Origin of the sequence: Acidovorax sp. NPDC077693, assembly GCF_044542805.1 — a bacterium.
Taxonomy (GTDB): domain Bacteria; phylum Pseudomonadota; class Gammaproteobacteria; order Burkholderiales; family Burkholderiaceae_C; genus Acidovorax.
In genome coordinates this window covers 114,779-171,285 of sequence record NZ_JBITVD010000003.1, presented here as the reverse complement: position 1 = coordinate 171,285, position 56,507 = coordinate 114,779, and the positions used below count along the sequence as shown (strand labels likewise).

The following is a 56,507-nucleotide window of genomic DNA, read 5'->3' as shown; positions in this document are numbered from 1 at the left end:
CAGGCCCACAACTTCGGGCCCCACGAGAACTGGGATGGCTGGATCGTGCTGTTTCGCCCGGAGTTCGTGCTGCCCCCGCCCGTGCCGCTGCGCCAGCCTGCATTCGCGGCCGATCTGGCGCGTCTGCCCGAACACATGCCGCTGGACAACGATGCGCTGCACACCGTCACCCGTGCGCTCGCCCAAATGCGCGAGGATTCGCAACTCCAGGGGCCCCTCGCAGAGGTCAAGACGCTGCTGCTTCACCAGCTCCATGCGCTGCTCACACGCCTAGGACTTCTGCACGGCCCTCGCTCCCCGCAGGAGGCGCTGCGCTCACCGGCATTGCAGCGCTTTCAGCGCTTCCAGCAACTGGTGGAGGAGCGGTTCACGCGGTGGCACCAGGTCGCCCGCTACGCGCAACACCTTGGCTGCACCGAAAAAAGCCTGGCACGCGCCAGCGCGACCGGCAGCGGCATCACGGCCAAGGCGTTCATCGCAGCGCGGATCGCCCTGGAAGCCAAGCGCTTGCTGGTGCACACGAACCTGACGGTGGCGTCCATCGCCGACAGGCTGGGCTTCGATGAGCCCACCAATTTCGGAAAATTCTTCCGGCGCGAGGCCGGCTGCACCCCCGCAGAGTTCCGCAGGCAGCAGCTGGACGCGACCGTGCTGCCGGGCTGACGCTTCCTGGGGGACCCTCTGCGAAGTTGTTACGTTACAAATCACGCAAAAGCACGGGCCGTCTTGAAACCGCCACAATTGCCCGTATCATTAGCACTCACCCCAGACGAGTGCTAACACCGCTGTCTGCCGGGAATTTTGTAGCGTCCGCTCCGCGGGCGTTTTGAGTCCCTCAGCCTTTTTTCACTGACAACAGGAGCATTGCAATGAACCTTCGCCCTCTGCACGATCGCGTGATCGTCAAGCGTATCGAAAGCGAAACCACGACCGCCTCCGGCATCGTGATCCCTGACAACGCCGCTGAAAAGCCCGATCAAGGTGAAGTGCTGGCCGTCGGCCCCGGCAAGAAGAACGACAAGGGCGAAGTGCTCGCCCTGAACGTGAAGGTCGGTGACCGCGTTCTGTTCGGCAAGTACTCGGGCCAGACCGTCAAGGTCAACGGCGACGAGCTGCTGGTCATGAAGGAAGACGATTTGTTTGCAGTGGTCGAGAAGTAATTCTCCCCGCTGATTCACTCATTTTTTCATAGCTGCTCGCGCTTTCCAGACAAGCGCCAGCAGCCAGTTTGAACCCAATCTAGGAGCTCCAAATGGCAGCAAAAGACGTAGTTTTCGGCGGCGAAGCCCGCGCACGCATGGTTGAAGGCGTGAACATCCTGGCCAACGCGGTCAAGGTGACCCTGGGCCCCAAGGGCCGCAATGTGGTGCTGGAGCGCTCGTTCGGCGCCCCTACCGTGACCAAGGACGGTGTGTCCGTGGCCAAGGAAATCGAACTCAAGGACAAGCTGCAGAACATGGGCGCCCAGCTCGTGAAGGAAGTGGCCTCCAAGACCAGCGACAACGCTGGTGACGGCACCACCACCGCCACCGTGCTGGCTCAAGCCATCGTGCGCGAAGGCTTCAAGTACGTGGCCGCCGGCATCAACCCGATGGACCTCAAGCGCGGTATCGACAAGGCCGTGACGGCCCTGGTCGCCGAGCTGAAGAAGGCTTCCAAGCCCACGACCACCTCCAAGGAAATCGCCCAGGTCGGTTCGATCTCCGCCAACTCCGACGAAACCATCGGCAAGCTGATCGCTGACGCCATGGACAAGGTCGGCAAGGAAGGCGTGATCACCGTGGAAGACGGCAAGTCCCTCGAGTCCGAACTGGACGTCGTGGAAGGCATGCAGTTCGACCGCGGCTACCTGTCGCCCTACTTCATCAACAACCCAGAAAAGCAATCCGCCATTCTGGACAACCCCTTCGTGCTGCTGTTCGACAAGAAGATCAGCAACATCCGCGACCTGCTGCCCACGCTGGAGCAAGTCGCCAAGGCCGGCCGTCCCCTGCTGATCATTGCCGAAGAAGTCGACGGCGAAGCCCTGGCTACGCTGGTGGTCAACACGATCCGCGGCATCCTGAAGGTCGTGGCTGTGAAGGCTCCAGGCTTTGGCGACCGCCGCAAGGCCATGCTGGAAGACATCGCCATCCTGACGGGCGGCAAGGTCATCGCTGAAGAAGTGGGCCTGACCCTCGAGAAGGTGACCCTGGCCGACCTGGGCCAGGCCAAGCGCATCGAAGTGGGCAAGGAAAACACCATCATCATCGACGGCGCCGGCGCTGCTGCTGACATCGAAGCCCGCGTCAAGCAAGTGCGCGTGCAGATCGAAGAAGCCACGTCCGACTACGACCGCGAAAAGCTGCAAGAGCGCGTGGCCAAGCTGGCTGGCGGTGTGGCCGTGATCAAGGTCGGCGCTGCCACCGAAGTCGAAATGAAGGAAAAGAAGGCCCGCGTGGAAGACGCACTGCACGCAACGCGCGCAGCTGTGGAAGAAGGCGTTGTGGCTGGTGGCGGCGTGGCCCTGCTGCGTGCCAAGCAAGCTGTCGGTGACTCGGTCAAGGGCGACAACGCCGACCAGGAAGCCGGTATCAAGCTGGTCCTGAAGGCCATCGAAGCGCCTCTGCGCGAAATCGTGAACAACGCCGGCGGCGAAGCCTCGGTGGTGGTGAACGCTGTGTTGGCCGGCAAGGGCAACTACGGTTTCAACGCATCGAACGACACCTACGGCGATATGCTCGAGCTGGGCATCCTGGACCCCACGAAGGTCACCCGCACGGCCCTGCAGAACGCTGCCTCCGTGGCATCGCTGCTGCTGACGACCGAAGCCATGGTTGCTGAAGCACCCAAGGACGAGGCCGGCGCTGGCGGCGGCATGCCCGACATGGGCGGCATGGGTGGCATGGGCGGCATGGGCATGTAATTGCCCACCGGACCTGCGCGGGGTGGGCCACGATCCTGCCGCGCGCAAGCTTCCAACAAAAAACCCCGCAGGCTGCGAAGCCTGCGGGGTTTTTTAATGGGCAGCACCTTCGCGATTGCGCTGCAGGCCGTGCTCGACGTTCACGCCGTTCGGGCGGAGGCCGACCGGTTCTGTCGAAACTTTGCGCGGCGCTTCGACAGGCTCAGCGTGAACGGTTCAGTGGAGTGCCAAAAGACGACGCGCCGACACCCTGATGCGTTGATGCGTTGATGCATTGATGCGTCGGTCAGTTGATACCCTGATACCCCAATGCGCAATGCCAGCGATCAGAACCGGTACGTCGCGCTCAGCACCACGTTGCGCCGGGTGGCCCACCAGCAGTCGCCGCGTGCCAGGCAGGTGCTCATGTACTTCTTGTCGGCCAGGTTGCTGATGTTGAGCGCGTAGCGCCAGTCCTGCGTGTCGTAGGCCAGCAGCGCATCCACCACGCCGGCGGACGGCACCTCGGGCCCGGTGCGGTCGCGGAACGACGACAGCCAGCGGTACCCTGCCCCGACCGAGAAACCGCGCACGTCGCCGACGGCAAATCGGTACACGCCCCACACGGCGGCCTGGTGGCGTGGCAGGCCTTCGAGCACAGGGTCGGCATCGGTGTAGTTGTAGTGGGCGGTCAGATCGAACGCGGTGGCGACGCGGGCCTTGTATTCCAGCTCCAGGCCCTTGTTGCGGGTCTGGCCCGCCTGCAGCACGTTCTTGGGGTTGGTGGGGTCGGCCACCTGCTGGTTCTTTTCCTTGAGGTCGTACACCGCGGCGGTGAACTGGGTGGAGCTGCCCTCGGGCACGTACTTCACGCCCACCTCGATCTGCTCGCCTTCCAGCGGCTTGAAGCGCTGGCCGTAGGCGTTGGTGCCGCTCACCGGGCTGAACGACTCGGCGTAGCTGATGTAGGGCGTCCAGCCCCCGGCCAGTTGGTACATCACGCCCAGGCGCTTGGTGGTGTCGCTGGTGCGGTCATCGGCCGAGCCGGCCAGGCTGTTCACGGCGCGGTCGTGGCGCAGGCCGGCAATGAAGATCCAGTTGCCCCACTTCATCTGGTCCTGCAGGTACAGGCCGCCCTGGCGCTGCACGTTCTCGGGCTTGGCGGCCATCGCAGGGTTGATGCGGTTGCCGTACACCGGTGCGAACGCGTCGATGGGGGCGTTGTACGAGTCATCGGCTTCGGTCTTGTTCTCGGTCTGCCGGTTCCAATCCACGCCCAGCAGCAGCTGGTGGCGCACCGCGCCGGTGGTGAGGTTGCCTTGCAGGTGCGTATCCACCGCGGCCATGCGGGTGCGCGTGACGTTCTTGCCGTACAGGCGGCCCACAAGGCGCTGGTTGACGGGGTCTGCGCCGAAGCCGCCAGGCTCGGTGAAAAAGTCGGCGTAGTGATATCCGCCCCGGTTCTCGTTGCGCGCCAGGCGCAGGTTCTGGCGCACGGTCCAGGCGTCGTTGAAGCGGTGCTCGAACAGGTAGCCGATGGATTCGCGGTCGGTGTCGTAGTAGTCACCCGGCTCGCCGATGAAGCGGTTGATGGGCAGCTTGCCATTGGGGTTGGGCAGGAGCGTGCCGGACCACGGCAGGAACTGCGCCGTGCTGCCGGTACGGTCTTGCTGCCAGTGGGCCTGCAGGACGAGCGACGTAGCGCCATTGGGGCGCCAGGCGAGCGATGGTGCGATCAGGCGCCGGTCGTTTTTCACGTAGTCGGTTTGGGTGTCCGCATCGCGCGCCACGGCCACCAGCCGGTACGACCATTCGCCGTCTTTGGTGAGCGGGCCCGTCAGGTCGGCCTGCAACTGCTTGCGGTTCCAGCTGCCGAACTGCACGCCCACTTCGCGCTGCGCCTCTTGCAGGGGGCGCTTGCTGACCATGTTGACCACGCCGGCCACCGTGCCCGCACCGAACAGCATGCCGGACGGGCCGCGCAGCACTTCCAGGCGCTCCAGCGCGTAGGGGTCGGACGCGATGGTGCTGGTGTAGTAGTTGTAACCCTGGCGCAGGCCATCCAGGTAGGTGTCCGGCGAACTGCCGCGCACCCGCACGCTGTCGGCGCGGCTGTCCAGACCGTAGGCATCGCTGCGCACCCCGGCGGCGTAGAGCAGTGCCTCCTGAAAGGTCGTGGCGCCCTGGTCCACCAACTGGTCGCGGGTGACCACGGTGACGGACTGCGGGGTTTCCGACAGCGGCGTGTCGGTCTTGGTGGCAGTGGCTGCATTGCGTGCGCGGTAGCCCACCACGGGCGCGGTGGCGGACTCTTTCTCGGCGTTGGCGTCCACACGCACTTCGGACAGGGTCGCCGGGGCGCTTTGCGCCATCACCGCTGCAGGCACCCCACCGAAGGCCAGGGCGATGCCGATGCAGACCGCAGTCTGCCGATGTTGGAATGTCATGATTTTCAGGAATGGAAATAGGAATGATTTCTATTCTAAAAATCTACGCGACCAACCGGCAGCTTCTGTGGCGCGATGTCGTACAACGACAACACACGGCCTGGCCGTGATCATCCCCTTTTGCTTCTCTTTTGATAGCTGCTAGCGCTGACCAGACAAGCGGAAGAGCTCTTTTTTACCCGTGCTTCGGGTCTGCAGTACCTTGCACGCACTGCACGCCGACGGGAGCCCCGACCCCGGCCGCCCACCAAAAAGCCCGCTGACCATGAGGACAGCGGGCTGCGCGAGCGAGCCCTCAAGCCCGGCGTCTGATGAGATCAGCCTTCGCTAGGCTGCGCCCACCAGACCAGCAGCAGCAAGAAGCCGATACCGGTCAGCAACAGCAGTTGCCACCAGCCGCTGCGGCCTATGTCGTGCAGGCGGCGCGTACCCACGGCGAGTGCGGGAGCAGCGCGATGGACACGATGCCCCCGCACCCCCGCTGGATTCAGCTTGCCTGTCGCAGGCTTTGCGTCTCACGCGCCAACTGGGTGATGCGCGCCCAGTCCCCGGCACGCACGGCATCGGTCGGCGTGAGCCACGAGCCGCCCACGCAGCGCACGTTGGGCAGCGCCAGATAGTGGGGCGCGGTAGCGTTGGTGATGCCGCCGGTGGGGCAAAAGCTCACCGCACCGAACGGGCTGACCCAGGACTTGAGCAGCGGAATGCCGCCCACCGCCTCGGCCGGGAACAGCTTCAAAAACGAGAAACCATCGGCCAGCGCCGCCATGATCTCGCCCGAGGTGGCCACGCCCGGCAGCAACGGCAGGTTCAGGCCCTTGCAGGCGCTGCCCACGGCCGAGGTGTAGCCAGGGCTCACGGCAAAGCGCGCGCCCGCCTCGCTCGCGCGGCGCGCGTCGTCGGCGTTGAGCACCGTGCCCACGCCCACCACGGCTTCGGGCAGGTTGCGGGCGATGGTCTCGATGGCCGGCAGGCCGGCAGCGGTGCGCAGCGTCACCTCCAGCACCTTCACGCCACCGGCGAGCAGGGCTTCGGCCAGGGGCAGCGCGTCTTCCACGCGGTCGATCACGATGACGGGGATGACGGGGCCATGGCTGGCGATATCAAGCGGATTCATGAGTGTTTGCTCCTTGGTGTCTTAGGTGTCGGATGCCGCAGGCGGCCTACAAAACTGGTGCGGTGCCATGTCAAGGTTTCTGTAGAACTGGTTTTGGCAGGGCCCGGGTGCGTCACCCCTGCGGGTGGACGAGCAACGGCATGGCAGGCGATACAGAGGGGCCTTCAATGACCTACTACCGTTCTGGCTGAGCTTTTGTCGAAGCCTCGCGCGGCGCTTCGACAAGCTCAGCGTGATCGGTTGTGTATTTTGGAAGGCCAATGGGGACACCTACAGCCATGTGCAGGCGCCCTGCTCCGCACCGCCCGCATGGCGGCGGAAGTTGGTGAACAGTTCGCGGCCGAAGCCGACCTGCGAGGCCGCGTTGTACGGTGCCGGCACGCGTGCCGCCCAGGTGGCCTCGTCGACCAGCACGTCGAGCGTGCCGGCCACAGCGTCCACCCGCACGATGTCGCCGTCCAGCACCTTGGCCAGCGGGCCGCCGGCCAGCGCCTCGGGCGTCACGTGGATGGCGGCGGGCACCTTGCCCGATGCGCCGCTCATGCGGCCATCGGTCACCAGCGCCACCTTGAAGCCCTGGTTCTGCAGCACGGCCAGCGGTGGCGTGAGCTTGTGCAGCTCGGGCATGCCGTTGGCCTGCGGGCCCTGAAAGCGCACCACCGCCACCATGTCCTGCTGCACTTCGCCCGCGCTGAAGGCCGCGAGCAATGCCTCTTGCGAGTCGAACACGCGTGCGGGCGCTTCGATGATGTGGCGGTCTTCCGGCACGGCCGAGACCTTGATCACCGCACGGCCCAGGCGCCCCTGCAGCAGGCGCAGACCGCCGGTGGGCGAGAACGGCTCGCTCACCGGCCGCAGCACCGACAGATCGCCGGACACCGCAGGTGCGCCCTGCCCGCCTTCGGCGATGCCGCCCGCGTTCACGCTGAGCACGTCGCCGTGCATGAGACCGTTGTCCAGCAGCTCGCGCAGGATCCAGGGCGGGCCGCCCGCGTCTTCGAACTGGTTCACATCGGCGTCGCCATTGGGGTACACGCGGGCCAGCAGCGGCACCACGGACGACAGCTCGTCAAAGTCCGTCCAGTCGATCAGGATGCCTGCGCTGCGCGCAATCGCCACCCAGTGGATCAGGTGGTTGGTGGAGCCCCCGGTGGCCAGCAGCGCGGCCATGGCATTGACGATGCAGCGCTCGTCCACCAGGCGCCCGATGGGCGTGAAGCGCTGGCCGCGCTTGCCGATGTCGAGCACCGTGCGCACCGCCTGGCGGGTGAAGGCCTCGCGCTCGCCCGTGCCGGGTGGCGCAAAGGCTGCGCCGGGCACATGCAGACCCATGGCTTCGAGCAGCATCTGGTTGCTGTTGGCCGTGCCGTAGAAGGTGCAGGTGCCGGGGCTGTGGTACGCGGCCGACTCGGCCTTGAGCAGCTCGTCACGCCCCACCAGACCCTGCGCGTACTGCTCGCGCACCTTGGCTTTGTCCTTGTTCGGCAGGCCCGAGCCCATGGGGCCGGCGGGCACGAACACGCAGGGCAGGTGCCCGTAGTGCAGCGCACCGATCAACAGGCCCGGCACGATCTTGTCGCACACGCCCAGCAGCAGCGCGGCGTCGAACACGTCGTGGGACAGCGCTACCGCCGTGGCCATGGCAATCGCGTCGCGGGAGAACAGCGACAGCTCCATGCCGGGCGTGCCCTGCGTCACGCCGTCGCACATCGCCGGCACGCCGCCCGCCACCTGGGCCGTGGCGCCGTGGCGGGCGGCCTCGTCGCGCAGCAGCGCGGGGTAACTTTGGTACGGCTGGTGGGCCGACAGCATGTCGTTGTAAGCCGTCACGATGCCGATGTTGGGCGCCTTTTCGACGGTGACCTTGAACTTCTCGGCGCCGGGCAGCGCCGCGTACGCGTGGGCCAGGTTGGCGCAGCCCATGCGGTCTTGCGGGGGCTTGCGCTGGATCATGGCGTCGACACCGGCCAGGTAGGCGGCCCGCGTGTCCACGCTGCGCTGGATGATGCGAGCCGTCACGCGCGCTACGACTGAATGCATGGGATGCTCCATCGGTGGGGAAAGGAGGGAAAAGGCCTGTGCACAGGCCCTGTTCTGGGCCCTAGAATGTAACTCGATAACCACCGCACTTCAACCCATGACCCTTGAGCGCCTGCCTCTTCCGCCGTCCGAACTGGGCGAATCCCCTTTCTGGCACCCCGAGGAAAAATCCCTTTACTGGTGTGACATTCAGGGACACACGGTGAATGCCTGGAACCCCGTGAGCGGAGAGCACCGCCAGTGGAAGACCCCCAGCGAGCCCGCATGCTGCGCGCCCTCGGCAGGCGGAAACGTCGTAATCGGGTTACGGGACGGCTTCTACCAACTCGACACCGCCAGCGGCGACCTCACCCTGCTGGCGCTGCTGCCGCCGGACCAGCACGACACCCGGCGCCTGCGCCTGAACGACGGCCGCTGCGATGCGGCAGGCCGCTTCTGGGCAGGCTCGATGATCACCCCGCGCACCGCACCCGACGCGGCCCTGTGGTGCCTGTCGGCGGCTGCAGATGGCACCGGCTACACCGTGCGGCACATGGCCGGCGACAACTTCACCGCCAACGGCCTCGCCTTCGGCCCCGACAACCGCGTGATGTATTGGTCCAACACGCCCGAGCACCGCATCGACCGCTTTGACTTCGACCTGACCACCGGTGCGATCACCAATCGACGGCCCTGGGTGCACTTCGACCGCAAGGTGGATGGGCAGCCGTACGGAGGCCGGCCGGATGGCGCGGCGGTGGATGTGGAGGGCAACTACTGGGTGGCGATGTACGAAGGGGCCTGCGTGCTGCAGCTGTCTCCCACAGGGGATGTACTGCAGCGCATCGCTGTGCCGGTGCAGTGCCCGACCATGGTGTGTTTTGGCGGGGAGGACTTGCGCACGCTGTACATCACGTCGGCGCGGGCCGGGCGGCCTGTGGAAGAGCAGGAGGCTGAGGTGCCAGCGGGGTCGCTGTTCAGCGTGGCAGTTGATACTACTGGACTCGCTGTTCAGAAATTTACTGCTTCGACTTTTTGACTGTTGCCCTGGCGGTCAGTTGATCCAACTCTTTGCTGTGAAATAGATCAATGCATTTCATGGTCTTGAACTCAGAGGGCACTGACCCGCCATATTGGAGCGCAACATACTTGGCAACCAGTGCCCTGATCTGCCCATACACCACCAAATCTTGGTGGCCAAACTCCAGGTAGGCGCCAGCCGTTGACGCGGCGTCCTGCGCAGTGCGTTCATCTTGCGCCACCTGCGCCAGACAAATGCTGAGGGCCCAGTTCTTCAACAGTGTTTTCTGGGAATATTGACTCGTCTGCGCCAAAGGCCGTGCAGATGCCGGCGGCGTTATCCATGCTATCAGCGCAAGCGCAATAAGAAGTGCTTTCATGACAAGATCCAGAGCAATCCAATATCAGGCACAAACGGACCATTGTCAGGGTCTGCCATCAAATGGCAACTATCAGAACATTTGACCCCATCCCACAGCGTGATATGCCCCACCGCATTGGCCCAGCCCTGCCCTTTGACGACGATGATGCCCTTCAGCCCATGAAAGTCGGTTGTCTTTGGCGCCCGCACAGACTTGTCAGGTCTGCCAAAAGTCTTTTCCAAATAGGCCATCATCTCTGACACACGGTACAGATACTGCTGACCATCTGCACCGCTGACTGACTTGTATGACTGCCCCCTGGGGATGGGAAAGTCAGTCATATTCAGAACATAACTCATTCTGATGGCACAAGTATTTTGAAAGCCACCGAGCTTTGGATCAAGCTCAGTGTTTTTGTAAACCATACCGCCAATCTTGCGCCCGACCTCCTTGACGGGAACACGAACCGTCATGAAAGCGCGCCATGCATGGTTAAAACCCGGTCTTCTAGGGCGTGTCATTGAACTTAATCTTTAAGAATGCGCACTCTAGCAAACCACTGGCACAGGAGAAGAGAAAAAATCTTCAGATTTTCAAACTCAGCACTTTCGTCCAACTTCGGCCACAGAATTAATCGATATCTTCATAATCAGGAGTGTTGAAAAATTAACTTTCACACTCCGGCACGGTTAACCGATCGCCAACAACACGTCATAAACCGCCCCCATGTTGTGATAGTCCACCTTGCCCGCGTTGCTCTTCTCGCGCGTGTGGTTGCGGTTGGCGCCGTCGAGGATGCGGAACCACGCGCCGTGCTTGTGGTCCACGAAGTGCTCCCAGCAGTAGTTCCAGATGCGGTCGTACCAGTCCCAGTACCGCGGCTCGCCGGTGCGCACGGCCAGCACCGCGGCGGCGGCCATGCTTTCGGCCTGAACCCAGTGGTACTTGCCGTCGTCGCAGATGCTGCCGTCCGGCGCCATGCCGTAGACGATGCCGCCATGCACGGCATCCCAGCCCTTGGCCAAGGCGTCGTCGAACAGGAATCGTGCGCAGGGCAGGTGCCAGTCGGCGGGCGCCAGGGCGTCCAGTTGCAGCAGCAGCTTGGCCCATTCGGTCTGGTGGCCGACCTGGTAGCCCCAGGGGCGGAAGATATTGGTGCGGTCGTGGCGGTTGTATTCCCAGTCCACCGACCAGTCCGCCTGGTAGTGCTCCCACACCCAGCCTTCGGCGGCGGGGGCCGATGCGCGGTCCGACAGGGCCGCTTGCCGCTGGCAGATGCCTTGGGCAAGCTGCTCGGCGCGCTCGATGTAGCGTTGCTCGCCCGTGGCGCGAAAGGCCGAGATCATCGCCTCGCAGGCGTGCATGTTGGCGTTCTGGCCGCGGTAACCGGTCAGCGCCCAGTCGGGCGAGGACTCGTCGGCATAGAGGCCTTGCGCGGGCTGCCAGAAGTGGCGCTCGGCCGTGTCGAAGGCCTCGGCCAGCCAGGCGCGCGCCTCGGGCACACCGGCTTCGAACGCGCGCGCGTACGCCAGCATCACGAAGGCCATGCCGTAGCAGTGCCGCGTGGCATCGAGCACGGTGGCGCGGCCATCGTGCCAGTCGATCAGCCATGCGTAGCCGCCCGTGGCAGGGTCCAGAAAAGCGTCGCGCACGAACTGCAGCGCGTGCCGCATGCCGGCCTGGTAGCGCGCCTCGCCCGTGGTGCGGTACAGCATGGCGTGCGTGACCACGAAGCGTGTGGCGCTGACGAGGTGGCGGGTGCGCGTGTCGTACACCGTTCCGTCGTCCAGGAAGAAGTGGTACAGGCCGCCGCTCGGGTCGGTCGCTACCGGGTCGTAGAACGCCATGGTGTCGCGCAGATGCTGGCGCAGAAAGGTGGCCGATCGGAAGTCCGGCAGGGGGGCAGTCATGGTGAAGATCTCCTGGACCGTTCGGGCTGAGCTCGTCGAAGCCTTGGCCCATCGCTTCGACACAGCGCGGCGTGAACGGATGTTTGTTTTGAGGGGTCGGGTTGCGTGCTGGATGAAGCGCTGCGCGGGGCTTCGACAGGCTCAGCCTGAACGGGATGGGAATGGTCGGCAAATGGGCGGCCGTGGGCGGCAATGGGCGGCGATGGAACGAAGGCAGGGCGCGTGCGCCCTGCCCTGCACTTCAGATCACATGCCGCTGCGCAGGCGGCCCAGCAACCCGGCGGTCGAGCCATCCAGCCCCGTGGTGTCGCCACTGGCCAGGCGCGCCTCCAGGTCCTTGGCCAGCACCTTGCCCAGCTCAACACCCCACTGGTCGAAGCTGTTGATGCCCCACAGGCTGCCGCTCACGAACACGCGGTGCTCCTGCAGCGCAATGAGCGCGCCCAGCGATGCGGGGGTGAGCGCATCCAGCAGCAAGAAGGTGCTGGGGCGGTTGCCCGGAAAGTGCCGGTGGCCGTCCTCGCCCTCTTTGCCCACCATCAGCGCCTGGGCCTGCGCCAGGGCGTTGGCCAGCAGCTTTTCGTGGTGGCCCTTCAGGGGGTGCGTGGCCTGGCGCACGGCGATCAACTCCAGGGGCAACACGTCCGTGCCCTGGTGCAGCATCTGAAAGAACGCATGCTGGCCGTTGGTGCCCGGCTCGCCCCACAGCACGGGCGATGTGGCATAGGGCAGCGGCGTGCCATCGAGCGCCACGCGCTTGCCGTTGCTCTCCATCTCCAGTTGCTGCAGATAGGCGGGCACGCGGCGCAGCGCCGCATGGTAGGGCGCGATGCAGCGGCTGGTGAAGCCGTGGAAGTTGCGGTACCAGACGTCGAGCAGCCCCAGGCGCACCGGCAGGTTCTGCGCCAGCGGTGCGGTGCGAAAGTGTTCGTCCATGGCGTGCGCACCCGCCAGCAGGTCGCGAAAGCCTGCCGAGCCGATGGCAATGGCGATCGGCAAGCCGATGGCCGACCACAGCGAGTAGCGCCCGCCCACCCAGTCCCAGAAGCCGAACGTGGTGGTGATGCCCAGCGCCCGGGCGGCATCGACATTGGTGGTGAGCGCCGCGAAATGGCGCCCCACATCCTGCCCCCCTTGCGCCGCGAACCACGCCAGGGCCGAGCGGGCGTTGGTCATGGTCTCGGCGGTGGTGAAGGTCTTGGAGGCGATGAGGAACAGCGTGTTCTGCGGCCGCAGCGACTGCAGCACGGTGTGCAGCTCGTGGCCGTCCACATTGGAGACGAAGTGCAGCCGCTTGCCCTGGGCGCGGAACTCTTCGAGCGCCAGCACCGCCATGTGCGGCCCCAGGTCCGAGCCGCCGATGCCGATGTTCACGATGTCTGTGATGGTGCTGTCGGCCCGCACCGTATCGGCATACGCCAGCATGGCATCGAGCGTGGCATGCACGTCCGCCAGATGGCCGGCGATGCTGCTGTCGTCCCCGGGCAGTGCCAGGCCCGCAGGGCGGCGCAGCAGCGTGTGCAGCACGGCGCGGCCTTCGGTGCTGTTGATGGGCTGGCCGCTGAACATCGCGTCGCGGTGCTGCGTGAGGCCGGTGGCCCGGGCCATGTCCAGCAACAGGGCTTCGGTGGCGCTGTCCCACAGGTTCTTGGACAGGTCGGCGAACACATGCGGGGCCTGCTGGCTGAAGCGGCCGAACCGCTGCGCATCGTCGGCGAAAGCCTGCCGAAGGTCCAGCTGGTGCCCGTGGGTGGAATAGGCAGCCTGCAACTGAGGCCACTGCGGTGTCTGGTCGCAACGGAGGGACATGGTGGAATTCACGAGAGGTAAAAGAACACGCGGCGAGATAGTAACTTGATTACCTAATTTGTTCGATACCTTTTGGCAGCCGAACTGTCATAAATCGTTCTACGGCCTTTTCACCTACACATTCCGATGTAACGAGATTACAATTTCGAGCCTGCACATGGCCCTCAGCAGGACTGCGTGCACACCACCCACACCACTGATACGGAGACCCCATGAGTTTTGACCTCGTCCTGTTTGGAGGCACCGGCGATCTGGCCTGGCGCAAGCTCATGCCCGCGCTCTTTCAGGCGTTTCGCCACGGGACCTTGCCCGAGGGGGGCCGCATCATTGCGGTGGCGCGCGACGAGCTGAGCGACGAACAATACCGCAGCCTGATCCAGTCCCGCTTCGACAGCGTGGACCTGGCCAAGCGCCCCACCCCGGACGAGTTCGAGCGCTTCGGCGCGCTGCTGCACTACCTGCGCATGGACCTGTCGCAAACGCAGGACTACGCCCGCCTGGCCGGCGTGCTGCAGGAACGCGGCGCCGACACGGTGGTGATGTACGTGGCCACGGCCCCCAGCCTGTTCACCAACGTGTGCGAGCAGATCGCCGCCGTCGGCCTGAACGGCCCCAGCACCCGCGTGGTGCTGGAAAAGCCGCTGGGCCACGACCTGAAATCGAACCAGGCCATCAACGACACGCTGCGCCGCGTGCTCAAGGAAGAGCAGGTCTTTCGCATCGACCACTACCTGGGCAAGCCGTCGGTGCAGAACCTGTTTGCGATGCGCTTTGGCAACGCGCTGTTCGAGCCCCTGTGGCGCCGCGAGCACATCGCCAACATCCAGATCACCATCGCCGAAGAGCTGGGCGTGGAAACGCGCGGCGCCTTCTACGACCAGACCGGCGCATTGCGCGACATGGTGCAGAACCACGCGCTGCAGCTGCTGTGCGCCATCGGCATGGAGCCGCCCATCAACTCCAGCGCCAACGCGATCCGCGACGAGAAGCTCAAGGTGCTGCAGTCGCTCAAGCCCTGGAGCATGGAAACCATCGGCCAGCACGTGATCCGCGGCCAGTACGCCGCAGGCAAGACACACGGGCACAACGTGCCGGGCTACTTGCAGGAAAAGGGCGTGGCCGGCAACAGCACCACCGAGACCTTCGTCGCGCTGCGCACCGAGATCTCCAACTGGCGCTGGGCGGGCGTGCCGTTCTACATCCGCACCGGCAAGCGGCTGGCGGGGCGCGACGCGCACATCGTCGTCAACTTCCGCCCCGTGCCGCACCCCATCTTCAAGATGCCCACCGGCGCGGTGAACCGCCTGGTGATCAACCTGCAGCCCAAGGACGGCCTGGAGCTGCACCTGCTGGCCCAGGGTGCCCCCCAGAACCAGACCGAGCCCGCGCTGTCGCAGGTGGCGCTGAACCTGGACTTCGACCAGCGCTTCGGCACCGAGCGCGTGGGCGCCTACGAGCGCCTGCTGCTCGACGTGATCGCAGGGCGCCTGAACCTCTTCGTGCGCAGCGACGAGCAGGAAGAAGCCTGGCGCTGGGTGGAGCCCATCCTGCAGCACTGGAGGAACGACCCCGCCGGCCCGCGCCCGTACGCACCGGGCAGTTGGGGCCCCAGCGCTGCCAGCGCGATGATCGCGCGCGATGGGCATTGCTGGAGTGAGGAGATGTAGAGCCGCGGGGTCCTCCAATAGTCCACATTCGCCTTCAACATAGCTGCACGATGCCCGCGAAGCAAAAGACCTTTTTTGCCTTGATTTCAATCGCCCTGCTGGGGCTCATGGCCTTCTTCGCCCCACTAGCCCCGGCAGGGTGGAAGTCCGCTTGCGCCTGTATACCGCGAGATCTGGACTTCATGCACTTCCTGTCTCTCAACATTGACCAGGCATCGTATCCAGAGCCGCTCGATCTCGACAAGCTGGGCGGACAGGCCGTAGCTGCAGGCTTTTTGCAGAAGATTCCGGTTGGCTCAAGTTTGGAAAAAGTCATGGAGGTCAGCGGGAGCCTGCAGTCCAATTGCCAAAGGATGGATATCCGTGCGTATCAGTGCGACTACTGGTTGCAATCCAACCGAACATCTGAGCGCGGCTACACCGTAACTTTTCACCTGTCGCAGCATCAAAACTTACAGTCCGTTGATGCACGGCTTGTCACCAGAGAGAACTCCTCAAAATACTGGTTTTGACCCGCCTTCTCCGGCAACGGGCATATAGACAGCCGGCCCCACCAGTTCGATCGGCAACCCATCCGGGTCCGCAATGAAGGTGAACAGCGCCCCCGTGAAAGGATCGGTGCGCACCGGCTCTGCCGTCACACCATGCAACGCCAGCACCTGCAGGCTGGCTGCAAGGTCCGTCGCTTGCAGCGCCAGATGGCGCAAGCCGCAGGCTTCGGGGTACGAGGGGCGTGCTGGCGGGTTTGGAAACGAGAACAGCTCGACTTGCTTTCCGTCGGGCAACTCCAGGTCGAGCTTGTGCGACTGCCGCTCGGCGCGGAACACCTCGTTCACCACCCGCAGACCCAGCACCTCGGTGTAGAAGTGGCGCGAGCGGGCGTAGTCGCTCGCGATGATCGCCACGTGGTGGATGCCGCTCAGCTGCAGTGCAGGCAGCGCAGCCTGCGAGGGTGGCGCAGGCGGATCACTGCCGCCCACCGTCACCCTTCGGAGCCCGCGATATCGAGTGCGCGTGATGCACCGTACAGCGCGGGCGTGGCGCTGGGGTCGATGATCCAGCAGGGAATGTCTGCGAGGTAGGACTTGAAGCGCCCCTTGGCCTCGAAGCGTGCGCGGAACGAGGATTGGTCGAACCACTCGCCCAGGCGCGGCACCATGCCGCCGCCCAGGTACACGCCGCCGCGGGCGCCCAGCGTCAGGGCCAGGTTGCCGGCCACGCTGCCCAGAAAGCCGCAGAACAGATCCAGCGCCTCGAGCGCCAGGGCATCCTGGGACTGCAGCGCCAGTTCGGTCACCTGCGCGGCGGAGCTCACCTCTTTGCCGCCGCGCTGCGCGAGGCGGCGCACCGCGTGGTACAGGTCCACCAGGCCCGCGCCGCACACGGCGCGCTCGGCGGACACGTGGCCGTAGCGCTCCTGCAGGATGGCCAGCACGTCGAATTCACGCTGCGTCTGCGCGGCCAGCGTGACGTGCCCGCCCTCGCCCGACAGCGGTACGCCCGCGCTGGAGCCTGGCGGGAAGACCAGGCCGGACACCCCGAGCCCCGTGCCGGGCCCCACGAGCGCAATGGCACTGCCGGGCACCGCCTGGCCGCCGCCGACCTGGCGCAGCAGGTCGGGCGTGAGCAGCGGCAGCGCCAGCGCCAACGCCGTGAAGTCGTTGATGACCACCAGCCGCTCGAAGCCGAACGCGTCGCGCACCGCGCGCTGCGAGAAGCTCCAGCTGTGGTTGGTCATGCGGATGGCGTCGCCCGTCACCGGGTTGGCAATGCCGAAGGCAGCCTCGCGCGGCGTGGGCACGCCCACTTCATTCAGGTATGCCGACAGCGCGGCATCGACGGTGGGGAACTGCGCGCAGGGCAGCACCCGGGTGTCGTTGAGCGGGCCGGTGGGCGAGTCCTGCCAGGCCAGGCGGATGTTGGTGCCGCCGATGTCGGCGAGAAGGCGCTGCGGGTGCGTGGAGTGCATGGGCTTGAAGAAAAATGTTCTGCAGCTATGAAAAATATAGCTGCTTGCGCTTGATGGACGAGCGGTACAGGCAGTTTTTACCTGAAATACAAAGCCCCGCAAAGACCTAAGTCTCCGTCCGAAACATCTTGGACGTTTTGATGCGCGCAGCGAGCGCGGTCGTGGAACCGGTGCCGCCCGGGCATCGGGTGCGCCCCCTGCCCTCGTCGGAAGCGGTCGCGAGAGCGAGGCTACAGCAGCGCCGCCAATCCCAGGGCGCTGTCGCTACACATCAGCCCAGCCGCTCTTCGGTCTTCGCGTCGAACCAGTGCGCGTTGGCCGGCGCCACGGTCAGGCCCACATGGTCGCCGGGCTGCACGCGCGTTTGCGCATCGGTGCGCAGCGTGACGTTGCCAGCGGCGGTCTCGACCATCACATAGGTGTCCGGCCCGGTGGGCTCGACCACGCTCACCTGGCCACGCCAGGGCGCGTCGTCCTGCATCTGCAGGTGCTCGGGCCGCACGCCCAGCAGCATCTCGGGCACGGACCGGGGCGGTGCCAGGCTCAGCGACGCGCCCTCGATGCCGAACTGCCCGGCCGGCTGCACGCCGCCGCGCAGCAGGTTCATGGTGGGCGAGCCGATGAAGGTCGCCACGTACGTGTTGGCCGGGCGGTTGTAGATCTCGTCGGGGGTGCCCAGCTGCTGCACCACGCCGCCCTTCATCACCGCGATGCGCGAGCCCAGGGTCATGGCCTCGACCTGGTCGTGCGTCACGTACACGCTGGTGATGCCGCTGGCCTGGTGCAGGCGCTTGATCTCGGCGCGCATCTCCACGCGCAGCTTGGCGTCCAGGTTGGACAGCGGCTCGTCGAACAAGAAGAGCTGCGGCTGGCGCGCCAGCGCCCGGCCCATGGCCACGCGCTGGCGCTGGCCGCCCGACAGCTGGCTGGGCCGGCGGTCGAGCAGGTGGGTGATCTGCAGCATGGCGGCGACTTCGTCGATGCGCTTTTGGCGCTCGGGCTTGGGCATCTTGCGCATCTCCAGCGCAAAGCCGATGTTGTCCGCCACGGACAGCGTGGGGTAAAGCGCGTAGCTCTGGAACACCATGGCGATGTCGCGGTCGCGCGGGGGCATGCCCACCACGTTCTTGTCGGCGATGCGGATCTCGCCCTCGGTGGGCTCGTCCAGGCCCGCAATGATGTTGAGCAGCGTGGATTTGCCGCAGCCCGAGGGGCCGACCAGGATCAAAAATTCGCCCGGTGCCACGTGGATGTCCACCTTGCGCAGCACCTCCACGCTCTTGTCGCCCTTGCCAAAGCGTTTGTTGATGCCTGCGATGTCGAGTGATGACGCCATTTTCTTGATTACCCTTAACCCTTGACTGCGCCGGCCGTCAGGCCGCGCACGAAGAACTTGCCTGCGAGAACGTAGATCACCATGGTGGGCAGGCCCGCGATGATGGCGGCGGCCATGTCCACGTTGTAGGCCTTCACGCTGGAGCTGGTGTTGGCCAGGTTGTTCAGGCCCACGGTCACCGGCTTGGAGTCGGTGCCCGAGAAGACCACGCCGAACAGGAAGTCGTTCCAGATGTTGGTGAACTGCCAGATCAGCGTGACCATCACGATGGGCGTGGACAGCGGCAGCACGATGCGCCAGAAGATCTGGAAGAAGCTGGCGCCATCCATGCGCGCCGCGTTCACCAGCTCTTTCGGGATGGCCGCGTAGTAGTTGCGAAAGAACAGCGTGGTGCCCGCCAGGCCCGCCAGGCAGTGCACCATCACCAGGCCGGTGATGGAGCTGGACAGCCCCAGCCAGCCGAGCACCTGGCTCATCGGCAGCAGCACCACCTGGAAGGGCATGAACACGCCGAACAGCAGCAGGCCGAACAGCGTGTCGCTGCCGCGAAACTTCCACAGGCTGAGCACGTAGCCATTGAGCGCGCCCCACACGGTCGATATCAGCACCGCCGGCACGGCCATGGCCACCGAGTTCATGAAGAACGGGCGCAGTCCGTTGCAGTCCACGCCCGTGCAGGCGCTGGACCACGCCGTGCCCCAGGCCGACCAGTTCAGCGCCGCGGGCAGGGCCAGCAGCGACGTGCTGCGGATCTCCTCGGCGTCCTTGAACGAGGTGACGAGCATCGCGTACAGCGGCAGCAGGAAGAAGGCGGTGGCCAGGGCCAGCACCGCGTAGACCAGAAAGCGGCCCACGGACGGGAGCAAAGAGGGCTTAGCGGTCATGGGGCTTGGTCCGCAGTTCGCTGTAGAGATAGGGGATGACCAGGGCCGCCACGGTGGCCAGCATCATGGTCGCGCTGGCTGCGCCCAGGCCGATCTGGCCGCGCGAGAACGACATGGTGTACATGAAGGTGGCTGGCACGTCGGTGGCAAATCCCGGCCCGCCGGCCGTGAGCGCCATCACCAGGTCGAAGCTCTTGATCGCCAGGTGCGACAGCACCATGAGCGTGGAGAAGAACACGGGCCGCAGCGCGGGCAGCACGATGCGCCAGTAGATGCGCGGCAGCGATGCGCCATCGACCTGCGCGGCCTTGATGATGCTGTCGTCGATGCCGCGCAGCCCCGCCAGGAACAGCGCCATCGCGAAGCCCGCGCTCTGCCAGATGCCGGCGATCACCACGCAGTAGATGGCCATGTCGGTGTCAACCAGCCAGCCGAATTCGAAGTTGGGAAAGCCCCAGTCGCGCACCATCTTTTCGATGCCCAGGCCGGGGTTCAGCAGCCACTTCCACGCCGTGCCCGTGACGACAAACGACAGCGCCATGGGGTACAGGTAGATGGTGCGCAGCGCGCCTTCGGCACGAATCTTCTGGTCCAGCAGCACGGCCAGCACCACGCCGATGGCGAGCGACCCGCCGACGTAGCCCACGCCGAAGATGCCCAGGTTTTTAAGCGCCACCCACCAGCGGTCCATCTCCCACAGGCGCTCGTACTGCGCCAGGCCCGCCCACTCGTAGTTGGGCAGCATGCGGGACACGGTCAGGCTCAATACGCCGTTCCACACCATCAGGCCGTAGATGAAAGCGAAGCCCAGCACAAAAGCCGGTGTCACGACCAGCTTGGGCAACCAGGTCTCCAATGAATTCTTGGTCATCGCCGGGCCACCCCCGAATGAAAAGCCAGGGCCTTGCGATCAGCGGCCCGCGCAGGGGCAAAGGCCAGGACAAGGGCGAAGCGTGGGAGCCATCTTGGACGGCTGCGAAGAATGTGTGGCATGTGCCTGCAATATGAAAAAAGGGGGGCACGCACAGAGTGCCCCCCAACCGAACAAAGTAACCTCTGACTAACTCGCTAACTCACTCACTCACTCACTTCACCATTCCATGCCCGGGCCGCCGGGCGGCGCCGCCAAGGCGCAAACCTTGGCAGCACGCCCTGCGGCCCGGTGTGGAATTGCTTACCACCAGACCTCGTACTGCACGCCCACCAGCGTACGCGAGGTCTTGCCGTTGGCGCCGAACGTGGCGGCATTCGCCACGGCCGCTGCCTGGTTCCAGTTGGCCTTGGTCACATACAGGCGCAGTTCAGGGCGTGACCAGAAGTCTTCCGACAGCGCCAGGGCGCCGGCCAGCGTGACCTTGGACAGGCGCTGGTCAGGGCCCGTGTTGCCCTTGCGGGTCGTGGTCGACAGCTCGGCCAGCATCTTGAAGTTCTGCGTGAAGGCGTACGAACCCCGGCCGCCCAGCGAGAAGTCCTTGGTCTCCACGCCGGTCAGGTCGGCCTTGTTGGTCTGGTAGCCAATGAGGGCCTGGCCGCCGAAGGGGCCGCTTTGCCAGTTGATGGAGTCGGCGATCCGCGTGGAGCGGCGGCCGGCGCGGGTGCCGTCGATGGACTCGAACTCACCATCGATGCGGGCATGGCCGCGGGACGTCTGCAGGTACAGCGTGTTGCTGATGCTCGGCAGCAGGAATTCCTTTTGCGTGTGCATCAGCGACACGCCCGAGCCCGAGCCGCCGCCGACCTGGTTCTTGCCGCCCACGGCCGTGAGCAGCACGCGCAGCTTGCCGCCAGGGTTGGTGTTGATCTCGGACAGGTCGGCGTTGATGCGGTGCGCCTTCACGTCGTTGGGCAGGTTGCCGTCGAACTTGTCGCCCGAGAACACGCCCACGCCCAGCTTCATGCCGCCGATCGGCACGTCGGTCACGCCGGCGCCGACGTTGTCACCGTAGTTGAGCAGGAAGTAGTCGACGATGTGCACGTCCTGGATACGCAGGCGGCGCTGGCCGGCCCAGAACTTGGCTTCGGGGGAGAACGAGAAGCCGCTCATTTCCACGAAGGCCTGCTCGGTGCTGATGTCGCCGCTGCCCCACTTGGCGGGCATGTAGTTGATCTTCCACTTGATGCCGTTGGTCTCGAAGCCCTTGGCGAAGTTGACTTCGATGCCGTTGTCGCCTTCGTTGCCCAGGCGGTATTTTTGCAGCTCGCCGCCGAGCGTCAGGTTGCCCTTGACGCCGTCGGAGTGGTTGAACACCGGGCCGCCCCGCGAGTAACCGTTGAACTCGAAGCCGGCAACATCCATTGCCATGGCACTACTCATCGCGCATGCGGCGGCCAAAGCCACCGCCGTCAGGCGGTTTCTTTTCATCATGATGGGATCCCTCTGGGGTTTGGTTTACTTCGGACTTACTTGGTCTTCGCGGCGGCCGCGATCTTCTTCACCGCATCGGCAACGCTCACCTTGTCGTCGTTCCAGAACTGGCTGACGACGTCCTTGATGGCACCTTCGGTCGCGGGCGCGATCGCCATGCCGTGCGCCACGCTGGGCAGCAGGCTGCCGCTCTTGGCGGTGTCGATGAAGTCCTTGGCCGAGGCCTTGGCGCAGTCGTCGAACTTGTCCATCTTCTGGCCGGCGCGCACCGGGATGGAACCCTTGTTCAGGTTGAACACTTCCTGGAACTCGGGGCTCATGATGGAGCTGGCCAGGTCGCTCTGCGCCTTCTGGGCGGCGGCGTCCTTGAGCTTGAACAGGATGAAGGAGTCCACGTTGAAGGTGTAGGCCGTGGTGGTGCCCGGTGCGGCGGCGCACAGGAAGTCCTTGCCCGGCACCTTGTTGGCCGCCAGGAACTCGCCCTTGGCCCAGTCACCCATCAGCTGGAAGCCCGCCTTGCCCTGGATCAGCATGGCCGTGGCCAGGTTCCAGTCGCGGCCGGGGGCGCCGGCGTCGGTGTACGACTTGATGCGGCGGAAGGTCTCGAGCGACTTCTTCATCGTGTCGCTGTTGATGGCCTTGTCGTCGAGCTTGACCAGGGCGTCCTGGTAGAACTTGGCGCCACCCACACCCAGCACCACCGATTCGAAGGTGGTGAAGTCCTGCCAGTTCTGGCCGCCGTGGGCCACGGGCACGAGGCCTGCGGCCTTGAGCTTGTCGGCGGCGGCGAAGAACTCGTCCCAGGTCTTGGGCATGGCGGCCACGCCGGCCTTCTTCAGGGCTTCGGAGCTGCCCCACATCCAGTTGACGCGGTGCACGTTGACCGGGGCGGCCACGTAGGCGCCCTTGTACTTCATGACGTCGGCGACCACCTTGGGCAGCAGCTCGTCCCACTTCTCGGCCTTGGCCAGTGCGTCCATGTTGGCCAGCACGCCTTCGGATGCCCACTCCTGGATCGCCGGGCCCTTGGTCTGCGCGGCAGACGGTGGGTTGCCCGAGATCACGCGGCTCTTGAGCACGGTCATGGCGCTGTCGCCACCGCCACCGGCCACGGCAAAGTCGCGCCACGTGTGGCCCTTGGCCTGCATGATCTTCTTGAGTTCGGCGACCGACTTGGCCTCACCGCCCGAAGTCCAGTAATGCAGAACCTCGACCTCCCCCGCGCTGGCAGACATCGCTGCCGCCAGGCCCACCGCCACTGCGGCGATCTTCGTCATCTTCCACATACCCTTGTCTCCTCGATGTTTGAATCCGTTTACGCGCCACATACCGGTGACGTTCAGCGCAGTCGGTACTTTAATTACAATAATTAATGAACATATCAGGGCTTTCCCGGGTTGTTGGTTACATGCCAGTCTCCTAGCCCGGTTATCGAATTACAGCGTCGGCTGGGCTCAGCCCTGGGCTCGGGTGCAGGCTCTGCATCCACCGCAGGCGGGATGCTTTGCTATGCTCACAGACCATGCCCACCCTACTGATCGTTGAAGACGATGCCCTGCTGCTCGACGCCCTCACCGGGCAGCTCAAACAGCTTGAATACGATGTCTGCACGGCGTGCAGTGTGGCGCAGGCCACCGCGCTTTTGCAGACCCAGGCGGTGGACGGGATCATCCTGGACCTGGGCCTGCCCGGCGCCGACGGCATGGAGCTGCTGACCTGGGTCCGCGGCCACATCGCCGGCCTGCCGGTGCTGATTCTCACCGCCCGCGACGGCATCGACGACCGGGTGGCGGGCCTCAACGCAGGGGCCGACGACTACATCACCAAGCCCTTCAACATGCAGGAGCTGCAGGCCCGCCTGCAGGCCATGCTGCGCCGCGCGCGGCAGCCCGCGTTCACGCAGCCCAGCAGCGCCTCGGGCGGGCCCAGCACCACCATCGGCGCGCTGCTGCTGGACCATGCCAGCCAGGCGGCCACGCTCGACGGCACGCCGCTGGAACTCACGCAGCGCGAGTGGGAACTGCTGGAACTGCTGGTCAACCGCTGCGGCGAAGTCGTCACGCGCGACGACGTGCTGGCCGCCTGGCGCGCAGGCCCGCCGGAGCCCGGCCAGTCGGCACCGCCACTGGCCTCCAACGCGCTGGAGGTGTATGTGCACCGCCTGCGCAAGAAGCTCGACGACACCAGCCTGACCATCCGCAACATCCGCGGCCTGGGCTACATGCTCGAAAAGCCATGACCCCTTCCTTGGGCGGCTGCACCGCCCCCTGTCGAACGGCGGAGCGCTGACATGCGGCCCATCCACGGCGTTTCGCTGCAGCGCAAGCTGCTGCTGTGGCTGCTGCTGCCGCAGTTGGTGCTGTGGCTGTCAGGCGGCTTTCTGGCGTGGCGCGTGGCGCTGCAAAACGGCGAGAAGGGCATCGACCAGACGCTGACGCAGTCGGTGCGGGCGCTGGCGCGGCAGATCAAGCCCATCGGCGACGGGCTGCTGGTGGACTTCCCGAAGGCGGCGCAGGACATCCTGGAGCAGGACCCGGCCGACCGCATCACCTACATGGTCTCGTCCCCGCCCGGGCGCTTTCTGCTGGGCAACGCGCAGCTGCCCTCGCCGCCGCCCGTGGACGTGCGCGTGGGCGAACCGTACCTGTACCAGGCCCGCGTGGACGACAAGCCCGTGCGCGTGGCCCTGCTCGATGTGGACTACGGCACGCCCCAGACCCGCCAGACCCTGCGCGTGCAGGTGGCGCAGAGCCTGACGGTGCGCGAGCGCATCGCGCAGGAGCTGCTCGAACAAATGCTGCTGCCCATGGGCCTGATGGGCCTGGCGCTGAGCGCCGTGGTCTACGCCGGCGTGCTGCGCGGGCTGCAGCCGTTAAAGCGCCTGGAGGCGCAGATCGAGAAAGCCGGCGCGCGCAAGCACAACACCGCCGACCCGCTGCCGCCCATCGAGCTCACGTCCGCGCCGCAGGAAGTGCACTCCCTGGCCAGCACCATCAACGGCCTGCTGGAGACGGTAGCGCGCGGGCAGCGCAAGGAAAAGCGCTTCTTGAACGACGCCGCGCACCAGCTGCGCACGCCCCTGGCCGGCCTGATCGGCCAGACCGAGCTGGCCCTGCACGAAAGCCACGAGCCCGCCGTGCAGGAGCGGCTGCAGAAGGTGCTGGCCGCCGCCCAGCGCAGCGCCCACCTGGTGCACCAGCTGCTGCAGCTGGCGCGCTCCGAATCGAACGTGGAGATGCAGGCGGTGGACATCGCCGCGCTGGCCCGCGAGGTGGCGCGTGAATGGGCCGCGCGCGCGCTGGCGCAGGGCATGGACCTGGGCTACGAGGGCGACGACTACCTGACCGTACAGGGCCACCCGCTGCTGCTGCGCGAGGCGCTGAACAACCTGATCGACAACGCGCTGCACTACGCCGGCGCGGGCGCCACGGTCACCGTGCGCGTGAATGCAACGCCGGACCGCTGGGCCACGCTGCTGGTGGAAGACGACGGCCCGGGCGTACCGGCGGGCAACCTGCCGGACCTGTTCGCACGCTTTTGGCGCGGCTCGGACAAGCCCGGCGGCTGCGGCCTGGGGCTGTCCATCGTGGAAGAAATTGCGCTGCGCCACGGCGGCCAGGCCGTGGCCGAGAACGTGGCGCCGCACGGGTTGCGCGTGGGGCTGCGGCTGCGGGCGGGCTGAGCGTTGGCGCGTCGGCGCCTTCGCACGTCGACGGGCGCCCGCATCGGGGCGCGGCGGATCAGCGGTGCACAGCCTTCACACGCCACCTGAATTCGCTCAAATCCACATAAAAAAAGCTGCTACCGCTTGATAGACAAGCGGTGGCAGCTATGTTTTTTATAGCAAACTGCTTGAGCAGCCTCTCACGCAGCCTGAATGAGCTTGTCCAGCTTGACCGCGTCCGCCGCGAAAGCGCGGATGCCTTCCGCCAGCTTTTCGGTGGCCATGGCGTCTTCGTTCAACGCAAAGCGAAAGCCCGCTTCGTCGTAGCTCACGGCAGCCAGGTCCAGGGTCTTGGCGGCCTGGGCGTTCAGCGCGGGCTGCAGCGGCGCGTCGCTGGCGGCCAGTTGCGCCAACAGCTCGGGGGCGATGGTCAGCAGGTCGCAGCCGGCCAGCGCCGTGATCTGGCCCACGTTGCGAAAGCTCGCGCCCATGACCTCGGTGGCAATGCCAAAGCGCTTGTAGTGGTTGTAGATCTGCGTGACGGACTGCACGCCCGGGTCGTTGGCACCGGCGCGTGCGGCTTCGTCCCACTGGGCGCCGGCCTGCTTCTTGTACCAGTCGTAGATGCGGCCGACAAACGGCGAGATCAGCTGCACCTTGGCCTCGCCGCAGGCCACGGCCTGCGCGAACGAGAACAGCAGCGTGAGGTTGGTGTGGATGCCCTTGCGCTCCAGCTGCTCGGCGGCCTTGATGCCTTCCCAGGTGGCGGCGATCTTGATGAGCACGCGGTCGATGTGGATGCCTTCGGCCTGGTACAGCTCGATGATGCGTTCGGCGCGGGTGACGGTGGCGCTGGTGTCGAAGCTCAGGCGGGCATCCACTTCGGTGGACACGCGCCCAGGGATGGTCGCGAGGATCTCGCGGCCAAAGCGCACCAGCAGGCGGTCGATGATCTCGTCCATCGCGCGGCCGCGGAACTGGGCCACGGTGTCCTGCAGCAGCGGCGCGTACTCGGGCTTTTGCACGGCCTTGAGGATCAGCGACGGGTTGGTGGTGGCATCCTGGGGCTGGAACTGCGCCAGTTGCTTGAAGTCGCCGGTGTCGGCAACCACGGTGGTGAACTGTTTGAGGGCGTCGAGTTGGTTCATGGCGTCATTATTGAACATCAGCGTCCGCTCAGTCGGTACTACCAACCACCGATACCCCGTGCACGCCCAGGCCGAGCCGCACGTCCTCGCCCGGCGTGAGCACGTCGCTCAGGTCCGACGACACGACGAAGATCGGCCCAAGCTCTGTGGCAAAGGTGTATTCGTGCACTGCGCCCAGGTACGCGGCCTTCTCCAGCCGCGCGGGCATCAGCCCCTCGCCCTGGCGCTCGATGCGCCATGCCTCGGGCCGCACCGCGACCTTGACCGCGCCCTGCTGCTGGCAGGCCCGCGGGCGGATCGTGAGCGGCCCCACGGTCACCGTGCCATCGGCGCGGGCCGTGGCGGGGAACAGCATGGCCTCGCCCATGAAGCCGGCGACGAACTCGCTGCCGGGGGTTTCGTACAGCGCGCGGGGCGATCCCTGCTGGGCGATCAGGCCCTGGTTCATCACGATGATCTGGTCGCTGACCGCCATGGCCTCGCTCTGGTCGTGCGTGACGTAGGCCACAGTGAGCGACAGGCGCTGCTGCAGCGCGCGGATCTCCTCGCGCATCTCGCGGCGCAGGCGGGCGTCGAGGTTGGACAGCGGCTCGTCGAACAGCAGCACCTCGGGCTCCAGCACCAGCGCGCGGGCCAGCGCCACGCGCTGCTGCTGCCCGCCAGACAGCTCGCTCGGCAGCCGGTCGTCATAGCCCACCAGGCCTACGCCGCGCAGTGCCTCGACCGCCTTGGCGCGCGCCACCTCGTCACGCTGGCCGGACATGCGCAGGCCGTACATCACGTTCTCGGCCACGTTCATGTGCGGAAACAGCGCGTAGCTCTGGAACATCATGCTCACGTTGCGCTGCGCCGGGCCGAGCGTGGTCACGTTCTTGCCGCCGATGAAGATCTCGCCGGAGGTGGGCGACTCCAGCCCCGCGATCATGCGCAAGGTGGTGGTCTTGCCGCAGCCCGACGGGCCCAGGATGGTGGCCAGCGTGCCGCGCGGCACCTCGAAGCTGATGCCCTTGACGGCCAGGCCCGACGAGGCGTCGCGGCCATAGCGCTTGGTGATGTTGCGGAACACGATGCCCGCATCTTCGATGTTGTTCATGGTTGTCTTTTCAATGGACGATGACGCGAATTAACGGGCGTGGCGCATGCGCAGGACGCCGAGCAAGGGCCGCCCCGCAGCGAGGGCGTCATCCCCCTCGAGGGGGAAGGCGCCGAAGGCGACTCAGGGGGTGCTTCCTCGTCGGCCCAGCTTGCGCTCACCCACCACCAGCTGGATCAGGCCGATGGAGGCCGACATCAGCACGATGAGCACCGTGCAGTACGCCAGCGCCACGCCGTAGTCGCCGTTGCCCACGCGGCCGATGATGTAGGTGGTGGCCAGCTCGTTCTCGGCGGTGACGAGGAAGATCACCGCGCTCACCGTGGTGATGGCCCGCACGAAGCTGTAGACCAGCGCGGCCACCAGCGCCGGCTTGAGCAGCGGCAGCACCACGTGGCGCAACGTCTGCACGCTGCCGGCCCGCAGCATCACCGAGGCCTCGTCCAGCGACCGGTCGAGCTGCTTGAACGCCGCCGTGCCTGCACGCACCCCCACCGGCAGATTGCGGAACATGAAGCACAGCACGATGATGAGCGCGGTGCCCGTGAGCTCGAACGGCGGCACGTTGAACGCCAGGATGTAGCTCACGCCCAGCACGGTGCCAGGGATGGCAAAAGCCAGCAGGGCGGCGAACTCGAAGGCGCCCTGCCCCCGGAACTCGGTGCGCGCCAGCAGCCAGGCGATGCCGATGCCCAGTGTGGCCGTGAGCGGCGCCGAGATGGCCGCGAGCTTGAGCGTGGTGAACAGCGAGCTCCAGGCGGTGCCGGCCCACACGATGCCGAACTCGCCCCACTCCATGCTGAACGCGGTGCGAAAGTGCGCCAGCGTGATGGTGTAGTCGCGGCCCCAGGTCTGCACGAAGCCGCCGGCCAGCGCGAACAGGTACACGATGAGCGTGAATGCCATCCACGGCAGCGCGATGGAATGCACGACGCGGCGCACGCCGGTGGGCAGCGGCATGGCGATGCCCGCGTCGCCCTTGCCCGACACCGTGGTGAAGTTCTGCTTGCCCAGCAGCCCGCGCTGGATGGCGAACACCGTGAGCGCAAAGAACGTGAGGATCCACGCCAGCGACGCGGCGCGCCCCTGGTCGTACTGCGCACCCACGATGGCGAAGAAGATTTCGGTGGACAGCACCGAGAACTGCCCGCCCACCACGATGGGGTTGCCGAAGTCGGCCATGCTTTCGATGAAACCCACCAGGAACGCGTTGGCCAGGCCCGGCTTGAGCAGGGGCAGCGTCACGCTCATGAAGGTCTTGTGGGGGCTGGCGCGCAGCGTCTGCGCGGCTTCCTCCAGGCTGGGCGCCACGCCCTGCACCACGCCGCGCATGATCATGAAGGCGATGGGCGTGAACGCAAATGTCTGCGCCACCCACACGCCGAACCAGCCGTAGAACCAGCGCGAGGGCGTGATGCCGAACGCGTATTCGAGGAACTGGTTGAACACGCCCGCACGGCCGAACAGCAGGATCAGGCCCAGGCCCACCACGAAAGGCGGCGTGATGATGGGCAGCAGCGCCACGATGTTCAGCGGGCGTGCATAGCGGCGCGAGGCGCGCTCGGCCATCAGCGCCATGAAGGTACCCAGCAGCGTGGTGCTGGTGGCCGTCATGAGCCCGAGAAACAGCGTGTTCCATGCCACTCCGCAACGCTGGCCGCCGCTGACACACGACAGGCCGAAGTTGCGCTCGTGCGCAATGCGCTCCCACAACACGCCCAGCGAGAACGGGCCGTCTTCCAGGAAGAACGCCGCCGACAACGCCTTGAGCACCGGGAACACGATGAACAGTGCCAGCAGGCTGCCGCACGCCAGCACGGCGGCTGCGACGAACAGATCGCCCTTGAAGAAACCGCGCCGCGCCACGCCGAAGGCCGTCAGCACCAGCAGCGCCGAGAGCACCACGAACCCGCCCCAGCCGATGCCCGGCTGCCGCGCGCCCAACTCGCCCAGCATCTGGTTCAACCAGTCGAAGGCCCAGCCCCGCCCGCCGATGGCAAAGCCGCTGAGCAGCAGCGCCAGCAGGCCCACCGCCCCGCCGACTGCCAGCACCGCGCCCTGCCGGCGGCCTGCAGGCAGGACGGCGCCTGCGGCCGCGATGGCCAGCCCCACCAGGCCCAGCCACAGCCAGGAGCGCCCCAGCAGCGCGGCCTGCATGAGTCCATTGCCCGCCTGCTCGCTGCTGAAGACCTGGCCGATGGCCAGGAGGCCGTTGGAGTCCTGCTGGGCGTACCAGGGGAAGGCCAGGTAGCCCAGCACGCCGATGGCCAGCCACACCCACAAGGGTCGGTTGACCGAGGCGCGGGTTGCAGGAGATCGTGAAATTGCGCTGTTCGCCGCCGCGGTCACCGACACCACCAGTCCTTAGCGCGCAGCGTTCTGCACGTCCTTTTCCCAGCGCGCGATCAGGCGGCGGCGCTCGGTGCTGGCGCCGTACTTGGCGTAGTCGTAGTTGATGAGCTTCATCTTGGCCGGGTCCGTCATGCGCGGGTCCTTGGGCACCTGGGTGTTGCTGGGCAGCTGGAACTGCTTGGCCGCCAGGCCGAACTGCTGGCCGCCGGGCGTGAGCGCCCATTCGTAGAACTTCTTGGCCGCCTCGGCGTTGGGGCTGTTCTTGACGATGCTCATGGAGCCGACCTCGGCACCGGTGCCTTCGGATGGCGTGATGGACGCCACGGGGAAGCCGTTGACGGCCTCGGTGGTCACGTCGTGCACGAAGCTCACGGAGACGGTGGTCTCGCCGCGCGCCGCCGCCTTGACCGGGGCCGTGCCCGAGCGCGTGTAGGTGCTGACGTTGGGGTGCAGCGCCTTCAGGTATTCGAACGCCTTTTCCTCGCCCATGATCTGCACCAGCGTGGCGATCATGGTGTAGGCCGTGCCGCTCGACGCGGGGTTGGCCATCTGCACCTCGCCCTTGAACTCGGGCTTGAGCAGGTCGGCCCACGACTGCGGCGGGTTGAGCTTGCGCTTGGCCAGCAGCTCCTTGTTGTAGCCGAAGCCCAGCGGGCCCAGGTACACGCCCACGGTGCGGTACTTGGAGTCGGCGGCCTGCTTTTGCGCCCAGGGGTACAGCTGCGCGAGCTGCGGCGACTTGTATTCGAGCGTGAGGCCCTGCTCCGCGGCCTGCAGGTGCGGGTCGCCCGTGCCGCCGAACCAGATGTCGGTCTTGGGGTTGGCCTTCTCGGCGTTGAGCTGGGCCAGCGCCTCGCCCGAGCCCTTGGCCGTCATGTTGACCTTGGTGCCGGTGGTCTTGGCGTACACGGTGGACATCAGGTTGCACCACTCGGCCTGCACGGAACAGATGATGTTGACCTGGCCCTGGGCCCAGCTGCCGCAGGCGGCGGTCGTCAGAGCCGCACCGGCCAGTAGTTTCAGCAGAGGTTTGCGCATGGAAGGCTCCTTGGTATCGGAATTACAGAATGAAAGGATGCTATCGCCCGTCCCCTTCAGGGGCCAGGGGGGAAGCCCGCAACCCCGCTGCAAGCATGATGAAAGGGAGGAATCACCCGGGTCCGGAATGTTGGGAACCAAGTTACATTAGGCGAACAACGCCCCCGCGCCGCCCGCCAGCGCGGCGCACACCGAGCTCCCATGACAGCCCTGCCCCGCCCATCGTCGATGCACCGTGAGCCGCCCGGCGCCGGCCTGGGCTGACACACACCTACCGACATGCTCGAACGCATCACCGCATCCCTCCCCTCGTTGGCGCCCGCCGAACAGCGCGTGGGCCGGCTGGTGCTGACCGACCCCCGCACGTTTGCGCGGCTGCCGGTGCGCGAGCTGGCCGAGCGGGCCCACGTGAGCAAGCCCACCGTGGTGCGGTTTTGCCGCAGCATGGGCTATGACGGGCTGGCGGATTTCAAGCTCAAGCTCGCAGGCAGCGTGAGCGAGGGCGTGCCCTTCATCCACCGCAGCGTGGATGCGGACGACAAGACCGGCGACGTGCTGGTGAAGGTGGTGGACAACGCCGTGGCCGCCTTTTTGCAGTACCGCAATGCGGCCAGCACCGTGGCCCTGGAGCGCGCTGCCGAAGCCATTGCCGCGACCTGGAAGACCGGCAAGCGCATCGAGTTCTACGGCGTGGGCAACTCCGGCATCGTGGCGCAGGACGCGCAGCACAAGTTCTTTCGCCTGGGCGTGACGTCGATTGCCACGAGCGACGGCCACATGCAGGTGATGAGCGCCACCCTGCTCGGGCCCGGCGACTGCGCGGTGATCATCTCCAACTCGGGCCGCACGCGCGACCTGATGGACGCGGCCGATATCGCGCGCCGCAACGGCGCCACCACCATCGTCATCACCGCCAGCGGCTCTCCGCTGGCCAGCACCTGCCAGATCCACCTGGCGGCCGACCACCCCGAGGGCTACGACCGCTACAGCCCCATGGTGTCGCGGCTCATGCACCTGCTCATCATCGACGTGCTGGCCACCTGCGTGGCCCTGCGCATCGGCAGCCCGCTGCAGCCCATCCTGCAGCAGATGAAGGACAACCTGCGGGCCAAGCGGTACGCCTGATCCCTGATCCGCGCGCGGCGCAGGCCGTGCCCGGACCCGGGGCCCCTGCCTCAGGCGCGCAGGAAGCCGCCCATCGGCACGCCCATCATCGCGCCGGGGGCCGGGCCTGCGCCCGCCGGCGACGCCGAGGGTCCGGCGCTGGCACCCGACAGCAGCAGCTTCTTCCAGTCCTCGGCCGCCGCCACGAAGCGCTCCACCAGCCGCACGAATGCGGGTCCGCCGGTCTCCTGGACATCGACGGTACGGCACAGCACGACCTCCCGTGTCTGGCCGTCCACGGCCAGCGTGGCGCCGGCGGTTGCGGAGCCAAACAGGTTGGCCTCCAGCAGCCGCTGGTACAGCGCCTCGCGCCCCTCGGCCGGCAGCGGCCCGAGCACGCTGTAGACCTGCAGCACGCCGGCGTCATCGTCGCGCTCGAAGTCGATGGCCAGGCGGGTGTCGAACAACAGGCGGGCGCAGCCCTGCGCATCGAAACGCAGGGGTTGCGACAGACCTGCGGTCTGGCCCAGGTCGAGAAGAAGTTGGTCGGCGGTGGACATGGAGGGATCGATTCAGCAAAAAGGATGAGGGAAACAGCCGGGGGAGCGGCGCCGGTCACACCGCCGCGGGGGCTGCGGTGTCGTAGGTGAAACGCACCGGCTCCTGCACGCTCACGGCCAGTTCGGCGCCGACGTGCAGCGCAAACTGGAACTGCCCGCCGCTGCGCGCAGCATCGAGCTGCACCGGGATGCCCACGCCTTCGTGGGCGTTGCGCGGCGCCGGCAGGAACACGTCAGCGCCTTCGACCGCGTAGTTCACCTGCAGCACGATGCCGCCTTCGCCGTCGCTCGACAGCGCGTATTCGATGCGCTCCGGCCCCATCAGCCGGCCGGGGGTGCCGTCGGGCAGGCGCAGCGGGCTCTGCTGCGACATGAGCACCTGCTGCACCCCGGCCAGCACATTCTGGTTGGCCAGGCGCGACACCTTGAGCGCCAGCGCCTCGTTGCCCCCCGCCAGCTCGCGCAGCTGCGCGGCCGCGGAGCGCACGCTGGCGGCCTTGTCGGGATGGTCCTTGTCGATCATGGGGCGTACGGCGCCGCTCGCATCGGCCACGGTGTAACTCGCGCGCGTCAGGTCCTTGACGAAACCCTCGCTCACGCCACCCGCCTCATGCTCGCGGTCGTTGCCGGGCGCAGCCAGCATGGCGTCCAGGTTGTCCTGCACGGCACCCTGCACGGCCGGGCCGCCGGTGCCCGAGCGCACGACCACGGCGCTGCCGCCCACGCGCACCGCGCTGAAGACGTCGCGCACCACATCCGCCGCGGGCGGAGCGCCGTCCCAGGCGGGCGCGGGCACCGTGGCCCCCAGCTCGCCCAGCCGCTGGTCGACGCAGTGCTTGAGCATGCCCAGGTCAGTGGCCCGGTCGAACATCTGCCGGCCCAGGCCGCTGTCGTAGGCCTCCATCGCATCCGAGCCGCCCAGCAGCGGCATGGCGGCCGACGCGAGTTCGTCGGACAGGGCTTCGGCGGCCGGGCTGCCCAGCCGGGCGGACAGCGCCTGCAGGGCCGGGGTGTCCAGGTCTTTGATGGCGTGGCCCACCAGCTTTTCGCGGAAGGCCATCACTTCGTCCGCGCCCTCGACCTTCATGCCCAGGCGGATGTGCACGTCGAGGGCCGCATTGGCCGCGGGCTGGGCCATGCCCAGGCCGCGCAGCAAACCTGCGGTGTCGCCCTGCGCGAGCGCCTGCAGCGCGGGCTGCATGGCCTGCGCGCCTGCGTCCATCGCTTCGGAGCGGCGGCGCGTGGCATCGGCCGCGATCTCGGCCTGCCCCGCCTGCACGCCCAGGCCGCGCAGGCCATCGCCCAGGCTGTGCAGCTGTCCGGCACTCAGCTCGGGCAACTGCGACAGGTGGGTCGGGTTCAGGTAGGCCTGCAGATGCCCTTGCAGCTGCGCGACGGGCGCCTCCAGCGCAGCCGGGAAGTGCATGCCGTGGATGTCGCAGTGCGCGCGCAGCTCTGCCAGCGCACTGCCGGTGACGGCGATGTCGCGCGCCACGGCCTGCGGCGCATGGAGCATGCCGCTCGGGTCGTCTTCGGACGGCAGGCGGCGCGCCAGCAGCGCGGCCGTGCCGTCGGCCACGGCCTTTTCGAGCTTTTCGGCGCGCACGCCGATCGCGCCGCTCACCACGAAGCGCGCGGCCGTCGGGTCTTCGGGGCCGATCTGCGCGGTCGTGTGCATCAGCGCATGCAGCTCCTTGCTGGGCAGCAGGTTGATGACCTGGGCCATGGGCACGACCTGGGCCGGGTCGCCATCGCCCACACGGGCCTCCACGGCCTGCAGCATCAGGGCGCGCTGCATTTCCTTGAATTCCTTGTCGGGCAGGTGGCCAAAGCCCTGGTCGCGCAGCACCTCGCGTGCGGTGTCGTAGACCTGCTGGAAGGCCCGGCCCGTGATGCCGGTATCCTGCGCCTCCTTGGCGGTCATCGCGATGGCCAGGTCCAGGTCGCCCTGCAGTGCGGCCATGCCCTGGTCGATGGCATGCTGCTCCATGGCCGAGCGCACGGCGGCGAGCACGGGGTCGCCCTTCAAGGCACTGTTCTCCGCCATGACGAGGCCCTTGTGCAGGGCCTGGCGCTCATCCGGGGTCATCTGCTGGAGCTGGGCGGTGGTGCGTTCGCGCACGACGGTGTCCAGGCTGGCGCCGCGGCTGGTCACCGGGGCGGCCACATCCCGCAGGCCGCCCAGGAGCTTCTGCGCGGCCGCACCGTCGGCCTGGTGCGTCGATGAATGCGAGATGGCGCCCAGCAGCTGGCCCATGTGCGCGCTGGTGGCCTCCAGGCCCGCGCGGAATTTGGACTCGGTGCGCACGCCATGGGGCGTGACCGCATTGAGCACCCGCGACGCGATGTTCTGTATGCCCCGCCCGATGTCGGAGAGCACGTGGCCCAGGCTGCGCGGCGCCTGGGCAGGTGCCTGCTGCACACTGCGGCCGCCCAGGCTGCCGACCGGGCCTTGCTGAAAATTGTGCTGCAGCGAGATGCCGTGCAGCTGTGCGCCGGCGTTGACGGGGGATGACATGGCGGGAGATGTCCTTTCACGCCATGAGTAACCAGACCCCGGCGGGCGTTCCATCCCGCGCCACAAATTTCACCGCTTGACAACGGCCGTGCGCAACGCAAGGACGGACATGTGCGCCGCGCAGCGCCCGGTGTGACGCCCTCCCCGCCGCTCCACGAAAAAAGGGCTCCCTGAGGAGCCCTTGCCATCATCGCAGCGCGGTAGCGCAGGCTAGATGCGCCCTTCTTCCACCGCGTGGCACGCGATGCGGATGCCGCCGATGTTCAGCAGCGCGGGGCGCTCGGCCCGGCAGCGCTCGTTCACATGCGGGCAGCGGGGGTTGAAGGCGCAGCCCGGTGGGGGGTTCAGCGGGTTGGGCACTTCGCCCTGCACCGGTGTGCGCGCCTTGCCGGTGTCGTGCATCTTGGGGATGGCATCGAGCAGCATGCGCGTGTAGGGGTGTCGCGGCGTGTCGAACAGCGTGTGCTTGTCGGCCAGCTCCACCAGGCGGCCCAGGTACATCACGCCGACCTGGTCGCTCACGTGGCGCACCACGGCCAGGTTGTGGCTGATGAACAGGTACGTGAGCTGCCGCTCGCGCTGCAGGTCCTTCATGATGTTGAGCACCTGCGCCTGCACCGACACGTCGAGCGCCGAGGTGGGCTCGTCGCACACCAGGAACTCGGGTTCGGTGGCCAGGGCGCGGGCAATGGAGATGCGCTGGCGCTGGCCGCCGGAGAACTGGTGCGGGTACTTGACCATGTCCAGCGGCGACAGGCCCACGGACTTGAGCAGTTCGCCCACGCGTTGCTTGAGCTCCGCCTTGTCGGTGATGAGCCCGTGCTCCTTGAGCGGCTCGCCGATGATGTCTTCGACCAGCCAGCGGGGGTTCAGGCTGGCGTACGGGTCCTGGAAGATCATCTGGATGCGGCGGCGCATGGCGCGGGCATCGTTGCCCTTGAACGCGGCGTGCGCATCCTGCTTGTCGAACGTGAGGCCGCCGCGCGTGGGCTCGTACAGGCCCACCAGCAGGCGGGCCACGGTGCTCTTGCCGCAGCCGGACTCGCCCACCAGCGCCAGGGTCTTGCCCTTCTCGATCTCGAAGCTCACACCGTCCACCGCATGCAGCAGCGTGCGGGGCTTGCGTTCGATCACGCGGTTGAGCCAGGGTGCCGACACGTCGAAGGTCTTGGCGAGGTCGTGCGCCTGCACGAGAGCGTTGCTTTTCGCCGGTGTGGACGCCGCGGCGGCGTGGGTCGTGGTGGTGGCGGCGCTCATGCGGTCACTCCGGCGGAGGCGGCAGCGGTCGTCGCGGATGCACCGGCGTGCAGCCAGCAGGCAGCGCGGGTGGAGCCTGCCGGCATCAGGTCAGGGCGTTCGGTCATGCAGCGGTCAAAGGTCTTGGGGCAGCGGGGGTTGTAGGCACAGCCCTTGGGGATGGCGTTCAGGCGGGGCATGGCACCGTCGATCTGGTTGAGGCGTTCGCGGTCCTGCTCCATGTCGGGGATGGAGGCCATGAGCCCGCTGGTGTAGGGGTGCGACGGCTTGTTGATCACATCGTGCACCGGGCCGATCTCAGCCACGCGGCCCGCATACAGCACGGCCACGCGGTCGCAGGTCTCGGCGATCACGCCCATGTCGTGGGTGATCAGCATCACGGCGGCGCCGCGCGATTTGCAGATGTTTTTCAGCAGCGTGATGATCTGCGCCTGGATGGACACATCGAGCGCGGTGGTGGGCTCGTCCGCGACGATGAGCTTGGGCTCGGCCGCCAGCGCCAGGGCGATCACCACGCGCTGGCGCATGCCGCCGGAGAACTGGTGCGGGTAGTGGTCGATGCGCTCTGCCGCAGCCGGAATGCCGGTGTCCTGCAGCAGCGCAATGGCGCGCTGGCGGGCCTCGGCGGGCGTCACAGGCAGGTGGGCCAGGATGGTTTCGGTGAGCTGGCGGCCCACGGTGTACAGCGGGTTCAGCGAGGTCAGCGGGTCCTGGAAGATCGCACCGATGCGGCGTCCGCGGATGTGGCGCATCTCTTCATTGCTGAGGTTGTCGATGCGCTGGCCTTCCAGCAGGATCTGGCCCGAGGCGACGCGGCCTGGCGGCTCCAGCAGGCCGATGATGGCCGCGCCCGTGAGCGATTTGCCGGCGCCGGACTCTCCCACCACGCCCAGGATCTCGCCGGGCGCGATGGAAAAGGAGATGTCGTCCAGGGCGCGCAGGGTACCGCGGCGGCCCGGAAATTCGACAACGAGGTTTTTGACTTCGAGAAGACTCATGGGTGTACCGTTTTTATCTTTGGAGGCACGAGGCAGTGGTTTCGCCGCCGGGCCGCCCCAAGGCGAAACGCGCCTCCTTGGGGGGCAGCGACGACACGACAGTGCGGAGCGTGGGGACCATATGCTCAGCGCAGGCGTGGGTTCAAGGCGTCGCGCAGCCAGTCGCCGAGCAGGTTCACCGACAAGGCGATCAGCACCAGCATCGCGCCGGGGAATACGGTGATCCACCATTCGCCCGAGAACAGGTAGTCGTTGCCGATGCGGATCAGCGTGCCCAGCGAGGGCGAGGTGGGCGGCGCGCCCACGCCCAGGAAGGACAGCGTGGCCTCGGTGATGATGGCCGTGGCGACCTGGATGGTGGCCAGCACCAGCACCGGGCCCATGACGTTGGGCAGCACGTGCTTGCGCATGATGCGCAGCGGCGACACGCCCGTCACGCGGGCGGCCTGCACGTATTCCTTGTTGCGCTCGACCAGCGTGGAGCCGCGCACCGTTCGCGCGTACTGCACCCAGCCGGTCAGCGAGATGGAGATGATCAGCACGCCGAAGGCGAGCGACTCGTGCGCATTGGGAAACAGGGCACGGCCCACGCCGGCGATCAGCAGCGCCACCAGGATGGCGGGGAAGGACAGCATCACGTCGCACAGGCGCATGAGCACCGCATCGATCCAGCCACCGCGAAAACCCGCCAGCAGGCCGAAGGCCACGCCCACGACCACCGACAGCACGACGGACGCCAGGCCCACGACGAGCGAGATGCGCGCGCCGTAGATCAGTGCAGACAGGATGTCGCGCCCCTGGTCATCGGTGCCCAGGGGGTATTTCATGGAGCCTTCGGCGCTCCAGGCAGGTGGCAGGCGGGCGTCGCTGAGCTCGAGCGTGGCCAGGTCGAAGGGGTTGTGCGGCGCGACCCATCCGGCAAAGACCGAACAGAACACGCAGATCAGTGCAATCGCGGCAGCCACCATCGCCACCGGCGAGGTGCGAAAGCTGTAGCCGACATCGCTGTCAAACCATCGGGCAAGGGTTGTTTTCATTGTGGGAACCAGTAAACAGGCACCACCGCTGGGCCCGGGTAGCGGCTTCGCGGTGGTGTGGATGGTCAAGAGAACCGGCTGTCGTTCTCTCGATGTTTCGTTCTACGGACGGTCTTTTTTACCAAGCGCTTACTTGTTGATGCTCATCCACTTGAAGTACATGAAGTTGTCGGCCATCTGCACGAGCTTCACGTTCTTGTTCACACCCCAGGCCAGTGCCTGCTGGTGCAGTGGCAGGTGGCCGATGTCGGCGCTGTGCAGGTCGAACGCTTCCTTGATCATGGCGTCGCGCTTGGCCTTGTCGGTCTCGACCAGCACCTTCTTGGTCAGCTCGTCGAGCTTGGGGTTGCAGTAGGCGCCCAGGTTGAACTGGCCCGCACCGCCCTTTTCGTCCGGACAGATCATGAGCGCGTTGAGCGCGTTGTGCGAGTCATAGGTGGTGGGCGTCCAGCCCAGCATGTAGAAGCTGGTGTCGCGGCGCAGCACCTTGGGGAAGTAGGTGCCCTTGGTCTCGGCCTGCAGGTTGATCTTGACGTTGATGCGCGACAGGTTGGCGGCCACGGTCTGGCAGATGCGGCCGTCGTTCACATAGCGGTCGTTCGGGCAGTTCATGGACACTTCGAACCCGTTGGGGTAGCCCGCCTCGACCATCAGCTTCTTGGCGGCTTCGACGTCGTACGGCAGGCGTTTGGTGTCGGGCTGGAAGCCGTTGATGCCAGGGCCCACCATCAGTGCGGAGGGGTTGGACGCGCCGCGCATCACGGTCTTCTTGATGCCTTCGATGTCGATGGCCTGGTAGAAGGCCTGGCGCACGCGCTTGTCCTTGAAGGGGTTCTTGCCCTTGACGTTGGAGTACAGCAGCTCGTCGCGCTTTTGGTCCATGCCCAGGAAGATGGTGCGCAGCTCGGGGCCGGTCACGGCACGCGTGTTGGCGCCGCTGTTGACGCGGTCGATGTCCTGCACCGGCACGGGCTCCATCACATCCACTTCGCCCGACAGCAGTGCCGCCACGCGCGTGGCATCGTTGGAGATGGGGGTGAACACCACTTCGCTCACGTTGCCTTCGATCTTGCCCCAGTAGGAGCCGTTGCGCACGAACACCGAACGCACATTGGGCTGGCGCTCGCGCAGTCGGAAGGGGCCGGTGCCGTTGGCGCGGAACGAGGCTGCGTTCTCGATGCCCTTGCGGCGGTCCACGGGCATCACGGCCTGGTTGGTCTCGCACCACTTCTTGCTCATGATGAACGAGGTCGTGATCACGTCGGGCAGGATGGGCTGCGGCGCGACGGTTTCGATCTCGACGGTGTGGTCGTCGATCTTGCGCACCTGTTTGATGTCGCTGTTGGTGGCCTTCATGTCGGAGCCTTCGCCCTTCATGCGGCCGAAGCTGAACACCACGTCGTCGGCGGTGAAAGGCGTGCCGTCATGGAACAGCACGCCCTTGCGCAGCTCGAAGCGCCACACGGTGGGCGCGGTCTGCTTCCAGGCCGTGGCCAGTGCGGGCGCGACGCTCAGGTCCTTGTTGCGGCCGACCAGCGGCTCGTACACGTTGCTGGTCACGCTCAGTTGCAGCGATTCGTTGAGCGAGTGCGGATCCATGGACAGCGCGTCACCCTGGTTGGCGATCCGGATGGTCTGCGCGCCGGCAACCATGCTGCCTGCAGCCATCGCAACAAACAATGCAGCCAGGGTGGCTTTCTTCTGGAATTTCATGGAAATCTCCTCGTAGTGGAAAAGGATGCGTAAGGGGTGTACATCCAGGGGGATGGGTTCTGGCGCGGCGCGAAGCGGGTGCTGTCAGGGCGTTGCCAAGGGCATCGACTGCTCGATCAGGCTCGCATGCAATGCGGAGCCCAGCGGCAGGATGTCGTCGTTGAAGTCGTAGCGGCTGTTGTGCAGGGCGCTGCCGCTCGCGCCCGTGCCCTGGCCGATGCGCAGGTAGGCGCCAGGCCGGGTCTGCAGCATGAAGGCGAAGTCCTCTGCGCCCATGCTGGGCTCCAGGTCGCGCACCACATGGTCCGCACCCAGCAGGGATTCGGCCACGTCGCCGGCGAAGACGGCTTCGCTCTCGCTGTTGATGGTGGCGGGGTAGATGCGTTCGTAGTGCACGGTGGCGGTGGCGCCAAAGCCCAGGGCAATGGCGTTGCACAGCTCCTTGAGGCGTTTCTCCACCATCTCCTGCACGACGGGGTCGAAGGTGCGCACGGTGCCCACGAGCGTGGCGGAGCCGGGCAGCACGCTGAAGGCGCCCAGGTCGCCCGCCTGCGCAGCGCAGATGCTGACCACGGCGCTTTCGATGGGGCGCACATTGCGCGAGACGATGCTTTGCGCCGCCGTGATGATGTGGGCCGCCACCAGCAGCACGTCCACCGTCTGGTAGGCATGGGCGCCATGGCCGCCGCGCCCCGTGATCTCGATGGTGAAGCGGTCGGCCGCGGCCATCATGGGGCCGGAGTTGATGCCCACCGTGCCGGGCTTCATCGCCGGCCAGTTGTGCATGGCGTAGATCGACTGCACCGGGAAGCGGTCGAACAGGCCGTCCTCCATCATCACGCGGGCGCCGGCAAAGCCCTCTTCGCCGGGCTGGAACACGAGCACGGCCGTGCCGTCGAAGTTGCGGGTCTCGGCGAGGTAGCGCGCAGCGCCGACCAGCATGGCCGTGTGGCCGTCATGGCCGCAGCCGTGCATCAGGCCAGGCTTGCACGACTTCCAGGAGAAGTCGTTGTGCTCGGCCAGCGGCAACGCATCCATGTCGGCCCGCAGCCCGACCATGCTGCCGCTGGAGATGCTGCGGCCGCGGATCAGGGCGACGATGCCGGTGCGGCCGATGCCATCGTGGATCTCGTCCACGCCGCACACCTTGAGGGCTTCCTTCACCCGCTGGCCGGTGTAGACCTCTTCAAAGCCCAGCTCGGGGTGCGCGTGCAGATCGCGGCGCAGAGCGGTCAGCTCGGGATGGAACTGCGCGATGTGCGCAAACGCCCGGCCTCCAGCCTTGTATTTCAGCGACTGCATTTCAAGCGTCCAGGACGTTCGTGCAACACCCACAGCCGGCGAAACCGGCGCGGCCCAGGCCAGCACTCCCGCGCAAGGGCCGCCCCGCCGCGCAGGCGGCGTGTCCAGCCCTTGCGGTGGGAGCGTCCCCCCTCAGGGAGGATGGCGCGAAGCGACTCAGGGGGGAGTTCATCAGTGCCCCCCTGCCTTGCCCACGCGCAGGCGCGGGTCCACGGCAAAGTACAACAGGTCGACCACGAGGTTGATCACCACGAAGATGAGGGCGATCAGGCACAGGTAGGCGGCCATCACGGGGATGTCGGCGAAGGTCACGGCCTGGATGAACAGCAGGCCCATGCCGGGCCACTGGAACACGGTCTCGGTGATGATGGCAAACGCGATCAGGCCGCCCAGTTGCAGGCCGGTGATGGTCATCACGGGCACCAGGGTGTTCTTGAGCGCGTGGCCGAAGTGGATGGCCCGGTTGGACAGGCCGCGGGCACGTGCGAACTTGATGTAGTCGGTGCGCAGCACTTCCAGCATCTCGGCGCGTACCAGCCGCATGATCAGCGTGAGCTGGAAGATCGCCAGCGTGATGGCGGGCAGCGTGATGTGGTGCCAGCCCTTGGCCTTGAGCAGGCCCGTGCTCCACCACCCCAGCTGCACCACCTCGCCGCGGCCGAAGCTCGGGAACCAGCCCAGCGTGACCGCGAACACCAGGATCAGCAGGATGCCGATGAGAAAAGTCGGCAGCGAGACGCCCAGCAGGGACAGGGTCATGAACAGCTGGCTGGTGAACGTGCCGCGCTTGAGCGCCGCATACACACCCATCGGAACGCCGAGGGCGAGCGCCAGGACCGCAGCCACCAGCGCCAGCTCCAGCGTGGCCGGGAAGCGCTCTGCAATGAGGCGGGACACCTTGGCGCCCTGGCGCAGGCTCAGGCCGAACTCGCCCTGCGCCGCGTTCACCAGGAAGTGCCAGAACTGCACGAAGAAGGGCTTGTCCAGGCCCAGGGACGCGCGCAACTCCCGGATCTGGTCAGCGGTGGCATCCTGGCCCAACAGGAACACCACGGGGTCCCCGACATACTGGAACAGCATGAAGGAGATGAAGGCCACCGTGACCATGACAATCACAGCCTGTATCAGGCGGCGCAATATAAAGGCAAGCATCGGGAAGTCGAGTGAGTGTTCGATAGGGACGCCGCAGCCACTTTTGATGGCCGGGGCGCCGGTGGGCAATACGTCGTCAAACTAAACCAAAGAGAGCAAGGGCCTTGGGGCCCTTGCTCTCAGTGTGTCGAGAATAAATCAGTTCACCTTGACCGTACGCATATCCACGCGGTTATCGGCGCGATGGACGAGCTCCACGTTCTTCTTCATGGCCCATGGGATCACCTGGTCATGCAGGGGCAGATGGGACACGGTGTCGTTGGACAGTTGCAGCGCTTCGGTCAGCATGCGGGTGCGCACGGGCGCGTCCGTCTCGGCCTTGATGCGGTCGACCAGATAGTCCATGCGCTGGTTGCTGTAGCGGCCCACGTTGTAGTTGCCGTCGCCGCCCTGCCCCACCGAGCGCGTGAGCGACTGCAGGCTGTACAGCGCGTCGAATGTCGGCACGCCCCAGCCCAGCATGTAGATGCTGGCTTCGTAGCGCTGGATCATCGGGAAGTAGTTCACCAGCGGCAAGGTGCGCAGCTTGGCCTTCACGCCCACGCGCGACCACATCGCGGTCACGGCCTGGCAGATGGCTTCGTCGTTGATGTAGCGGTTGTTGGGGCAGGCGAAGTCCACTTCGAAGCCATCAGGGTAGCCGGCTTCGGCCAGCAGCTTCTTGGAAGCCTCCACGCTGTACGGGAAGCGCTTGCCCACGGCTTCGGTATAGCCCGCCACCTGGGGCGCCACGATGGTGCCCGTGGGCTTGCCCAGGCCGCGCATGATGTTGCGCGAGATGGTGTCCGCGTCGATGGCCTGGTACAGGGCCTTGCGCACGCGCACGTCCTTGAGCGGGTTCTTGCCCTTGATGTTGGAGCCCGGCAGTTCTTCGCGGAACTGGTCCATGCCCAGGAAGATCGTGCGGTTCTCGACGCCGTCGATCACCTTGAGGTCGGGGCTGGCGCGCAGGCGTCCCAGATCCTGCGGCGTGGGGTCGAGCACCAGGTCGACTTCACCCGAGATCAGTGCGGCGATCCGCGTCGCATTCGACTTGATCGGCGTGTAGGTGATCTCGGTCACGTTGCCGTCCATCTTGCCCCACCAGTTGGGGTTGCGCTTGAACACCATCTTCACGTCGGGCTGCCACGATTCCAGCGTGTAGGGACCGGTGCCCATGGCATTGCGGTGGGCAAAGTTCTCGTCCGAGCCCTTGATGTCCTTGGGTTCGACCGACTTGTTCTTTTCAGCCCAGGCCTTGCTCATGATGCGCAGCTCGGTCATCTGGCGCAGCAGCACGGGGTTGGGTGCCGACAGGATCACGTCGAAGGTCTGTGCGTCGACCTTGGCGACCTTGCTGATGCCCTGCACGTAGGGCGTGAAGTTGGAGGTCTTGGCCATCGCACGCTGGATGGAGTAGACCGCGTCGTCGGTGGTCAGGGCCGAGCCATCATGGAACTTGACGCCCTGGCGCAGGGTAAAACGCACCTGCGTGGGGCTCACTTCCTTCCAGGAGGTGGCCAGGATGGGCTCCACTTCAAACGTCTTGCTGTTGTAGTAAACCAGGGTCTCGTACACGTTCGCGTGAATGCCGTTTTGCAGCGCATTGTTCTGGGAATGGATATCCCACGTCGCGATTTCTCCCTGGCTTGCCCATTTGAACGGCTTGGCTTGCAAGGCTGGCGACGCCAGCACGGCTGCAGCTGCGGCCATCGACAAAAGACTGTATTTGAGTTTCATGGAACCCTCTGTATTTAAAAGTTTTACTATGCAGTAAAGGTTGCTCTATAGCCAACGGGAAATCCCTGAATCCCGGGTGTCCCGAAGGGCCTATGGAAGCCGTTTTGAACCTGTAGCGCATGCAAAGTTGGTGCCAGCGAGCGCTCAACACGCCGAGGTGACGATGTGATCGCGGCGAATCCCTCCGATCGGGACCCACCAGCGACAGAAAGCGCTGTCCTGGCAGCCTTTGATCGCCTCGGATGTGCACAGAGTTACCACTGATATGCCACCGAAAAACATCCGGCTACCCGGATTCTGAAGGAGGCCTCACGCGCCCGACATCCTGGCGCATTGAAGCAGCACGGTAGACGCCACGCGACCTGCGCCAGCGCCCCATTCGGGGGATTCAGTGCACCCCTTCACCCCATTTCTTCAACCCACCCCTGCCAAGACGATGCACATCGAATAATGAACCGTCGTCCGAACGATTCGAACGGACAAAAAAAAGCCACCCGAAGGTGGCTTTTTCTTTGCTTTGATATCTCCACTGGCCATAAGCCAGCGTTGATATTAGAAGCTGTGACGGATACCGAAGTCGTAACCGCTGGAGTTACGACCAGCTGCGGTCACTGCGTTGTTCAGAGCGATGGCGGAGCCATTCTTGTTCTTCACAGCAGCAACGGTAGCGTACACGGCAGTGCGCTTCGACAGGTTGTGGACATAACCCAGAGCGAACTTGTTCGCACGTGGATCTGCACCGGGGACTTCGATTTCGTACGTGGAGTACGACAGGCGGATTTCGCCGGCGCCAACAGGAACCAGACCACCGATCAGGAAGCCCTTACCTTCAGGTCCGTTCTTCACGTCGTCTTGGTTGTAGTGAGCCATGATCTTGGCCATGCCCAGATCGTACTGACCACCCAGGTTCCAGCTCTTGATGTCTGCATTCAGGAACTTGGTTTGCGAGAGAGCCAGGGCCACATTGATGGGGCCGTTAGCGTAACCAACGCGAGCTGCCAGGCCGTTGCCGTCCTTCTTGTTGGCAGCGTTGCTCAGGTTTTCACCCATGTAGTACTGTGCTTGGCCGTAGAAGCCGCCCAGGTTGCCTGGCAGGAAGTAGCCGATGGCGTTCGAAGCGCGGGTGTTGGTTGGGCCACCCAGGTTAGCCGTTTGGGTCACGGTCGTGCCAACGCCGTTCGTGCCGAACGGATCGAACACGGTCAGGTTCCAGAATTGGGGGGTGTAGTCACGACCCAGACGCAGTTCACCGAAGCCGCCGTTCAGGCTGACCGTCGAACGACGGTTGAAGGTCAGGCCGCCGCCAGTGCTGGTAGCTGCTTGGTTGTTGGTGTTGGTAACGCCGCCGGTGCCGTTGTCGTTGTTCACGCCAGCTTCCAGCCAGAAGGAAGCAGACAGACCGCCACCCAGATCTTCAACGCCACGGAAACCCAGACGGCTGCTGTTGTAGCCGGAGTTCGTCAGTTGCGAACGGTTAGCGACGCTGCCGTTACCGTAAGCGTAGGTTGCATCAACCACGCCGAACAGGGTCACGGAAGATTGAGCCATTGCAGCGCCGGAAGCAGCCAGCACAGCCAGGGCAATCAGGGATTTTTTCATTGCGAGTTACTCCAAGGTTAAACATAGGGCGCCGGTACGGGGGGTCTATGGTGAATGCACACCTGCACAGTCCCGCCGGTTCCCCGGGCCAACCTCCTGGTGGGGAAGTTGCTCTTATTGCACCAGACCCGGCCGGGTTTCGCAAAGGAATTCACCCACAATCGGCCCGAAAGGGGAAATCCGTTGCAGTGTTGCAACATTTAAGTGTGGAGCGGCAAAATGGCCTCTTCGCCTTGCGCCAAGTCCAAAAACAAGGGCCTGCACATGTATCCATATGCAACTTGTGTTTCCATGCCCTTGTCAATCCGAAAGCAACCATGGATTCTTTGCTAACCGCTGCGGACCACGCGCTCCGCACGCTTTTTGCCAAACCCCGCGCCAGCGCGCCCACGCCAGCGCAAGGCATGGCCGAGCCCTCGCTGGACCCTGCACAGAAACGGCTGGCAGGCGCCCTGATGCGCGTCAACCATGTGGGCGAGGTGTGCGCCCAGGCTTTGTACACGGCCCAGGCGGCGGTGACGCGCGACGCCGGTCTGCGCGCGCACCTGCTCGAAGCCGCCCGCGAGGAGACGGACCATCTGGCATGGACGCAGCAGCGCCTGGATGCGCTGGGCTCCCGGCCCAGCCTGCTCAACCCCCTGTGGTTCACGGGGGCATTCGCGCTCGGGCTGGTGGCGGCCAAGATCAGCGACCGGGCCAGCCTGGGGTTCGTTGCGGAAACAGAAAAACAGGTGTCCGCGCATCTGGCGGGCCATTTGAAGCGGCTGCCGGAGCAAGACCTGCCCTCGCGTGCCGTGGTAGCGCGGATGAAGGACGATGAGGAGCGCCATGCCGCCCAGGCCCGGGCCTCGGGCGCGATGGACCTGCCGCTGCCGGCCCGCGCAGCGATGAGGGTGGCGGCCAAGGTCATGACGACCACCGCACATTACATCTGAGCAGGCCCGGGGCCGGGGCCGCCCCCAGCGCGCATCTGCCACGTGGCCCAGTTCGCAATCGGATAGGGCAGAAAGGAACGGGCCTCCAACCCTGGCTGCGTCATCCGCATCGCGGGCGACGCTTCCGTGGCTTCAGTGCCATCAGGCCTCGATCACCTCGAAACCGGTGGTGATCTCCGCCGTCTTGCCCAGCATGATGCTGGCCGAGCAGTATTTGTCGTGGCTCATGGCGATGGCCCGCTCCACGGCGGGTGCCGGGATGCCCTTGCCCGTCACCGTGAAATGCATGTGGATCTTGGTGAACACCTTGGGATCGGTCTGTGCGCGCTCGGTGGTCAGCTTGACGCTGCAGCCACGCACGTCGTGGCGGCCGCGCTTCAGGATCAGCACCACGTCGTAGGCCGTGCAGCCGCCCGTGCCCGCCAGCACGGTCTCCATGGGCCGGGGCGCCAGGTTCTGGCCGCCGTTGGCCGGGTTGGCGGCATCGGGCGCGCCGTCCATGGTGAGAACGTGGCCGCTGCCGGTCTCGGCCACGAAGCCCATGCCCGAGCGCGTTCCTGCGCCACCGGTCCAGCTGACTGTGCATTCCATTGATGTTTCTCCTTGATGACGTGGTTTTTTTCGCACGGATTGACCGCACGGCGGGAATTTGCTGCAGATTTTGCTGCATCGCAACAAGTCTCGCGGTAAACTTCTGGTCATGCGCTGCTTTTTCAGTGATTGCTGAAGATGCAGACGGCACGGCCTGAAGTGCTCCGCGTTCACGGCCTGCCACGCACCGATTGTCTCCTCCATCTCCTCAAAGGATGGATTCAGCCCCTGGCCTCACGGCCCGGGGCTTTTTTTTGCCCGGCTGCTTGTGGCCACGGGCGGCACGCAGCCCAGGCTCCGCCCCCAAAAGCCCACCCTCTATGATGTGGGCCCCGCCAACCGGCGGCGCTCCACTGCCTGCCTGCCCGCCATGACCCAGCACCTGACTCCCGCCGACTACCTCAAGAAGATCCTGACCGCCCGCGTGTACGACGTGGCCGTCGAGTCGGCGCTGGAGCCCGCCAACAACCTGAGCCGGCGCCTTCACAACAAGGTGCTTTTGAAGCGCGAAGACCAGCAGCCGGTGTTCAGCTTCAAGCTGCGCGGTGCCTACAACAAGATGGCGCACCTCACGCCCGAGCAGCTGCAGCGCGGCGTGATCTGCGCGTCGGCCGGCAACCATGCCCAGGGCGTGGCCATGAGCGCCCACAAGCTGGGCACGCGCGCGGTGATCGTCATGCCCACCACGACACCGCAGCTCAAGATCGATGCGGTCCGCACTCTGGGCGGCGATGTGGTGCTGCACGGCGAGAGCTACTCCGACGCCTACGAACACGCGGCCCGCCTGCAGCAGGAGCAGGGCCTCACGTTCGTGCACCCCTTCGACGACCCGGATGTGATCGCAGGCCAGGGCACCATTGCGATGGAAATCCTGCGCCAGTTGCAAAGCCTGGGCAGCAACCAGCTCGACGCCGTGTTCGTGGCCATCGGCGGCGGCGGGCTGGTCTCGGGCGTGGCCAACTACATCAAGGCCGTGCGGCCCGAGATCAAGGTGATCGGCGTGCAGATGAACGACTCGGACGCGATGATCCAGTCCGTCAACGCCCACCAGCGCGTCACGCTGCCCGACGTCGGCCTGTTCTCGGACGGCACGGCCGTCAAGCTCGTGGGTGAAGAGACCTTCCGGGTCGCCAGCGGCCTGGTGGACGAGTTCATCACCGTAGACACGGACGCCGTCTGCGCGGCCATCAAGGACATCTTCGTGGACACGCGCAGCATCGTCGAGCCCGCCGGCGCACTGGCCGTGGCCGCCATCAAGCAGTACGTGGCCGAGCACAAGACCACGGGCGAGACCTACGCCGCCATCCTGTGCGGCGCCAACATGAACTTCGACCGCCTGCGCTTCGTGGCCGAGCGCGCCGAAGTGGGCGAAGAGCGCGAAGCCCTGTTCGCCGTCACCATCCCCGAGGAGCGCGGCAGCTTCCGCCGCTTTTGCGAAGTGGTGGGCGGCCTGCCCGGCGGCCCGCGCAACGTGACCGAGTTCATCTACCGCATCAGCGACGAGTCCCGTGCGCATGTGTTCGTGGGCCTGACCACGAACGGCCGGGGCGAGTCGACGGAGATCGCCGGCAACTTCGGCCGCCACGGCTTCGAGGCGCTGGACCTCACCCACGACGAACTGGCCAAGGAGCATCTGCGCCACCTGGTGGGCGGCCATTCGGCACTGGCGCAGGACGAGCGGCTGATGCGCTTCACCTTCCCCGAGCGCCCCGGCGCGCTGCTCAAGTTTCTGAGCCTGATGCAGCCCACCTGGAACATCAGCCTGTTCCACTACCGCAACCAGGGCGCCGACTATGGCCGCATCCTCGTGGGCATGCAGGTGCCGGCCGAGGACAAGGCCGCGTTCGACGCGTTCCTGGCCACGCTGGGCTACCCGTATGTGGAAGAGACGCTGAACCCGGCCTACCGCCTGTTCCTGCGCTCCAAATAATGCACAAAATAGCCGCCACCGCTTGATGGACATGCGGTAGCAGCTATACAAACAATAGCAACAGGTTTTCGACCCGCCACGCACGCCATGCAAGCCCTGCGCCACTACCTGCTGGCCGTGCAGTTCTTCACCCGCATTCCGGTCACCGGCCGGCTGGCCGACTGGGTGGGCTTCAGCCCCGCCATGCTGCGCGCCAGCGCGGCGCACTTTCCGGGCATCGGCTGGCTGGCGGCGCTGCTGTCGGTGGCCGTCTATGCGGCCCTGCACTGGGCGCTGGCTCCCAGCCTGTGGGCCCCCGCCGTGGCGGCGGTGCTGTGCACGGTGGCCACCGTGCTGATGACGGGCGGCTTCCATGAAGACGGGCTGGCCGATGTGGCCGACGGCCTGGGCGGCAGTGCCGACCGGGAGCGCGCCCTCGACATCATGAAAGACTCGCGCATCGGGGCCTACGGCGCCATGGCGCTGGTGCTGGCCCTGCTCGCCAAGCTCAGCCTGCTGTCGCTGCTGGGCGCCCACAGCCTGCTGGCCGCCACGTCGGCCCTGGTGGGCGCGCATGTGCTGTCGCGCCTGTGGCCGCTGTTCATCGTGCGCAGCCTGCCGCATGTGGGCGACACGGCCCGCTCCAAGAGCAAGCCGCTGGCCGACCAGATCTCGGGTGGCGCACTGGCCGCTGCCTTAGCCTGGTGCCTGGTGCCGCTGGCGCTGGTGGCGTATGCCCAGCCAGCGCTCTATCTGGGGGCCTCCGTGGCTGCCAGCGGCCTGACGGCGGCCTGGATGGCGCGCTGGTTTGCGCGCCGGCTGCAGGGCTTTACCGGCGACTGCCTGGGCGCCACGCAGCAGGTCAGCGAGATCGGCTTTTACCTGGGCGCAGCGCTGGCCCTGCGCTGGATGTGAAACATCCACAGACCGGCACGGCCGCCGTGCGCGGCCCCCGCCTCTGGCTGGTGCGCCACGCACAGCCGCTGGTGGCACCCGGCACCTGTTACGGGGCGCTGGATGTATCTGCCGACGCCGCAGCGACACACGCCGCGGCAGCACGCCTGGCGGCCGCCCTGCCCGGCCAGGCGCGTGTGCACCACTCCACGCTACAAAGATGTGAGCAGCTGGCGCGGAGCCTGCAAGCGCTGCGACCCGATCTCACATCAAAACCCGACGCACGGCTGGTCGAAATGGATTTTGGCGCCTGGGAAGGCCAGGCCTGGGACGCCATCGCCCGTGCGGAGATCGATGCCTGGACCGCCGACTTCGCCCGCTACCGCCCGGGCGGCGGCGACAACCTGGCCTCCGTGCTGCAGCGCGTGGCCGCGGCGCTGGGCGCCGACGGCAGCCCCGCAGCCAGCCATGTGGACCACGTCCATGCCCCATCCGCGAGCGGCACCGTGCCGGATGTGGTGTGGATCACGCACGCCGGGGTGATCCGCTGCGTGGCCTGGCTGCGCGCCCACGGCAGTGCACTGCCGCGGTCAGACGAATGGCCCGTGGCAGCGCCCGGCTGGGGCGAGTGGGAGACTTTGGGATTGACCTGAGCGGCTGCACCCAGGTGCTCAAGGGGAAAGCAGCACACTGGAACGCTTTTACGCGTTCTTGCACCCGCGTCAATTCTTGAGCGGCATGTCCAGCGTGAGCGTGGCCGGGCCATCCATCGAGCCGCCCAACTGCGCCTGGCGCGGGCCCAGTGCCTGCAGCACCAGCCCTTCGTCCACCGCGGCCCCCACCCGGAAGGGCTTGGCGGGCTTGCCATCCACCACGATCAGCGCCGCACCGCCGCCGCTGGCGCGGCCCGACAGAACGCCGATCAGCGAGAACCGGCTGGCCAGTGTGGCTACCGGCGCAACGGGCGCGGCCCCCGCCGCCGAAGGCACGGCGCCCAGCAGGCGGGCCAGCGCCTGCGCGTCGGGCGCGACGGCGGCCGGGAGCACCACGGGCGCCGCCGTACCCGCGGCCGGTGCCGACAGGCGCATGCCCCAGAACACCACGCTGGCGCCCGCCGCCGCCCAAAGCGCCAGAGTCCCCAGGCGCACGCCCCATTTGCTGTGTGAATTGGTCACCATGCGGGGATTATGATTCACGCGATCCGACCATCCGAGAGACCGCCAGCAGTGAACACTTCCTTTCCTCTCCTCTTGCGCTCCGCCCGCCGCAGTGTGGCCCGGGGCTTCACCCTCATCGAGCTGATGGTGGTGCTCGTCATCATCGGCGTGCTGGCCGCCCTCATCGTGCCCAATGTGCTCGAACGCGCCGACGATGCGCGTGTCACCGCCGCGCGCACCGACATCACCAACATCATGCAGGCGCTCAAGCTGTACCGCCTGGACAACCAGCGCTACCCCACGGCCGAACAGGGCCTGCAGTCGCTGATCATCAAGCCCTCGGCCGGCCCCGTGCCCAACAACTGGAAGCTCTATCTGGAGAAGCTGCCCAACGACCCCTGGGGCCGCCCTTACCAGTACCTGAATCCCGGCATCAAGGGCGAGATCGACGTGATGTCGTTCGGCGCGGACGGCCAGTCCGGCGGCGAAGGCAAGGACGCGGACATCGGCAGCTGGCAGTGAAGATATGGCCCCCACGGTCGCGCACTTGCGTGTCGCTCCGTGCCCCCAAGGGGGCCGCGTTCCGCCTTGGGGCGGCCCGGCGGCCCTCCCACCGAGCCGATGTTTCCGGCCCCGCTGCGTGATGTGCATCGCTAGGCCCTGACTCCATGTCTCCTCGCTCGCGCGGCTTCACGCTGCTGGAACTGCTGGTCGTCATCAGCATCATCGCCCTGGCCACGGCCGGGGTGGGCATCGCCATGCGCGACAGCGGCCAGACGCTGGTCGAGCGCGAGGCGGCGCGGCTGGCCGCGTTGCTGGAGTCGGCCCGCGCCCAGTCCCGCGGGGGCGGCATACCGGTGGTGTGGCGTGCCAACCCGCGCGGCTTCCAGTTCGAAGGCCTGCCGCCCAGTGCACAGGCCGCCCTGCCCACCCAGTGGCTGGACGCCGGCACCGCCGTGCGCGGCCCTGGCGTGCTGGTGCTGGGTCCGGAGCCGCTGATCGGCCGGCAGCAGGCGCTGATCACGCACCAGGCATTTCCGGACCGCACGCTGAGCGTCGCCACTGACGGCGTGCGGCCCTTCACCGTCGAGACCGTGCAGTGAGTGGCGATCCAAGGCAGGTTGCACGGCGCCCGCAGCCAAAGCAACACCAGCAGGGCTTCACACTGGTCGAGGTGCTCGTCGCGCTGAGCATCGTGGCCATCGCCCTCATGGCCGGCCTGCAGGCCACCACGGCGCTCACGCGCAACGCGCTGCGCCAGTCGGACATCGTGCTGGCCCAGTTGTGCGCCGAGAACGAGCTGGTCAAGGCCCGGCTGTCGCGCCAGATGCCCAGCGTGGGCGACAGCACGCTCACCTGCGAGCAGGCGGGCCGGCAGCTTACCGTGGCCGTGATCGTGCGGCCCACGCCCAACCCGAGCTTTCGGCGGGTGGATGCGCAGGTGCTGGATGGGGAGAACTCCATCCTGCGGGTCTCGACCATCATCGGAAGGTATTAATGCCCCCCCTGAGTCGCTTCGCGCCTTCCCCCCGTGGGGGGGACGCACCCGGTGGCCTGGCGAAGCCAGTTCCACGGGTGCCCTCGCCTTGCGCCGCGCCGGTTGAGACGGTCGCGCGTGGATTCACGGCGGTAGGACTCCCGCCTTACACCGGTGGTGGGGACGAACCCGACGGGATGGCAGAACCATCTTCACGGGTGCACTTGCATCACGCCGCGCCTGCTCCGTGCGGCCTCGCGTGCCATCCACCCCAACCGTTCGGGCTGAGCTTGTCGAAGCCTCGCGCGGCGCTTCGGCCAGCTCGTCGGAAATGGCTCTGTATTTTTCAACGCAGATCTGCCTCGAAGGCCGCACGCGGCTTCACGCTGGTCGAGCTGCTGCTCGCGATTGCGGTGATGAGCCTGCTGGCCATCCTCAGCTGGCGCGGGCTCGATGGCATGGTGCGGGCGCAGGAGATCACGCGGCAGCGGGCCGATGAGATGCTGGTGCTGCAGTCGTCCCTGGGCCAGTGGGGCACGGACCTCGATGCACTGATGCCGATTGCCAACACCACGCCGCTCGACTGGGACGGCCAGGTGCTGCGCCTGACGCGCCGCACCAGCGCCGTGCCCGACGAGGGCGCGCTGGTGGTGGCCTGGACGCTGCGCGGCGCGCAGGGCGCGGGCCAATGGGTGCGCTGGCAATCGCCCCCGGTGCGCACGCGCGCCCAGTGGCAGGAAGCCTGGGCGCTGGCCGCCCAGTGGGCGCGCACCCCTGGCGACGCGGAGCGGCGCTACGAGATGGCGCTGCTGCCGCTGCAGGACTGGCAGATCTTCTACTACCGCGGCGGTGCCTGGTCCAACGCGCAGTCGAGCAGCGGCACGACCACCGCCGAGAGCACCACGGCCGCCATCCCTGACGGCGTGCGCCTGCAGATCACCCTGCCCCCGGGCCAGGCGCTGGTCGGGCAGCTCACGCGCGACTGGGTGAACCCGCTGCTGGGCGGAGGCCGGACATGACCCCCCGCCCGCACAGCCCCACCGACCTGCCGACCGGACGCGCAAGCCCTGCCGCAGCCAGACCCCGGCCGGCGCCGCGGCGTGCGGCAGGAGCGCGCCGGCTGCACCAGGCGCGCGGCGCGGCGCTGCTGCTGGCCATGCTCACCGTCACCCTCGTGGCCACGTTCGCCGCGTCGGCCATGTGGCAGCAGTGGCGGGCGGTGGAGGTCGAGACGGCCGAGCGCGCGCGCGTGCAGTCGGCATGGATCCTCATCGGCTCGCTCGACTTCTCGCGCCTGATCCTGCGCGAGGACGGCCGCTCGGGCGGCGCGGACCACCTGGCCGAGCCCTGGGCCGTGCCGCTGCAGGAGGCCCGCCTGTCCACCTTTCTGGCGGCCGACAAGAACGTGAGCCAGGTGGACGATGCCAGCACCGACACCACAGAGGCGTTCCTCTCGGGCCAGATCACCGACGCGCAGGGGCGGCTGAACCTGTCCAACCTGGTGGTCAACGGCAAGGTGCAGGACGTGGGCCAGCGGCAATTCATGCGGCTGTTCGAGCGGCTGGGCCTGCCGCAGCAGGAACTGAGCGCATTGGTGGACGGCATGCAGCGCGCCCAGGCTGCAGGCAGCGGAGACAGCGGCAATGCCCCGCTGATGCCGCCATCCATCACGCAGTTAGGCTGGCTGGGCCTGTCGCAAAGCACCGTCCTCGCGCTCACGCCCCATGTGTCGTTGTTGCCTCCCAACACTCCCGTCAACATCAACACGGCCGGCATCGACGTGCTGCTGGCGGCCATCGCCGGCCTCGACATGGCCAGCGCCCAGAAGATCCTGCAGGTCCGCGAGTCGCGCCACTTCCGCACGCTGTCCGAGGTGCGCGAACTGCTGGGCGCCACCATCGACATCCCCGAAAGCACGCTGGCCGTGGCCTCGTCGTACTTCGAGGTGCGCGGCCGGCTGCGGCTGGGCGATGCCATGGTGGACGAGCGCTCGCTGGTCCGCAAACAGGGCATCGAGGTCACCACCCTGTGGCGCGAACGCGGGGCCTTCGACCGTGAATCCGGCCCCGGCACGGCCCAGGTGCCGCGATAGAACCTGCGCCCAGACGCAGCGTATTGGAGACACCTGGGCGGCGTTGGCCCGACAGTGTCAAGTCCGCCCTCTAAAATGGCCCGCAAAACCCCTCCATGAGCACCCTCATCCTTTTCCTGCCGTCGGCCCGTCCGGGCCCCGCCACCGAGTACAGCTACACGCTGACGGCGGACGGCCACACTGCCATCCGACACGCCACCGCCCCGGCGGCCCTGCTGCCTGAACCCACGCGCCCCGGCGGCGAGGTGGTGGCCGTGGTGCCCGCGCGCGCGCTGTCGTGGCAACGCGTGCAACTGCCGCCGGGCATCGCGCTCGGTGCCGGCCAGCAGACGCCGCGCCTGCGCTCGGTGCTTGACGGCCTGCTGGAAGACCGCCTTCTGGACGACGCCAGCCAGCTGCATTTCGCGCTGCAGCCCGGCGCGCAGGCGGGCGAGCCTTTGTGGGTGGCCGTGTGCGACCGCGCCTGGCTGCGCGAAAACCTGCAGGCCCTGGAGGCCGCGGGCCGCCGCGTGGCGCGCGTGGTGCCTGAATTCGCGCCCGGCCCCACTGCCAGCGGCCGCCCCGAACTGTGCGCACTGGGCACCCCCGAAGACGCGTGCGTGGTGCTCACCGGCCAGGGCCCCAGCCAAGGCGTGGCCGTGCTGCCCCTGTCCAACATGGCCCTGGCGCTGGCCCGCGCCGGCGCCCCCGGCACACCCCCTGCGCCCGGCGACGAGGACGACGCCCTGGTGGTGCGTGCCGAGCCCGCCGTGGCAGCGCTGGCCGAGCGCACCCTGGGGCAGCGCGTGGCGCTGCACACCGCCAGCCAGCGCGCGCTGGATGCCGCGCGCAGCGACTGGGACCTGGCCCAATTCGACCTGGCCAGCACCGGCCGCACACGCGCCCTGCGCAAGGCGGGCAGCCTGGCCAGCGCGCTGCTGCATGCACCGCAATGGCGCGCCGCACGCTGGGGCGCCGCGCTGCTGGTGGTGGCGCATCTGGTGGGCCTCAATGCCTGGGCCTGGCAGGAGCGCCAGGCCATGATGGCCAAGCAGGCCGCCGTGCGCTCCACGCTGACGCAGACCTTCCCCAAGGTGCAGGTGGTGGTCGACGCACCGGTTCAGATGGAGCGCGAACTGGCGCAGCTGCGGCAAGCCGCCGGCAGCGTGTCGACCCGCGACCTGGAGCCCCTCTTGGCCGCCGCGGGCGCAGCACTGCCCGCCGGACGCCAGCCCACCGCCATCGAATACACCCCGGGCGAGCTGCGCCTGCGCGGCGTGACCCTGGGTCCGGACGAAGAAACCGCGCTGTCTGCCAGCCTGCAGGCCGCGGGCTACCAGGCCCGGGTGGACGACGGCAGCCTGCTGCTGCGCGCCGCCGAAGGCCGTTTGCCACCGACTGCGAAAGGCGCACCATGAGCACCCGCCCGT

The 56,507-nt window shown here is 66.6% G+C and carries 50 protein-coding genes and 1 pseudogene (2 of these 51 running past the window's edge); 20 read left to right on the top strand and 31 right to left on the bottom strand.

Annotated features, from left to right (window positions below):
• The 3 genes from ACIGHN_RS04745 to groL all read left to right on the top strand — a co-directional run.
• Positions 1-663, top strand: partial view of an AraC family transcriptional regulator gene (locus ACIGHN_RS04745; protein WP_396503457.1) — the 3' portion only. The gene continues 240 nt to the left of window position 1, outside the view; the window shows 663 of its 903 coding nt (coding positions 241-903); its start codon lies off the left edge, out of view; the stop codon is at positions 661-663.
• A gap of 206 nt (positions 664-869) precedes the next feature.
• Positions 870-1,160 (top strand): co-chaperone GroES, encoded by a 291-nt coding sequence (locus tag ACIGHN_RS04740; protein ID WP_056173280.1) that lies wholly within the window; start codon positions 870-872, stop codon positions 1,158-1,160.
• 92 nt (positions 1,161-1,252) lie between these two features.
• On the top strand, positions 1,253-2,905 hold the full coding sequence (groL, locus tag ACIGHN_RS04735; RefSeq protein ID WP_056415207.1) for a chaperonin GroEL: 1,653 nt from the start codon (positions 1,253-1,255) through the stop codon (positions 2,903-2,905).
• 326 nt (positions 2,906-3,231) lie between these two features.
• On the opposite strand, the gene ACIGHN_RS04730 is transcribed toward groL, so the two are convergent.
• The 4 genes and pseudogenes from ACIGHN_RS04730 to edd all read right to left on the bottom strand — a co-directional run bounded on the left by ACIGHN_RS04730 (position 3,232) and on the right by edd (position 8,488).
• Positions 3,232-5,331 (bottom strand): TonB-dependent siderophore receptor, encoded by a 2,100-nt coding sequence (locus tag ACIGHN_RS04730; protein WP_396503456.1) that lies wholly within the window; start codon positions 5,329-5,331, stop codon positions 3,232-3,234.
• A 317-nt stretch (positions 5,332-5,648) separates the two neighbouring features.
• Positions 5,649-5,777, bottom strand: a pseudogene (locus tag ACIGHN_RS04725) (DUF805 domain-containing protein); the annotation flags it as partial.
• Positions 5,778-5,818: 41 nt separating this feature from the next.
• On the bottom strand, positions 5,819-6,448 hold the full coding sequence (gene eda / locus ACIGHN_RS04720) for a bifunctional 4-hydroxy-2-oxoglutarate aldolase/2-dehydro-3-deoxy-phosphogluconate aldolase (RefSeq protein ID WP_056415201.1): 630 nt from the start codon (positions 6,446-6,448) through the stop codon (positions 5,819-5,821).
• A gap of 270 nt (positions 6,449-6,718) precedes the next feature.
• Positions 6,719-8,488, bottom strand: a complete 1,770-nt coding sequence (gene edd, locus ACIGHN_RS04715; RefSeq protein ID WP_396503455.1) for a phosphogluconate dehydratase — start codon at positions 8,486-8,488, stop codon at positions 6,719-6,721.
• Positions 8,489-8,585: 97 nt separating this feature from the next.
• Here edd and ACIGHN_RS04710 point away from each other — a divergent pair, with 97 nt between their 5' ends.
• Positions 8,586-9,506, top strand: coding sequence for an SMP-30/gluconolactonase/LRE family protein (locus ACIGHN_RS04710; protein WP_396503454.1), 921 nt, complete (start codon positions 8,586-8,588; stop codon positions 9,504-9,506).
• Here the strand turns inward: ACIGHN_RS04710 and ACIGHN_RS04705 are convergent.
• From ACIGHN_RS04705 to pgi, 4 genes are all read right to left on the bottom strand, one after another.
• The gene (locus ACIGHN_RS04705) at positions 9,487-9,867 is read right to left on the bottom strand and encodes a T6SS amidase immunity protein Tai4 family protein (protein WP_396503453.1); all 381 of its coding nucleotides are present in this window, start codon (positions 9,865-9,867) and stop codon (positions 9,487-9,489) included. The two genes, ACIGHN_RS04710 and ACIGHN_RS04705, sit on opposite strands and share 20 nt — an antisense overlap.
• Entirely contained in the window at positions 9,864-10,322 is a 459-nt protein-coding gene (locus ACIGHN_RS04700; protein WP_396503452.1) for a type VI secretion system amidase effector protein Tae4, read from the bottom strand. The genes ACIGHN_RS04705 and ACIGHN_RS04700 overlap by 4 nt, the downstream gene beginning before the upstream one ends.
• 216 nt (positions 10,323-10,538) lie before the next feature.
• Positions 10,539-11,759 (bottom strand): AGE family epimerase/isomerase, encoded by a 1,221-nt coding sequence (locus tag ACIGHN_RS04695; RefSeq protein ID WP_396503451.1) that lies wholly within the window; start codon positions 11,757-11,759, stop codon positions 10,539-10,541.
• A gap of 246 nt (positions 11,760-12,005) precedes the next feature.
• On the bottom strand, positions 12,006-13,568 hold the full coding sequence (gene pgi, locus ACIGHN_RS04690; RefSeq protein ID WP_056415189.1) for a glucose-6-phosphate isomerase: 1,563 nt from the start codon (positions 13,566-13,568) through the stop codon (positions 12,006-12,008).
• A gap of 212 nt (positions 13,569-13,780) precedes the next feature.
• Between pgi and zwf the strand changes: the two genes are divergently transcribed.
• Positions 13,781-15,235 (top strand): glucose-6-phosphate dehydrogenase, encoded by a 1,455-nt coding sequence (gene zwf, locus ACIGHN_RS04685; protein ID WP_396503450.1) that lies wholly within the window; start codon positions 13,781-13,783, stop codon positions 15,233-15,235.
• Between the two features lie 50 nt (positions 15,236-15,285).
• Positions 15,286-15,747, top strand: coding sequence for a hypothetical protein (locus tag ACIGHN_RS04680; protein ID WP_396503449.1), 462 nt, complete (start codon positions 15,286-15,288; stop codon positions 15,745-15,747).
• Here the strand turns inward: ACIGHN_RS04680 and ACIGHN_RS04675 are convergent.
• From ACIGHN_RS04675 to ACIGHN_RS04645, 7 genes are all read right to left on the bottom strand, one after another.
• Entirely contained in the window at positions 15,730-16,149 is a 420-nt protein-coding gene (locus ACIGHN_RS04675; protein WP_396503597.1) for a VOC family protein, read from the bottom strand. The genes ACIGHN_RS04680 and ACIGHN_RS04675 overlap by 18 nt on opposite strands.
• A gap of 68 nt (positions 16,150-16,217) precedes the next feature.
• Positions 16,218-17,204: a glucokinase gene (gene glk / locus ACIGHN_RS04670; protein ID WP_396503448.1), complete on the bottom strand. Its 987-nt coding sequence runs from the start codon at positions 17,202-17,204 to the stop codon at positions 16,218-16,220.
• Positions 17,205-17,475: 271 nt separating this feature from the next.
• The gene (locus ACIGHN_RS04665; RefSeq protein ID WP_396503447.1) at positions 17,476-18,540 is read right to left on the bottom strand and encodes an ABC transporter ATP-binding protein; all 1,065 of its coding nucleotides are present in this window, start codon (positions 18,538-18,540) and stop codon (positions 17,476-17,478) included.
• 14 nt (positions 18,541-18,554) lie between these two features.
• Positions 18,555-19,424: a carbohydrate ABC transporter permease gene (locus tag ACIGHN_RS04660; RefSeq protein WP_056173240.1), complete on the bottom strand. Its 870-nt coding sequence runs from the start codon at positions 19,422-19,424 to the stop codon at positions 18,555-18,557.
• Positions 19,414-20,295, bottom strand: coding sequence for a carbohydrate ABC transporter permease (locus ACIGHN_RS04655; RefSeq protein ID WP_396503446.1), 882 nt, complete (start codon positions 20,293-20,295; stop codon positions 19,414-19,416). The genes ACIGHN_RS04660 and ACIGHN_RS04655 overlap by 11 nt, the downstream gene beginning before the upstream one ends.
• Positions 20,296-20,598: 303 nt before the next feature.
• Complete coding sequence (locus ACIGHN_RS04650) at positions 20,599-21,720, bottom strand: carbohydrate porin (RefSeq protein ID WP_056173234.1); 1,122 nt, start codon at positions 21,718-21,720, stop codon at positions 20,599-20,601.
• Positions 21,721-21,824: 104 nt separating this feature from the next.
• Complete coding sequence (locus ACIGHN_RS04645) at positions 21,825-23,075, bottom strand: ABC transporter substrate-binding protein (protein ID WP_056415173.1); 1,251 nt, start codon at positions 23,073-23,075, stop codon at positions 21,825-21,827.
• 236 nt (positions 23,076-23,311) lie between these two features.
• On the opposite strand from ACIGHN_RS04645, the gene ACIGHN_RS04640 reads away from it, so the two are divergent.
• Both ACIGHN_RS04640 and ACIGHN_RS04635 read left to right on the top strand, forming a co-directional pair.
• Positions 23,312-24,028 carry a response regulator transcription factor gene (locus ACIGHN_RS04640; protein WP_056415168.1) on the top strand — a complete coding sequence of 239 codons (717 nt, stop codon included), beginning with the start codon at positions 23,312-23,314 and terminating at the stop codon, positions 24,026-24,028.
• A 51-nt stretch (positions 24,029-24,079) separates the two neighbouring features.
• Positions 24,080-25,471, top strand: coding sequence for a sensor histidine kinase (locus ACIGHN_RS04635; protein ID WP_056415165.1), 1,392 nt, complete (start codon positions 24,080-24,082; stop codon positions 25,469-25,471).
• Between the two features lie 182 nt (positions 25,472-25,653).
• Here the strand turns inward: ACIGHN_RS04635 and tal are convergent, their stop codons facing one another.
• From tal to ACIGHN_RS04615, 4 genes are all read right to left on the bottom strand, one after another.
• Positions 25,654-26,601: a transaldolase gene (gene tal, locus ACIGHN_RS04630; RefSeq protein WP_396503445.1), complete on the bottom strand. Its 948-nt coding sequence runs from the start codon at positions 26,599-26,601 to the stop codon at positions 25,654-25,656.
• Between the two features lie 28 nt (positions 26,602-26,629).
• Positions 26,630-27,694, bottom strand: a complete 1,065-nt coding sequence (locus tag ACIGHN_RS04625) for an ABC transporter ATP-binding protein (protein ID WP_396503444.1) — start codon at positions 27,692-27,694, stop codon at positions 26,630-26,632.
• Between the two features lie 123 nt (positions 27,695-27,817).
• Positions 27,818-30,049 carry an ABC transporter permease gene (locus tag ACIGHN_RS04620; protein WP_396503443.1) on the bottom strand — a complete coding sequence of 744 codons (2,232 nt, stop codon included), beginning with the start codon at positions 30,047-30,049 and terminating at the stop codon, positions 27,818-27,820.
• 9 nt (positions 30,050-30,058) lie between these two features.
• The gene (locus tag ACIGHN_RS04615) at positions 30,059-31,084 is read right to left on the bottom strand and encodes an ABC transporter substrate-binding protein (protein WP_396503442.1); all 1,026 of its coding nucleotides are present in this window, start codon (positions 31,082-31,084) and stop codon (positions 30,059-30,061) included.
• A 279-nt stretch (positions 31,085-31,363) separates the two neighbouring features.
• Between ACIGHN_RS04615 and ACIGHN_RS04610 the strand changes: the two genes are divergently transcribed.
• Positions 31,364-32,209 carry a MurR/RpiR family transcriptional regulator gene (locus ACIGHN_RS04610; RefSeq protein ID WP_056415159.1) on the top strand — a complete coding sequence of 282 codons (846 nt, stop codon included), beginning with the start codon at positions 31,364-31,366 and terminating at the stop codon, positions 32,207-32,209.
• A 50-nt stretch (positions 32,210-32,259) separates the two neighbouring features.
• On the opposite strand, the gene ACIGHN_RS04605 is transcribed toward ACIGHN_RS04610, so the two are convergent.
• The 10 genes from ACIGHN_RS04605 to ACIGHN_RS04560 all read right to left on the bottom strand — a co-directional run bounded on the left by ACIGHN_RS04605 (position 32,260) and on the right by ACIGHN_RS04560 (position 46,043).
• Positions 32,260-32,748 carry a type III secretion system chaperone gene (locus ACIGHN_RS04605; RefSeq protein WP_396503441.1) on the bottom strand — a complete coding sequence of 163 codons (489 nt, stop codon included), beginning with the start codon at positions 32,746-32,748 and terminating at the stop codon, positions 32,260-32,262.
• Positions 32,749-32,803: 55 nt separating this feature from the next.
• The gene (locus tag ACIGHN_RS04600; RefSeq protein WP_396503440.1) at positions 32,804-35,266 is read right to left on the bottom strand and encodes a hypothetical protein; all 2,463 of its coding nucleotides are present in this window, start codon (positions 35,264-35,266) and stop codon (positions 32,804-32,806) included.
• 210 nt (positions 35,267-35,476) lie between these two features.
• The gene (locus ACIGHN_RS04595; RefSeq protein ID WP_396503439.1) at positions 35,477-36,523 is read right to left on the bottom strand and encodes an ABC transporter ATP-binding protein; all 1,047 of its coding nucleotides are present in this window, start codon (positions 36,521-36,523) and stop codon (positions 35,477-35,479) included.
• A complete protein-coding gene (locus ACIGHN_RS04590; RefSeq protein WP_056415147.1) occupies positions 36,520-37,521 on the bottom strand; it encodes an ABC transporter ATP-binding protein in 1,002 nt (333 codons plus the stop codon). The genes ACIGHN_RS04595 and ACIGHN_RS04590 overlap by 4 nt, the downstream gene beginning before the upstream one ends.
• A gap of 125 nt (positions 37,522-37,646) precedes the next feature.
• The gene (locus ACIGHN_RS04585) at positions 37,647-38,558 is read right to left on the bottom strand and encodes an ABC transporter permease (protein ID WP_056415145.1); all 912 of its coding nucleotides are present in this window, start codon (positions 38,556-38,558) and stop codon (positions 37,647-37,649) included.
• Between the two features lie 129 nt (positions 38,559-38,687).
• Entirely contained in the window at positions 38,688-40,271 is a 1,584-nt protein-coding gene (locus tag ACIGHN_RS04580; protein ID WP_056415141.1) for an ABC transporter substrate-binding protein, read from the bottom strand.
• 84 nt (positions 40,272-40,355) lie between these two features.
• Positions 40,356-41,573 carry a M20 aminoacylase family protein gene (locus ACIGHN_RS04575; RefSeq protein ID WP_056415138.1) on the bottom strand — a complete coding sequence of 406 codons (1,218 nt, stop codon included), beginning with the start codon at positions 41,571-41,573 and terminating at the stop codon, positions 40,356-40,358.
• Between the two features lie 171 nt (positions 41,574-41,744).
• A complete protein-coding gene (locus tag ACIGHN_RS04570) occupies positions 41,745-42,725 on the bottom strand; it encodes an ABC transporter permease (RefSeq protein WP_056415135.1) in 981 nt (326 codons plus the stop codon).
• A gap of 138 nt (positions 42,726-42,863) precedes the next feature.
• On the bottom strand, positions 42,864-44,444 hold the full coding sequence (locus ACIGHN_RS04565; RefSeq protein WP_056415132.1) for an ABC transporter substrate-binding protein: 1,581 nt from the start codon (positions 44,442-44,444) through the stop codon (positions 42,864-42,866).
• 552 nt (positions 44,445-44,996) lie between these two features.
• On the bottom strand, positions 44,997-46,043 hold the full coding sequence (locus ACIGHN_RS04560; protein WP_056415129.1) for a porin: 1,047 nt from the start codon (positions 46,041-46,043) through the stop codon (positions 44,997-44,999).
• A gap of 317 nt (positions 46,044-46,360) precedes the next feature.
• On the opposite strand from ACIGHN_RS04560, the gene coq7 reads away from it, so the two are divergent.
• A complete protein-coding gene (coq7, locus tag ACIGHN_RS04555) occupies positions 46,361-46,978 on the top strand; it encodes a 2-polyprenyl-3-methyl-6-methoxy-1,4-benzoquinone monooxygenase (RefSeq protein ID WP_056415127.1) in 618 nt (205 codons plus the stop codon).
• A gap of 141 nt (positions 46,979-47,119) precedes the next feature.
• Here the strand turns inward: coq7 and ACIGHN_RS04550 are convergent, their stop codons facing one another.
• Positions 47,120-47,569 (bottom strand): OsmC family protein, encoded by a 450-nt coding sequence (locus ACIGHN_RS04550; protein ID WP_056415123.1) that lies wholly within the window; start codon positions 47,567-47,569, stop codon positions 47,120-47,122.
• A gap of 370 nt (positions 47,570-47,939) precedes the next feature.
• On the opposite strand from ACIGHN_RS04550, the gene ilvA reads away from it, so the two are divergent.
• The 3 genes from ilvA (at position 47,940) to ACIGHN_RS04535 (ending at position 51,025) form a co-directional block, all read left to right on the top strand.
• The gene (gene ilvA / locus ACIGHN_RS04545; protein ID WP_056416255.1) at positions 47,940-49,499 is read left to right on the top strand and encodes a threonine ammonia-lyase, biosynthetic; all 1,560 of its coding nucleotides are present in this window, start codon (positions 47,940-47,942) and stop codon (positions 49,497-49,499) included.
• Positions 49,500-49,586: 87 nt separating this feature from the next.
• Positions 49,587-50,393 carry an adenosylcobinamide-GDP ribazoletransferase gene (gene cobS, locus ACIGHN_RS04540; protein WP_396503438.1) on the top strand — a complete coding sequence of 269 codons (807 nt, stop codon included), beginning with the start codon at positions 49,587-49,589 and terminating at the stop codon, positions 50,391-50,393.
• On the top strand, positions 50,390-51,025 hold the full coding sequence (locus tag ACIGHN_RS04535; RefSeq protein WP_396503437.1) for a histidine phosphatase family protein: 636 nt from the start codon (positions 50,390-50,392) through the stop codon (positions 51,023-51,025). The genes cobS and ACIGHN_RS04535 overlap by 4 nt, the downstream gene beginning before the upstream one ends.
• 69 nt (positions 51,026-51,094) lie before the next feature.
• Here ACIGHN_RS04535 and ACIGHN_RS04530 read toward each other — a convergent pair whose 3' ends face one another.
• Positions 51,095-51,550, bottom strand: a complete 456-nt coding sequence (locus tag ACIGHN_RS04530) for a type II secretion system protein N (protein WP_396503436.1) — start codon at positions 51,548-51,550, stop codon at positions 51,095-51,097.
• Between the two features lie 48 nt (positions 51,551-51,598).
• Between ACIGHN_RS04530 and gspG the strand changes: the two genes are divergently transcribed.
• The 7 genes from gspG to gspM all read left to right on the top strand — a co-directional run.
• Positions 51,599-52,051: a type II secretion system major pseudopilin GspG gene (gene gspG / locus ACIGHN_RS04525; RefSeq protein WP_326938775.1), complete on the top strand. Its 453-nt coding sequence runs from the start codon at positions 51,599-51,601 to the stop codon at positions 52,049-52,051.
• A 146-nt stretch (positions 52,052-52,197) separates the two neighbouring features.
• A complete protein-coding gene (locus ACIGHN_RS04520) occupies positions 52,198-52,632 on the top strand; it encodes a prepilin-type N-terminal cleavage/methylation domain-containing protein (protein ID WP_396503435.1) in 435 nt (144 codons plus the stop codon).
• Positions 52,629-53,027, top strand: coding sequence for a type II secretion system minor pseudopilin GspI (gene gspI, locus ACIGHN_RS04515; RefSeq protein WP_056415105.1), 399 nt, complete (start codon positions 52,629-52,631; stop codon positions 53,025-53,027). The genes ACIGHN_RS04520 and gspI overlap by 4 nt, the downstream gene beginning before the upstream one ends.
• 320 nt (positions 53,028-53,347) lie before the next feature.
• The gene (locus ACIGHN_RS04510; protein WP_396503596.1) at positions 53,348-54,025 is read left to right on the top strand and encodes a type II secretion system protein J; all 678 of its coding nucleotides are present in this window, start codon (positions 53,348-53,350) and stop codon (positions 54,023-54,025) included.
• Positions 54,022-55,098 (top strand): type II secretion system minor pseudopilin GspK, encoded by a 1,077-nt coding sequence (gene gspK / locus ACIGHN_RS04505; RefSeq protein WP_396503434.1) that lies wholly within the window; start codon positions 54,022-54,024, stop codon positions 55,096-55,098. Before ACIGHN_RS04510 ends, gspK begins: the two co-directional genes overlap by 4 nt.
• A gap of 95 nt (positions 55,099-55,193) precedes the next feature.
• The gene (gspL, locus tag ACIGHN_RS04500) at positions 55,194-56,495 is read left to right on the top strand and encodes a type II secretion system protein GspL (RefSeq protein ID WP_396503433.1); all 1,302 of its coding nucleotides are present in this window, start codon (positions 55,194-55,196) and stop codon (positions 56,493-56,495) included.
• Positions 56,492-56,507, top strand: partial view of a type II secretion system protein GspM gene (gene gspM, locus ACIGHN_RS04495; RefSeq protein WP_056415100.1) — the 5' portion only. Its footprint extends 548 nt past the window's final position; 16 of the gene's 564 nt are visible here — the first part of the coding sequence; the start codon lies at positions 56,492-56,494; its stop codon lies off the right edge, out of view. The genes gspL and gspM overlap by 4 nt, the downstream gene beginning before the upstream one ends.

Excerpts from the sequence above, each read along its gene's own strand:
- ACIGHN_RS04530 (WP_396503436.1), bottom strand. The coding sequence starts at position 51,550 with ATGGTGACCAATTCACACAGCAAATGGGGCGTGCGCCTGGGGACTCTG.
- cobS (WP_396503438.1), top strand. The coding sequence starts at position 49,587 with ATGCAAGCCCTGCGCCACTACCTGCTGGCCGTGCAGTTCTTCACCCGC.
- ACIGHN_RS04565 (WP_056415132.1), bottom strand. The coding sequence starts at position 44,444 with ATGAAACTCAAATACAGTCTTTTGTCGATGGCCGCAGCTGCAGCCGTG.
- ACIGHN_RS04655 (WP_396503446.1), bottom strand. The coding sequence starts at position 20,295 with ATGACCAAGAATTCATTGGAGACCTGGTTGCCCAAGCTGGTCGTGACA.
- glk (WP_396503448.1), bottom strand. The coding sequence starts at position 17,204 with ATGCACTCCACGCACCCGCAGCGCCTTCTCGCCGACATCGGCGGCACC.
- ACIGHN_RS04595 (WP_396503439.1), bottom strand. The coding sequence starts at position 36,523 with ATGAGCGCCGCCACCACCACGACCCACGCCGCCGCGGCGTCCACACCG.
- groL (WP_056415207.1), top strand. The coding sequence starts at position 1,253 with ATGGCAGCAAAAGACGTAGTTTTCGGCGGCGAAGCCCGCGCACGCATG.
- ACIGHN_RS04665 (WP_396503447.1), bottom strand. The coding sequence starts at position 18,540 with ATGGCGTCATCACTCGACATCGCAGGCATCAACAAACGCTTTGGCAAG.
- tal (WP_396503445.1), bottom strand. The coding sequence starts at position 26,601 with ATGAACCAACTCGACGCCCTCAAACAGTTCACCACCGTGGTTGCCGAC.
- ACIGHN_RS04680 (WP_396503449.1), top strand. The coding sequence starts at position 15,286 with ATGCCCGCGAAGCAAAAGACCTTTTTTGCCTTGATTTCAATCGCCCTG.
- ACIGHN_RS04695 (WP_396503451.1), bottom strand. The coding sequence starts at position 11,759 with ATGACTGCCCCCCTGCCGGACTTCCGATCGGCCACCTTTCTGCGCCAG.
- pgi (WP_056415189.1), bottom strand. The coding sequence starts at position 13,568 with ATGTCCCTCCGTTGCGACCAGACACCGCAGTGGCCTCAGTTGCAGGCT.
- ACIGHN_RS04575 (WP_056415138.1), bottom strand. The coding sequence starts at position 41,573 with ATGCAGTCGCTGAAATACAAGGCTGGAGGCCGGGCGTTTGCGCACATC.
- ACIGHN_RS04560 (WP_056415129.1), bottom strand. The coding sequence starts at position 46,043 with ATGAAAAAATCCCTGATTGCCCTGGCTGTGCTGGCTGCTTCCGGCGCT.
- eda (WP_056415201.1), bottom strand. The coding sequence starts at position 6,448 with ATGAATCCGCTTGATATCGCCAGCCATGGCCCCGTCATCCCCGTCATC.
- ACIGHN_RS04730 (WP_396503456.1), bottom strand. The coding sequence starts at position 5,331 with ATGACATTCCAACATCGGCAGACTGCGGTCTGCATCGGCATCGCCCTG.
- ACIGHN_RS04600 (WP_396503440.1), bottom strand. The coding sequence starts at position 35,266 with ATGTCATCCCCCGTCAACGCCGGCGCACAGCTGCACGGCATCTCGCTG.
- ACIGHN_RS04580 (WP_056415141.1), bottom strand. The coding sequence starts at position 40,271 with ATGAAATTCCAGAAGAAAGCCACCCTGGCTGCATTGTTTGTTGCGATG.
- ACIGHN_RS04520 (WP_396503435.1), top strand. The coding sequence starts at position 52,198 with ATGTCTCCTCGCTCGCGCGGCTTCACGCTGCTGGAACTGCTGGTCGTC.
- ACIGHN_RS04635 (WP_056415165.1), top strand. The coding sequence starts at position 24,080 with ATGCGGCCCATCCACGGCGTTTCGCTGCAGCGCAAGCTGCTGCTGTGG.
- ACIGHN_RS04605 (WP_396503441.1), bottom strand. The coding sequence starts at position 32,748 with ATGTCCACCGCCGACCAACTTCTTCTCGACCTGGGCCAGACCGCAGGT.
- ilvA (WP_056416255.1), top strand. The coding sequence starts at position 47,940 with ATGACCCAGCACCTGACTCCCGCCGACTACCTCAAGAAGATCCTGACC.
- ACIGHN_RS04710 (WP_396503454.1), top strand. The coding sequence starts at position 8,586 with ATGACCCTTGAGCGCCTGCCTCTTCCGCCGTCCGAACTGGGCGAATCC.
- ACIGHN_RS04660 (WP_056173240.1), bottom strand. The coding sequence starts at position 19,424 with ATGACCGCTAAGCCCTCTTTGCTCCCGTCCGTGGGCCGCTTTCTGGTC.
- gspK (WP_396503434.1), top strand. The coding sequence starts at position 54,022 with ATGACCCCCCGCCCGCACAGCCCCACCGACCTGCCGACCGGACGCGCA.
- edd (WP_396503455.1), bottom strand. The coding sequence starts at position 8,488 with ATGCATTCAGTCGTAGCGCGCGTGACGGCTCGCATCATCCAGCGCAGC.
- ACIGHN_RS04645 (WP_056415173.1), bottom strand. The coding sequence starts at position 23,075 with ATGTGGAAGATGACGAAGATCGCCGCAGTGGCGGTGGGCCTGGCGGCA.
- ACIGHN_RS04740 (WP_056173280.1), top strand. The coding sequence starts at position 870 with ATGAACCTTCGCCCTCTGCACGATCGCGTGATCGTCAAGCGTATCGAA.
- ACIGHN_RS04640 (WP_056415168.1), top strand. The coding sequence starts at position 23,312 with ATGCCCACCCTACTGATCGTTGAAGACGATGCCCTGCTGCTCGACGCC.
- ACIGHN_RS04585 (WP_056415145.1), bottom strand. The coding sequence starts at position 38,558 with ATGAAAACAACCCTTGCCCGATGGTTTGACAGCGATGTCGGCTACAGC.
- ACIGHN_RS04590 (WP_056415147.1), bottom strand. The coding sequence starts at position 37,521 with ATGAGTCTTCTCGAAGTCAAAAACCTCGTTGTCGAATTTCCGGGCCGC.
- ACIGHN_RS04625 (WP_396503444.1), bottom strand. The coding sequence starts at position 27,694 with ATGAACAACATCGAAGATGCGGGCATCGTGTTCCGCAACATCACCAAG.
- gspL (WP_396503433.1), top strand. The coding sequence starts at position 55,194 with ATGAGCACCCTCATCCTTTTCCTGCCGTCGGCCCGTCCGGGCCCCGCC.
- ACIGHN_RS04700 (WP_396503452.1), bottom strand. The coding sequence starts at position 10,322 with ATGACGGTTCGTGTTCCCGTCAAGGAGGTCGGGCGCAAGATTGGCGGT.
- zwf (WP_396503450.1), top strand. The coding sequence starts at position 13,781 with ATGAGTTTTGACCTCGTCCTGTTTGGAGGCACCGGCGATCTGGCCTGG.
- ACIGHN_RS04610 (WP_056415159.1), top strand. The coding sequence starts at position 31,364 with ATGCTCGAACGCATCACCGCATCCCTCCCCTCGTTGGCGCCCGCCGAA.
- ACIGHN_RS04550 (WP_056415123.1), bottom strand. The coding sequence starts at position 47,569 with ATGGAATGCACAGTCAGCTGGACCGGTGGCGCAGGAACGCGCTCGGGC.
- ACIGHN_RS04705 (WP_396503453.1), bottom strand. The coding sequence starts at position 9,867 with ATGAAAGCACTTCTTATTGCGCTTGCGCTGATAGCATGGATAACGCCG.
- coq7 (WP_056415127.1), top strand. The coding sequence starts at position 46,361 with ATGGATTCTTTGCTAACCGCTGCGGACCACGCGCTCCGCACGCTTTTT.
- ACIGHN_RS04570 (WP_056415135.1), bottom strand. The coding sequence starts at position 42,725 with ATGCTTGCCTTTATATTGCGCCGCCTGATACAGGCTGTGATTGTCATG.
- ACIGHN_RS04615 (WP_396503442.1), bottom strand. The coding sequence starts at position 31,084 with ATGCGCAAACCTCTGCTGAAACTACTGGCCGGTGCGGCTCTGACGACC.
- ACIGHN_RS04650 (WP_056173234.1), bottom strand. The coding sequence starts at position 21,720 with ATGGATGTTGCCGGCTTCGAGTTCAACGGTTACTCGCGGGGCGGCCCG.